This is a genomic window from Winogradskyella sp. (assembly GCF_013213835.1).
In the GTDB taxonomy this organism is placed as follows: domain Bacteria; phylum Bacteroidota; class Bacteroidia; order Flavobacteriales; family Flavobacteriaceae; genus Winogradskyella.
On record NZ_JABSSU010000005.1, the window covers coordinates 346,028 to 403,698 of the forward strand.

Here is a 57,671-nt window from a genome sequence, read left to right on the forward strand (position 1 = left end):
ATTCAGTGATATAATCGGTCAACCACTTCATAATATAAAAACGTGGTGCACGAGGATGACCAGTTCTTTCAAAAAAAGCATCTAGTTCTTTTACTTCTTGTTCATATCGACCTTCGGCTTTCCATTTTTCAACCAATTGTGGAGGTAACTCAACGTTATCATTACTCTCGGTTCTAATATCTGGAAGATTAGCAACTAGTGTACAACTCACAGTATTCTCATAGTTATCATAAGTACATTGCTTGTCTGTGCGAACCCATTCGTTTGGCCAAACTGGGTCTTTTTCAGTTACTGGACCTGTATGATTTATTACTGCATCTAACAACACACGAATACCTTTATTGTGAGCTGCTTCAACTAACGCGTGTAAATCTGCTTTCGTTCCATAATTTGGGTCAATGTTTGTCCAGTCTTTTGCCCAATAACCGTGAAAACCATAGGTGACTCCTGTTCCTTCGTCCGTTCCTCCGTGAATTTGTTCAACAATTGGTGTCATCCAAATGGCATTAATCCCTAAATCTGTAAAATAACCTTCTTTGATTTTTTGGGTAATTCCTTTTAAATCTCCACCTTCAAAACCTCTAAGCTTTCCGGTTTCTTTTGTTCTATCAAAATTAACATCGTTGCTTTCATCTCCATTGTTGAAACGATCAGTCAATAAAAAATATAGATTTGCACCTTCCCAAACAAACGGTGTTTCAACCTGTTTTATATCTTCAACTTTTTCTTTGCTAGAATTATTTTTACAATTTACGAGCATGAGGCTTGCCAGTATTAAAAGGGTTATTTTTTTCATATTTATATCTTATTGGACACGAATGCCACCAATTTTCATTAATTCTTTTATGAGATTCCAGCTTGCGCGTCAGCTAAAGGTTCAGCGAACGCGGACGCAGGAATGACAACTATTTTTCAATTTTTAAAACAAATGATTCTAACGGCTTAACGTCTATTCTAACTTTTGCCCTACCATTTTCTACTTTTAATATGGATCTATATTCATTGTACAACTGATCGATAACTTTATATTCATTATCCTGAAGTTCCAATTTAGAAACTAAGTCTTCTGGTAATTGCAACTCAAAACCATAAGTATTATCTGCATTAAAGTTTGAAACCACAATCAATTGCTCCTCTTCACTCCAACGAACAAAAGACAGCACTTTATCATTATACCACTCTGTATTACCGTGATTATACAATTGAATGTCTTGATAGTCTCCCATTAAGGCAGAGCTATTAATTGTAAAATTCAATAGTCGTTTATAAAAATCTCTTAATTCTAATTCTTCTTTGGTTGATTGTCCTCCATCAAAGTTTTTGTTATTTACCCAACGCACAAGACTTGGCACAGAGCCATAATCGAAAATTGAAGTACGTGTTGGGTCACCAAATCCTAAATCTTCATTTCCAGGCTCACCAAATTCTTGTCCAAAATAGACCATAGTTGGCGCTGTTGTAGAAGTTGCAGACACAACCATTGCTGGTTTTCCTTTTAAAGCATTACCTGCAAAATCTGAACTAGCAATTCGCTGCTCATCGTGATTTTCTAAGAAATGAAGCATATGATGCTCAATATCTCTTAACTCATCTAAAATTGGTGGAATATTATCGGTACTTCCATGTCCTTGTATGACGTGTTTTAGGGTATCATACAGTTGCACTTTATCATACAGATAATCCATTTTTCCTTTTTTGATATAGTCTCTATACAAATGTGGTTGATACACTTCAGCAAGTAAGAATGCATCTGGATTAGCCATTTTAATATTAGAATTCATATAACTCCAAAACTCAACAGGAACCATTTCTGCCATATCAAATCTAAATCCGTCAACACCTTTTTCAGTCCAGTACAATGCAATGTCTTTAAACTTTACCCAAGAACTCGGAATTGCTTTATCTTGCCAAAACTCGTAGTGCTTTTTATAATCTTCGTTTTCAAATCCTTGTGGCAACTCACTAAAGTCTTTTCTTCCGTCAGGACTTACACCGTAATTTACTTTTACAGTTTCGTACCAATCTCCAATACTTGGTTGTGAAGCTCTTGAACCGTTACCTGTCCATTTTGCAGGCACTTCTTCAAACTTACTATCTGCCATTGGATGGTCTTCACCACCTAATGGTTGGTATCCATTTTCCCAAACTGGCACTTTAAATGCTTCACCAGGATTATAATAGAAATTATTATTGATATCGTACTGAACCGTTTTATCATCTTCAGCACCAAAATCTGTAGTACCTTCTGGATTTGTTAAACTCTTGTAGTTACGTGCAACATGATTAGGTACAATATCTATTAGCACTTTTAAACCAACCTTATGAGTACGCTCAATTAAAGCTTCAAACTCTTGTAAACGGTTATCAACATTTTCCGCCAAATCTGGATTTACATTGTAATAATCCTTTACGGCATAAGGCGAACCTGCACGACCTTTTACAATATCTGGATCATCATTACCAATTCCGAATTTTGTATAATCTGTAATAACATCGTGATGCGGGACTCCTGTATACCAAATATGCGTTACACCTAAATCTTTAATTTCTGCTAATGCTTTATCTGTAAAGTCATTAAATTTCCCAACTCCATTTTCTTCAAGTGTTCCCCAAGGTTTATTCGTTGTATTTGTGTTTCCAAATAATCTTGTAAAAACTTGATACACAACTTCTTTCTTCTTCATTTCAATTTTTGGTTTTGTAGGTTCTTTAATTGTTTCTTTTGAATCATTCTTACATCCAAAAAAACTAAAAATGACAAAGGATGCTATAATTGATTTATAGTATTTCATTTTTGGATTATTTTTTAAATTTTATTTTAATTTCTTTCTCTTCTGAAGTATCCCAAACTATCTTCAGCATTAAAGTTTTGTACTTTTCGTTATACTTACCTTCAATTTTCTCTTTGCCAAACTTGATGCGTTTTGGTGCCTTTAGAATATTATGAAGTGTCAGCTCTATCGTTTTTGTTTCTGCTCTATAGTTTTTAGCTGTTTCTGCTTCAAACTCAATTTCCATGCACCGTTTTCCTTTTTCAACTTCAAATTCTAAAATTTGATATTGTTCTTTTTCAATAGGATTCAATGTTTCACCATCATCAAAATAGAATTCGCGTTCAGACTCCATTACAGTTTCATGATTATAATACTGTAATTGCATGTAATTAGGATCGTAATCTTTAGTGGATTGCATTGAAGACTGCGCCAACGGCATAAATGCTCCAGCTCTAATATATGTTGGAATGTAAGCTTCGTACAATTCAACAGTCTTTGTTTGACCGCCTTTAATAGCTTCGTTGTTTTCAATATTAAACCAATACGACCCTTTTGGAAAATACACGTCTTGTGTTTTCTTACCAGCTTCTAAAACAGGTGAGACTAAAATGTCATTTCCCCATAAATACGCTTCAGAATAACCAAATAACTCTGGGTTGTCAGATTCTTCAAAAAACAATGGACGCATCAATGGTGTACCTTCCATATGGTTTTGTGCCATTAAATTGTAATTGTATGGCAGCATTCTGTAGCGCATTTCAATAGCATATTTTGCTAAGCGTTTTGCTTTATCACTTCTAAATACTGGTTCGCTAGCTACATCTTCTTGCGCGTGTGGTCTGTAAATAGGTTGAAACACACCATACTGTAACCAACGTACATAAAGCTCGTCATCTAGATTAGCACCAGCAAATCCACCTAAATCTGAATGCATATACGCAACACCTTGCATTCCCATTTGAAGTGATATTTTTGGTTGTGCTTGTAATCCTCCCCAACTTCTACTCACATCACCTGTCCAAGGAATCATTCCATAGCGTTGAGAACCAGAGTAACCAGCTCGCATTAAAATAAAAGGACGCTTGTTAGGCTGTGCTTCAATACTAGCTTCATAAACGAGTTTTGCCCAATCGTGACCATAAGTATTATGAACTTCATCTGCAGAACCTGTTGCGTGTTGTACCCAACCTGGATGTACTTCTGGCTCTCCTAAATCTCCCCAAAATCCTGTAACACCAATATTAGATAACCCTTTGTAAATATTTTTAAACCACGAATTTCCTTTATCAGAATAGATATCTACAATACCTGTATTCCCAAAATAGAAATCATAAGTCGCAGGCTTACCAATAGAATCTTTAGCTAAAACATCTTCGGCAACTGCTTCATTCCAACGGTTAGATGTTGTTAGTATAAAAGGTTCTGTAATTAAAATGGTTTCAACATCATTACTACGTAAATCCTTAATCATTTGCTTAGGGTTTGGGAACGAATCTTTTAAAAACTCTAGGTTTCCCATTGTACCTTGAATCTCTTTTCCAAACCAATACAAATCCAAAATAATGGCGTCTACAGCAATACTATCTTCTTTAAATTTTTGAATGGTTTCAACAGTTTCTTTTTGTGTGTGATACCCAAATCGGCTAGAAAAATTACCTAAAGCCCAACGTGGTAACATTGGTTGTTTTCCTGTTAAGTCTGTATAATTTTCAACCAAATCATACCAAGTTTCACCAACAATAATTTGATAGGTTTTACGACCAGAAATGGTTTCGTAAGTTAAGGTGTTATCTTTTTTACTATCAAAGTCTAAATACCCAATTGGTGCATTATCAAAATGAATCATATACTTATTTGATGACACCACAATTGGCATTGTGTAATTCATTAGTTTAGAATCTGTTTGATAACCATAATGTGCTCTGTTGAATAATGGCAATCTGTGTCCTCGTCTATTCATATCTAGCGCTCTTGCACCTGCACCAAAAAGGACTTCGTCTTCAGTAAGATTGAATTCTATTTTTTCAGTTTCATCTGCTACGATATTACCCTTTACCAAATCCATTAGTACATGCGCAGATTTAAAATAACCTCTCTTTTCTGAAGTTATCTCGTCTCCATCATAAGTATAGCTTATTTTAAAAGGACTAGTTGTAATGGTTACCGAAATGCCTTCACTACCATAAGTAATATCATTGCCTACATAACTGTATGTTGTTTCAACCTTTTTCGGCTTCATAATTACAGCGTGAGATTCTGAACTCAAACTTTCTCCTTTAGGAATAAATGTAGTTTCTAATATTTCAGAATCATAAAATTGAAACTGATAAACTCCATCATTCGTAGTTACTGTAAACATCCCATTTTCTTCTCTATGAGATTCATAAATACGGTTTGGATTTTGCGCCGAAACAAAAATGCTGAGCAATAATGCTGTTATTATAAATGGTATTTTTTTCATCTTTTAATTTATGTTCATTCATTTTTGTCTTGACACAAAAACGAACCAAAAAAGTCAAATTAAAATGAGGAATTTTTCAATATCTTTTCGCATATTGAAAACCATAAAATAAAATCTAAATTCAGTCCAAGGTTTCCTAAATTATTCACGATTTGATTTTATCATTCTTCATTTAAATAGTATCGATGCTTCGCATCGATTATTATACTACTACTCTTATCTCTTATTACCCAATAAAAAAATCAATGGGACATCTAAACGTTCATTCCATGAGTTTTCTGAATGGTCTGTACCTTCAAAAAATAGATTTCTAGAATCCATTAAACCATAACCTTTTTCTTGTAAAATCTCATCTACACTTGGTGCAAATTGTGGATAATGAGCATCTAAAGTGAGATTACCATAATCAAAATATACTTTGTGACTTCCTGCTTTTGGGAAATGGTCTTTCATATAATCGAAAATTGCCTTAGGATGCGGATTATTATCTACTGGACTTGCACCAACCCAATGTGTAGAAAGACAACCTGCACCAGCGAAAACATCTGGATATTCCGAGATGGCATACATAGACATTAATCCGCCCATACTTGAACCCATCACAAACGTATTGGCCTTATCTGTATGCACAGCATAGTGCCTATCTATCATTGGTTTTACCTCTTTAACAAGGTGTTTTAAATAGTTATCACCATTTAATTTTATATTCTTCTGTCCTGCAATATCTGTCAACGAATCTTGAACCTCTTTCTCTAAATAATCAAAAGATTTTTGTGGAAATAAATCTTGCCAACGCTCTTGTTGAATGTTATGAATAGCGACTACGATAAAATCTTTAGTTTCATCAGCATCCATTAGCTCGGTTGCCCATTCATCTACTTTCCATTCTTGTTTATTCCATGTGGTAGTACTATCAAATAGCATTTGACCATCGTGCATGTATAATACAGCATACTTTTTGTCTTCTGAATAGTCTTTTGGCAACCAAACATCTACAGGTCTTGGTGTAATATAATCTGAAGGAAAACTATCAATTCGCATTAATTTACCTGCAAAAAGTTTAGCTTCCTTGAGGTGTTTAATATTATATGCCATATCACTTTTCACTTCTTCTTTAGCTACTGGATTTTGTTTTTCTTCATTTTTACATGAATAGATTACAACGCAGCATGTTATGAGAACTATTATTTTTTTCATTATTACATCTTTGTGGTGAATATATAAGTGCCTTTACTATCTAACTTTAAAACATCTGACCAAACAAATGTTTCACCTGAAATGATATTCTTTAACGTCTTGCCTTTTAAATTTAGTTCTTCAAAACGGTCTAATTGTAAATCAAAAGATGCTTCGTTCTTATTCAAAATATGAACTACAGTTTCTTCATCATTATATCTTGCTAATAAATATGTATTGTCTTTAGGTGCATAATGTAAAGTCTTACCATTATGAATGGCTTTACTTCCCTTTCTATAGTTCATTAACTTAGTGACAAAGGACTGCATGTCTTTCTTTTTATCGTCTAGGTTTTCACCAGTAAATGCATTTGTTGTATCTCCTTGCCAACCACCAGGAAAATCAGTACGTATTAAACCATGGTCACCAGGTTTGGCAAAGTCGTCCATTAAAATCTCGGTTCCATAATACATTTGGAACGATCTTGGCAACACCGCATAATAACTCAATGCCATTTTAGTATTGGTAATGTCCCCATCCATTTGAGTGAAAATGCGACTCATGTCATGATTATCTGGAAACACTAATACATCTTCTGGTCGAGTGTAAATAAAATCATTAGCTAACGCTACATATAATTCTTTAAGACCTGTTCCCCAAGTTTCTTCATTTTTAAGACCTGCAACAACACGTTCTTGCATAGCGAAATCCATAGTAGAACGTAAATTAGAATCGTAACCATCAGGGTTTTCATGACCATCTTGCCAATAGGCTATTAGCAAGGGATTTGTTGACCATTCTTCTCCTACAATATTGAAATTTGGATATTCAGCCATAATTGTACCAGCCCAATCACTCATAAAATCTTTATCTGGATACGGATATGTATCTTGACGAATGCCGCCAAGTCCTAAAGTTTCAATCCACCAAATACTATTTTGAATAATGTATGTAGCCATAAATGGGTTGCGCTGATTAAGGTCAGGCATTCCAGCAACAAACCAACCATCTGTCATTTCTTTTTTATCAATAGTAGAAGCATAAGCATCTTGGTTAGATGTACGTCTATGAGATGACCTTTTTACAATGTCACTATTCCAAGTATCTATATTAGCTTCATAATGTTCTTGGTAATTTACCCAATCGCTAAATGGTAAATCTTTCATCCACCAATGCTCTAAACCACAGTGATTCGCCACTTGGTCCATAACTAATTTCATATCTCTAGCTCTAAGCTCATCTGCTAGTTTTCTGTATTCTTGTAAGGTTCCAAAACGAGGATCAACTTGATAGTAATCAGTTTGAGCATAACCATGATAAGAACCTTGTGGCATATCGTTAGTTAACATTGGACAAGGCCAAACTGTTGTAAATCCTAAATCTTTGATGTAATCTAAATTATTTGTAATTCCTTCAATATCTCCACCATGTCTTGCATAACCATCTGTTCTGTTAATACCTTGTTCATTCAAACCTTCAACAGAATCATTTTCTGGATTTGCATTCGCAAAACGGTCTGGCGTGATTAAATAAATAGCGTCTGAACTATTAAAACCTACAAACTCTTCATCTGATTTCTCTCTAGATTTTAACTCATAAGTATGCGTTAGTTCTTCGCCTTTATCATTTTTAAAGGTGATATCAAACTTTCCTTCAGTAGCTGCATCTAAAACTGTAATATCTAAAAACAAATAGTTTTCACTTTTCTCTGCTTTATGCACTTTATCTAGTGACACTCCTTTGTAAGTTATTGAAGGTGTATAGTTACCTATACTTGGATGATGCACTAGTAATTGAACTTGTGGACCTCTCATACCAATCCACCAATTTGGTGGCTCAACTCTATTAAGAGATGTATTTGTCACTTCTGAATGCTCTGCCTTTTGCTCTGGTTCTGTAGTTTTCTCTGTTTTACAAGAAAACAAACAGCAAATCGCAAAAAGGAATACGAATTGGTGGGTTAGTTTTTTCATATGTAAGGATTTAAAAAAGCCTGCTGCAATTTTGCAGCAGGCCTTTAATAATTTTATTTATACAGTAACCAAGCTGTTAGGCTTTATGGTTACTGGAAGCGAATTCACTAATATATCAAGTTCTTTATCACCTTCTAATTCAAAATCAGTCTTATCCTTACCAATATTAACTTTTAATATTTGGTGTCTGAAATTAACTTTAAAAGAATAACCTTCCCATTGCCCTGGAATTTTAGGTTCAAAAGATAATTTTCCATTAACAACACGCATGCCCCCAAAACCTTCAACGATACTCATCCAGGTACCAGCCATCGACGTAATATGTAATCCTTCATGAACTTCGTGGTTGTAATCATCTAAGTCTAAACGCGATGTTCTTAAATAGAAAGTATAGGCTTGCTCCATTCTATCTAATTTAGCAGCTTGAATACTATGCACACATGGTGATAACGAACTTTCGTGAACTGTAAATGGCTCATAGAAGTCAAAATGACGTTCTAACTCTTTGGTCGTAAAATGGTCTTCGAAGAAATAAAAACCTTGAAGTGTGTCTGCTTGCTTAATGTATGGTGAACGCAAAATTCTATCCCAAGACCAATGTTGATTAATTGGTCGTTGCGTTTGGTCTAAATCTGCAACCGTAATTAATTCTTTATCTAAGAAACCGTCTTGCTGTAAGTATACATTATGCTTTTCTGAATATGGGAAGAACATGTTGTCTGCAACCTTTTTCCATTCAGCAACTTCAGACTTAGAAAGTCTTACTTTATTCATTATACGTGTATAATCCGTAGCGAATTCAGCTTCAATTTTATCTATATTTTCAACCGCATAATCTATACACCACTTTGCAATATAGTTGGTATACCAGTTGTTGTTGATGTTATTTTCGTACTCGTTTGGTCCTGTAACACCAAGAATTACATACTTATCTTTATCTGTTGAGAACGTTGCTCTTTGATGCCAGAAACGTGCAATACCGATAAGTACTTCAAGTCCCATTTCTGGAATATAGCTGTAATCGCCTGTATAACGATGGTAGTTAAAAATGGCAAAAGCAATAGCTCCATTTCTATGGATTTCTTCAAAAGTAATTTCCCACTCATTATGGCATTCTTCACCATTCATGGTTACCATTGGATACAAAGCTGCACCTTTAGTAAATCCTAATTTTTCAGCATTTTCAATAGCTTTATCTAAATGCTTGTATCTATAAGTCAATAAGTTTCTGGCAACACTTTGGTCTTTTGTAGCCATATAAAATGGAATACAATAGGCTTCTGTATCCCAATAGGTACTACCACCATACTTTTCGCCAGTGAATCCTTTAGGTCCAATATTCAATTTAGCATCAGTACCAAGATAGGTTTGATTTAAATGGAAAATATTAAAACGAATACCTTGCTGGGCCTTTATATCACCATCTATCGTGATATCTGCCATTTCCCAAATCTTAGCCCAAGCTTGTTTTTGAGCATCCAATAAGGCTGAAAAACCAGTGCTAACAGCGTTATCTAATGCAGATTTTGCTGCTGCAACTAAACCGTTTTTGTCATGATTTCTATCTACAGTATAACCACCATATTTGTTGATGGTAAAAGTTTCTTCTTTATTGATTGATATTTTATAGATAAAACTGATTTTATTATCAGTTTTAACTGTTTGTGGCTGTAGACCAACATTTTGACCATCTACAAGACATTCTGACTGCATAAACGTACAGGTATGAAAATCTGTTTTCATCGTTTGTGCTTCAATAAATGCTTGATTATTTTCAACAGTTAGATTTGAGATATTCCAAAATTGGTCATCCCAATTACTATCTTCGTTTGTAATACCAGCGTCTATATAAGGTGTTATGACAAGTTGTGCATTTTCGTTTAAAGGTTTAATTGAATACTCAATAGCTCCTACTTCATCAATATCTAAACTCAGAAAACGCTTAGTTGCAATTAATACTTCATTACCATTTTGAAGTGTTGCTTTAAAACTTCTAGATAACCAACCTTCTTTCATGTTGAGTTCTCTCTTGAAGTTTTCAACTTTCGCACAAGATAGTAGGTCTAATTGCTCACCATTAATATTAACATCAATACCTATCCAACTTGGTGCATTTAATACCTTCGCAAAATATTCAGGGTATCCATTTTTCCACCAACCAACTCTGGTTTTGTCAGGATAGTATACACCCGCAATATAGCTTCCTTGAAATGTTTTACCGGAATAGTGCTCTTCAAAATTAGCACGTTGACCCATTGCTCCATTTCCTATGCTAAAAATACTTTCAGACGCTTCTACGTGATCTGCATTGAAGCCTTCTTCAATAATAGACCATTCATTGGGTTTGATATAATCTAAGTTCATTTATACTTTGATTTAGTTGTAGGTTTTATTTGTCAATTAATGATTGTAAAAATTCATTTGAGATTTCTGTGAAGTCCTTAAACACATGATTAGCGTGTCCTAGAACATTTTTACTACCTATACCGATTGAAATCATATTTGCAACATTTGCGGCTTCAATACCTGCAACTGAATCTTCAAATACAATACAATCTTCTGGATTGATATTTAAAAGTTTTGCGCCAATTAAGAATACTTCTGGGTCTGGTTTTGCTTTAGTAACATCATTACCATCTACTATTTCTTCAAACTTTGATAGTAAATCGACTTTCTCAAGAATTGGTCTTGCATTTTTACTTGCAGAACCTAATGCGATAGCTTGATTGCCTTCAATTAAAAAATCAAGCACACGAGATACGTCTGGTAAAATCTCCGAAGCATCCATTTTATTGATGTACTGAAGATAATCTTCATTCTTATCGTGCATCAATTGTTGAAATTCAGTATCTGAAATTGTTTTATTTCCCCATGCTAAAATTTTCTCTAAAGACTTTATACGACTAACACCTTTGAGTTGTTCGTTTTGCTCGTGTGTAAAATCTATACCAATACTATTTGCAAGATTTTTCCATGCTAAGAAATGGTATTTAGCTGTATCAACTATTACACCATCTAAATCGAATATGAATCCTTTTTTATTCATCTGCAATTACAGTTTCACCTTGGTATGAGATTGCTGCTTTATTTGTTATAAGTAAATTTGACAATCCTGCTAAAACAAGACTAATTCCAGCAACCGTCATTGCATTGATAGCCTTATCGCCCAATAAACTAGAAATTGCATTAATACCGCCAAGTGCAGCTATTACTTGCGGTATAACTATGAACATATTAAATATACCCATAAACATTCCCATTTTTTTAGGATCAACAGAACTAGATAGCATAGCATAAGGCATTGAAAGAATACTTCCCCAAGCAATACCAATTAAAATAAAGCAATATTTTAGTTGCTCTGGACTTACTATATTCATTAATAAAAAGCCTGTTCCACCAATAAACAATGACATCATGTGAACATACTTACGGTTTATATTTCTCTTTGAAGTATAAAACACCAACAACAAAGCAAATGCCATTGAAGACAAACCATAAACGCCCATTGCTGAACCAACTAGATTGGAAGATTTTTGAAATGAAGTATTAGCAACATCAAACGCCTCTTTATCAGCCGGTATAGACATATTATAATTAGCTTCAATTGGTGCGGGAGTATCAAAGACATGTTCTGTTAAGGCCGGATTAGCTAAACTCCACATTGTAAAGAAAGCAAACCAACTAAAAAACTGGATTACGCCTAACTTCTTCATTGTCTTAGGCATATTTCCAATGTTGTTTACAATATCAGAAACAAAACTACTTTTCTGCTTTTTCTCTCTTTCAAATTCCTCCATATCTTCCGGAGGATATTCAGAAGTTGTAAACACAGTGTATAGAATACTAATTAAAAAGACAAAAGCGCCTATTGCAAAAGCTACTTTAACAGAATCTGGAACTACACCAACATCTGCAGAATCGCTTACACCAAATTGAGAAACCATCCAAGGTAAATTACTTGCAACCCAAGTACCTATACCAATAATTAATGTTTGCATCACAAAACCATAAGTCCTTTGAGATTCTACTAACTTATCTGCAACTAAAGCCCTAAAAGGCTCCATTGAAATATTTATAGACGCATCTAGCACCCATAAAAATCCAGCAGCAACCCATAAAGCAGGCGAATAAGGAACAAAAAACAACGCTATGGAGCTCAGAATTGCTCCGACTAAAAAATACGGTCTTCTCCTTCCCCATTTGGGACTCCATGTTCGATCACTCATGTAACCAATTATGGGCTGCACTAACAATCCTGTTAGGGGTGCTGCAATCCACAATATTGGTATGTCATGCTCATTAGCCCCAAGGGTCTGAAATATTCGTGACATAAAGCCACCCTGTAAAGCAAAACCAAATTGAATTCCTAAGAAACCGAAACTCATGTTCCAAATTTCCCAAAAACCGAGAATACGCTTTTTCATGAAATAGTATGATTTAATTAATACTATTCTGATAAGCATTACTTATCAAAACTTATTGTGAGAAGTGAAAATATAAGTCTTGATTTATCTTTACAAAGATAGACAATATTTTAAAATGGCAATGTTAAATGTCTAATTGGTTGATTCGCGTTCGACTAAATCTGTAGCAATTATTACAGTTTGAAACTCTTCTTCTTCGACATCATATTCGCGCTCTAACTTATCGATTAATAAGTCTGCAGCACGTTCACCCATATGCTGTGCATGTTGACTTACAGTGGTTAAACTAGGTGTTGCATGCTTCGACAACACACCATCTGTAAAACCAATAACCTGCACATCATTAGGAATGTCTAAACCGAGTTTTCTCGCTACCTTCATAGCAGATAATGCGTAAAGCTCATTTACTGCAAATACGCCATCAATTTCCTTATTTGATTTAAACAATTGCTCAATTTCAGCTTCTAAAGCATCTAGGTGTTCCTCAGAATCTAACTGATCATCTATTTTTAACATTAAACTAGATTGCGGCATTATTTTATGATCTTCAAGTGCTTCAATATAACCTTGAGTTCTTAGTTTACCAACACTCACATAGTCTTTAGTAGTGATTAAAGCTATGGATTTACAATTATTTTGAATGAGTTTTTCAACAGCTTTTTTTGCACCATTAAAATCGTCAACAATTACCTTGTCACACTTAATATCTGACACAACTCTATCAAACATAACTATCGGCATACCTTGACTCATCGTTTCATTAAAATGGTGATAATCTTGCATCTGCTGAGTTTCTTTTGAAATAGATAGTATAAAACCATCTATACTTCCATTCGCAAGCATTTCCATATTTATCACTTCCTTTGAAAAGGACTCATTTGACAAACCAATAATCACATTATAACCGCGCTTATTTGCCACCAATTCAACTCCTCTAATTACCTTAGAGAAAAAGTGATGTACAATTTCAGGAATAATAATACCTATGGTATTGGTCTTTCTATTTTTTAGGCTTAATGCAATGTTATTTGGCCTGTAGTTATACAGTTTTGCAAAAGCCTGTACTTTTTGCTTTGTATCTTCACTAATCTCAACACTATTTCTCAGTGCTTTTGATACTGTAGAAATTGATACATCTAATTCTTTCGCAATCTGTTTAAGGGTAATTTTTCTCTTCATTATTACTTAACATAAGGAACCTAAAAAGCGAATATAAACGAAAAAATAATTTTCACTGAATTATTGACCACGTAATTTTAACATGCTATAATTGACAAATACTTATTTTTTAAGTAAATTTCTATCCCACTCCTTAATATGAGGAAAGTTTTTAACACGAAAACGTTTTCGTGATATATATCATGTTCTGTAACATTCAAAACACATTAATTTTACATAGATTTAACCCGAAGAAGTGAAAATATAAATCTAATTAACTAAGCAAATAACTTAAATTCATTCTATGAAAACATTATTGAATGCTTTATTATTCTGTTTATTATTAGTACCCACAACACTGATGGCTCAATCAACCGTCACAGGTACTGTAACAGATAAAGCCGATGCTATGCCTTTACCAGGAGTAAATATCCTGATTAAGGGAACAACTAGAGGAGCATCTACCGATTTTGATGGTAAGTACTCTATTGAAGTTAATCAAGGTGAGACCATAGTAGTATCTTACGTAGGTTACAAAACACAAGAGATTGTTTTTGACGGACAATCTACTGTAGATGTATCCTTAGAGGAAGATGCCGCTCAATTAGACGAAGTTGTCTTAATTGGTTATGGTGCCACTACAAAAAAGGATGCTACAGGATCTGTTGATGTTGTATCGTCCAAAGACTTTAACCAAGGAGCAATTGTAAGTACAGACCAATTACTTAATGGTAAAGCTGCTGGTGTAAGAATAACCAATGCTGGTGGTTCTCCGGATGCTACACCAAACATTAGAATTCGTGGTGGTTCATCACTTAATGCTCAAAACAATCCATTAATTGTAATTGATGGTGTACCAATTGGTAATGACAATCCAGCTGGTGTTAGCAATCCACTAACACTTGTTAACCCAAATGATATCGAGAGTTTCTCAATCCTAAAAGATGCATCTGCGACTGCGATTTATGGTTCTAGAGCATCAAATGGTGTAATTATCATTACAACCAAAAAAGGTACTTCTGGGAAGCCGAGATATAACTTTTCTACAGATTACTCTTTCACAACTCTTGGTGATGGTATTGACGTAATGAACGGTGAAGAATTCACACGTTTCATTCAAGAATATCATCCAGACAGAGTTGGGCAATTAGGGGTTGCTCAAGGTTCAGTAGCTACTTCTGAAAATGTAATTCAGACATTAAATGGTCAAAATATTTACAATACAAATTGGAGAGATGCAATTACAAGAACTGCTAATACTTTCAATATGAACTTTAGCGCAAGAGCAAGTTTATTTGATAAGATACCTTTTAGAGGATCAGTTGGTTACACATTTGCTGAAGGTGTTGTTAAAAATGATGATTACGAAAGATTGACTATGTCAACCAAGTTAACACCTAAATTACTTAACGATAAACTTAAGATAGATATTAATGCTAAGAGTATTTTTGCATTTAAAAATGCTGTTGATGCAGGTGGTGCAATTAGAGAAGCGTTGACTTTTGACCCTACTAAACCAGTTTTTGACAATTCAGATAGTAATATTTTTGATGGTTACTACTTAACACTAAATCCTCCTGGAAACTTTGGTATTTTTCAAGCGAATCCTCTAGCACGGTTAGAGCAGAGAGAACGTCCTGAAAATGTATACAGATTTTTAGGTAACATTGAGTTTGATTACGAAATTTTATCGGAACTTAGAGCTGTAGTGAATTTTGGTATTGATGCTTCAGGATCTAGGATTGAAGAGCGTTTTGCTAACAATTCTTTCGAAACTTACCGATTAGACAATAACAGTGGTAATGGAATATTCAATCCAGGAATTAACTTTAGAGAATTCCAACACATTACCAATACTACGTTTGATGCATTCTTACAATACAGAAAAGAATTAACTGATAAGTTTGTTGATAGCTATGACGTACAAGTTGGTCATTCATACCAAAACTTTAAGAATGACGGACATCAAGACCGTTTCCAATACAACCCAACTACTGGTCGTAGGGAAGCTATTTTTAATCCAGATAACCCAAATTTCAGATATTATAATGTATTAAATCTTCAATCGTACTTTGCAAGAGCAAATATTAGCGTATTAGATAGATTCTTATTAACAGCCTCAGTTAGAGCTGATGCCTCTTCTCTATTTACAGAGGATAACCGTTGGGGTTATTTCCCAGCAGCTGCCTTAGCATGGCAAATAGACGAAGAGTCTTTCTTAGAAAATTCTGATTTTGTGAGTGCATTAAAATTAAGATTAAGTTGGGGTGAAACAGGTCAGCAAGACATTACAGGTGTAGTAGGTTTCTATCCCTCTATACCTTTATTCTTAGCAGGTGATGCAAACAGTAGATATTTACCAAACTCATCACTATATTCTGCTGAACCATTTAATCCAAATTTAACATGGGAAAAAACAACAACTTACAACGTAGGTCTAGATTTTGCATTCTTCAGTAATGGTCTATTATCCGGTTCCTTTGATGTTTATAAAAGAAATACAAGAGATTTATTAGCACAAGCACCAGTTCCTCCAGGACAAGCACTTACAAATGCTTTTATCGATAATATTGGAGAAACTGAGAGTGAAGGTTTTGAATTAAACTTAAACTTACAACCTGTAAATAATGATAATTTAAGAATTAACATAGGTGGTAACTTATCATATAACAATACAGAGGTGACCAACCTTAACGGTTTAAATGATATTAACGCTGGTGGTACACTTAGAGGTACTGGTGCAGATTTACTGCGTCATGCTGTTGGACAACAAGCAGGTAGTGCATACGTATTTAAACAAGTTTATGATGAGAATGGTGACCCAATTCAGAATGCTTTTGTAGACTTAAACGGTGACAATCAAATTACAGACGAAGATCGTTATTATGCTCAAATAGCTCCTAACTGGACATATGGATTTAACTTTAATGTAAATTATAAGAACTGGGATCTAAGTTCAAGCTTTAGAGGTCAGATTGGTGGAAATGTATACAACTTCTCTCAATTAGAGTATGGTTGGACTGATAGTGCAGCATTCTCAAGTCAAAACAACTTAACAAATGTTTTAAACTTCTACGATGGTTCTGCAAACGACGCTATCTCTAATGTAAATGGTAACATTCAATTTTCAGATTACTATCTAGAGGATGCTACTTTCCTAAGATGTGATAACATTGCTCTTGGATACAGATTCTCAGATTTAATAAAAGACGGATCTATGAGGTTATATGCTGCGGTAACAAACCCGTTTATTATAACTGATTATACTGGAGAAGACCCAGAGAATTTTGGTGGTATTGATAGAAATTTTTACCCTAGACCAACAGTATATACTTTTGGTGTAAATATTGATTTTTAAAAAAAAGAATTATGAAAAAAAGAATTTTAATTTTAATTAGTGTAGTTTTTCTAGGGATTACATCATCTTGTACAGATGATTTAAACACTGAACCTATAGTAGAACTTACATTAGAAGAATTATTAGCTGAGGATCCTAATGCTGTGGAAGGATTAGTATCTAGATTGTATGCATCGTATGCTTTATCTGGACCAAGTGGGCCAGGTAGCTCGGACATTGTAAGTCCTGATGCTGGTGAAGGAGCTTTTTTAAGAGCGATCATTAACTTGCAAGATTTTACTGCAGATGGAATGAAGAATAGATGGGGTGATGATGGTTTAGATCAGTTAACCACTACATCTATGTGGGATAGAAACAATAAGTTCTTTAGATTATTTTATGATAGAGCTTATTACACAATTCCACAGTGTAATAACTTCTTAAATGTATTGCAAATTGACGATTTCCCAGATGAAGAAAATATTGTAGCAGAAACACGTTTCTTAAGAGCACTTGCTTACTATAATATTATAGACGTATTTGGAAAAGGAGTTTTAGCAACTGAAGGAAACCTAGGTCAGTCTGAACCATTACCTGAAGCGACTAGACAAGAACTTTTTGATTACGTTGAGTCAGAGTTATTGGCTATTGAACCAGTAATTAGAGAAACGTCTAGTTATGGTAGAGCTAACAGATATGTAGTTGATATGCTTTTAGCTAAATTATATATGAATGCAGAAATTTACACAGGTTCTGCTAGATGGGATGATGCTGCGACTTATGTAAATAAAGTAATTAACGAAGGTGGTTATTCATTAGAGCCTAATTTTGTTAAAAATTTCTCTGCTGACAACAACACGTCTTCTGAGATTATTTTCCCTTTATTAGCTGAGTCTGTGACTAGTCAAAGCTACGGTAACACTACATATATAGTAAATGGTAGTTTAAGTGTTAACACAATGCCAATAGCGCAATTTGGCGCAACAGGTGGTTGGACAGGTCACAGAGCATCTAAAGGTTGGTACGGTCTATTTGGTGATAGTGCTGCTGCCTTAGAAAATTCAACTGATGTAAGAGCAAGTTTGTTCTGGACTCAAGGTCATAACTTTGAAATGAATGACTATAGAGAATGGACTGATGGTTTCCCATCGATTAAATTTAGAAATACTTTCTCTGATGGTTCTGGTAATGCTGTAGAGTTTTCTGCAACGGACTTCCCGTTCTATAGACTAGCAGATGCTTACTTAATGTATGCTGAATTAGCAATTAGAGGAGCTGCTAACACATCAATGGCCGATGCACTTAGCCTTGTTAATCAAGTGAGAACAAGATCTAGTGCCGCTGCTATATCAATGACAGACCTTACTTTAGACTTCATCATTGATGAAAGAGGAAGAGAATTAAATCTTGAAGGTCATAGACGTACAGACTTAATCCGTCATGGTAAATTTACAGGTGGAAGTTACATCTGGCCTTGGAAAGGTGGTACTGCTGCTGGTGCATCAATACCAGATCACTATAGAGTATTCCCTATTCCAGCAACTGCAATACAGGCAAACCCTAACTTAACTCAAAATACAGGATTCTAATTATATTAAATAAACAATGATGAAACGATTAAAATTTATATTATTAACTTTTATTGCTGTGATAGGTTTCACGGCGTGTGAAGAGGACGAATTAGAATTCGTCGCAAGTGAAGCTGAAGAAATTGAGTTTAATACTTCATTTCTAGAAAATTACTTACTTAATCCATCTATATCAAGTAACCTTGCAGAGCGTTTTACTTGGGATGATGCTAACTTTGATGTGCCAACAAACGTTACTTATTATTTACAAGGGGCAACTTTAGAAGATTTTTCTGATTATGTTGCTGGTGACAACCTTTATGACTTAGGTAGTAACGTAACTAACCCTGCAGCAAATGAAATTCCTGTAACAGTTGGTCAAATGATCAACCTTGCTACAGCAGCAGGTTTAGATTATAGCGATGGAAGTAATACTGGTGTATTATACTTTAGATTAATGGCTGTAATTGGAGATAACGGTTTACCTTCTTATTCATCAGTACAAGGACTTAACGTTGAGTTACTTGAAACTTCTGGTGGAGGTGGTTCTACTATCATGCCTTCTGAATGGGGTATTGTTGGTTCTGGTTATAACGACTGGGGAGGAGCTGGCCTTGACGGTGTGTTCTACACAACTGCAGAGGATAACGTTTTTGTAGCTTATGCTAATCTTATTGATGGTGAAATTAAGTTCAGAGCTAATAACGACTGGGGAACTAACTTTGGTGGTTCTGGTGGAACTTTAGTTGATGGTGGTGATAACATTGCTGTTACTGCCGGTGCTTACAAAATCACTTTAAATTTTAATGATAGTACTTACTTAATAGAGCCATTTACTTGGGGAATAGTTGGTTCTGGATTTAATGATTGGGGTGCTACACCAGATGCAAAATTCTACTACGATTACACTACTGATACTTTTAAAGTTGGTGTAAAATTAATAGATGGAGAGATTAAATTCCGTTTTAATAACGATTGGGGATTAAACTTTGGTGACACAGGTGCTGATGGAACACTAGAAGATGGTGGAGATAACATTGCTGTTACTGCAGGCTTCTATAACATTACTCTAGATTTAAACAATAATGCCTATACTATCGAAAGTGGAGACGTTTGGGGAATAGTTGGTTCTGGATACAATGATTGGGGTGCTACACCAGATTTTAGCTTTACACAGGTTAACCCTGATGTTTATGTTGCTGAAGTTGTAACACTTCTTGACGGTGAAATTAAGTTTAGAGCAAGTGAAGATTGGGGAACTAACTTCGGTGATACAGGTGCTGATGGCATATTAGATGATGGCGGTGACAACATTGCGGTAACTGCAGGTTTATATAGAATAACTATGAATCTTGCTGACAACTCTTATTCATTAAATAAAATTCAATAAGAAGAATTTATAATTAGTGAAAGGCTGGATATTGGTTTGTCCAGCCTTTTTTAAAATTCAAAAGCTATGAAAAAAACTTTACTTTCTTTTTGTTTACTTGTTTCCTTAATTTCATTTGGTCAGGTTACTATATCACCAAATCCTTTTGAAGTAGATGAATCTATTACGATCACTCTAAACACAAATAGTTCTGATACTGATTGTAATGGCTTTAGCAACCCATCAAAGGTATATTTACACTCTGGTGTAGGTGGAGCCAACCCTTGGACATATGTTATTGGTAACTGGGGACAAGATGATGGTGTTGGTGAAATGACCAATCAAGGTGGTGGTATTTGGAGCATCACATTGGTTCCTGAAACTTATTATGGATTAACACCTGCTCAAGCTGCAGGAGTTATTCGAATGGGAATGGTTTTTAGAAATGAAGATGGTTCTCAAGAACTCAAAGCTAGTGGATGTCAAGATTTTTTCTTTGATGTTGGTTCGTTCCAAGTTTCTCTGTCGTCGCCTACGGAAACTACCTCTATCATCAACTCTGGTGATGATTTAGCAATTACAGCTTCTAATATTGGAGGTAATGCAAATTATTCATTAAGTGCCAATGGTTCAGTAATTAATACTCAAACTGGTACTGACTCTTATTCATTTACAGATACTAATATTACCGTGAATACGTCATATGAACTTACTGCAGTTTTAAATGGCACAACAATTACACGTTCTTTTAGTGTTATCGTAGACCCAGGGCAAAACATTGGATTCATGTCTCAAGACTATGATGAAGGTATTAATTATATCGACGACAATACAGCTATTTTAGTTTTATATGCAACTGGTAAAGATTTTGTTTACGTAGCAGGTAGCTTTAACAACTATCAACCAGATACCACATATGCAATGAAGCAAGACTTCTCTAGAAATGTTTTTTGGTTAGAACTTACTGGCTTGACTCCTGGGCAATTAGAAACATATGAGTATTGGGTTGGTGATAAAACACCTGCCGCAAATTCACCTGAAATTGTTTATGTTTCTGATCCTTATTCAACATTGATACTTTCTGAATTTGATGATCCTTGGATTCCAGCTTCTAGTTATCCTAACCTTCCTACGTTTCCTCAAGAAGCGAAAGGTTTCGAAGTAACTTTATTACAAACTGGGCAAACTCCATACAATTGGCAAGTTCAGAACTTCAACAAACCTAAAAAAGAAGATCTAATTATTTACGAAGTTTTAGTTAGAGATTTTGATGCTGATAGAAATTATCAAGACCTCATTGATAAAATAGATTATTTCAAAAACTTAAATATCAATGCTATTCATTTAATGCCAGTAATGGAGTTTGAAGGCAATGAAAGTTGGGGCTACAATACGAGTCATCACATGGCTTTAGACAAGTACTATGGTACTGAAGATAAACTAAGAGAATTTATTGACACCTGTCATCAGAATGGTATAGCGGTAATTCTAGACTTAGTATTAAATCATGCATTTGGTCGTTCACCAATGGTAAGAATGTGGATGAGTGATCCAGATAATAATGGTTTTGGAGATCCAACCTCAGTAAACCCATATTTTAATACAGAAGCTAGACATAGTTATAATGTAGGATATGATTATAATCATCAAGCTCCTAGAGTACGTAATTACGTTAAGCGTGTGATTAAGCATTGGGTAGAAGACTTTAAAATAGATGGTTTCCGTTGGGATTTAACCAAAGGTTTTACACAAAACTGTCCTCCTGGACCAACTCAAGAAAGCTGTACTAATGGCTATCACCAAGATCGTATTGATGTCTTAAGAGAATATGCTGATTATGCTTGGTCTCTTGATAATACGCATTATACAATTTTTGAGCACCTTGGGCAAGATGGTGAAGAACAGCAATGGGCTAATTATAGATTAAATGACGGCCACGGTATAATGATGTGGGGTAAAATGACAGATCAATACAACGAGTTAACAATGGGTCAGAACGGTAATAAAAACTTTGACCGCATGGGACATTTGAGTCGTGGATTTACAGAACCTCGCTTATTAGGGTACCCTGAAAGTCATGACGAAGAACGTTTAATGTATAAGAACTTAGCGTTTGGTAACACAAGTAATTCAAGTCATAACGTTCAAAATTTAAATGTCGCACTTTCTAGAATGTCTGCTTTAGCAGCAGTTTCTGTAATGGTTCCTGGACCTAAAATGATTTGGCACTTTGGAGATTTAGGTATGGAAAATTCTATATTCACCTGCTCTAATGGCACAACAAACTTTCCTGGTGATGGTGATGGTAATGGTGATTGTAAGTTAGATACCAAACCACAGCCACAATGGGTTAATGATTGGTTAAATGATGCTGTTAGAAGCGAAGTCTATGCTGATTGGGCAAGATTACATCAACTAAAAATTGATGAAGCTGTATTTGAAGGTGACTATTCTATAACTTCTGGAAGCTTTACTCCTAGAATAGATATTTTTGACACTAATATTCCATCGTCAGAATTAAGAAATGTTATTATTCTTGCAAATTTTGATGTAGTCAATCAAACTGTAAATACCAACTTCCCTAGTGGTGTAACATCTACTTGGTATGATCTTATGGATCCAACTGGTAATACTACAATTTCTAATAACACTGCTACAATATCTATTCCTGCAGGTCAATTTAGAATCTTAGGGAATCAACCTTCGACATTAAGTATTCAAAATGAAGATTTAATAGGATTTAAAGTGTTTCCAAATCCAACTAGTACAGCATTTAATGTAAATGCCAATGTTTCTAATATAGAAATATATAGTCTTACAGGTAAACTTGTAAAATCTTTTAAAGGTGATTTTACGCAATCTGATAATTTTGATATATCAAATTTAAATACTGGTATGTACATTGTCAAAGTAGAAAATGCTAATAAACAAACTGAAACAACTAAGTTAGTCAAGCTCTAAATCAAAATATTAATATTAAAAGACTGCGCTCAGTTTAGCGGACTTTTATTTTAATTATAATTAGTTTCAATTAAAAAAGCTTCTCAGATTTGAGAAGCTTTTTTATTTATAGATAAGTAGTATTGTATACTTATAAACCAAAAAACGTTTCCCTCTATGAGAAACGTTTCAATCATTTTGTGCGGGCGGGGAGACTCGAACTCCCACACCTCGCGGCACTAGATCCTAAGTCTAGCGTGTCTACCAATTCCACCACGCCCGCAAAATGTCCCAATGTAATTATTGGGATGCAAATATAAACAATAGTTTGAATAATCAAACACCATTATCACAAGAAATATTCGGCTCAGTTTTTCTTATTTTTGTTAGAAAGAATACTTTAAATCATGCAAAAAATAAATTCCTATATCCAAGATCATAAACAACGATTTATAGATGAGCTTATAGAATTACTGAAAATACCTTCCATAAGTGCGGATTCTGCGTATAAAAATGATGTGCTGAACACCGCAGAAGCGATTAAATCAAGTCTTCTTGATGCCGGTTGTGATCATGTTGAAATCTGCGAAACTGATGGTTATCCTATAGTTTATGGCGAAAAGATAATTGATAAATACTTACCTACAGTGTTGGTTTATGGTCATTATGATGTACAACCACCAGACCCATTAGATTTATGGAATTCACCACCTTTTGAACCCGTAATTCAAAATACAGAGTTACATCCTGAAGGCGCTATTTTTGCTAGAGGTGCTTGTGATGACAAAGGACAAATGTATATGCATGTGAAGGCATTAGAATTTATGACACGAAATAATGAATTGCCGTGTAATGTTAAATTCATGATTGAAGGTGAAGAAGAAGTTGGAAGTGAAAATTTAGGAATATTTGTAGCCAATAATAAAGAGAAGCTCAAAAATGATGTCATACTTATTTCTGATACAGGAATGATTGCTAAAGATGTACCTTCAATTACAACAGGACTTAGAGGGTTGAGTTATGTGGAAGTTGAAGTTACTGGCCCAAATAGAGATTTACATTCTGGACTTTATGGTGGTGCAGTAGCTAATCCTATTAATGTGCTGACTAAAATGATCGCCTCACTTCATGACGAAAATAATCATATTACAATTCCTGGTTTTTATGATAAGGTTGAAAACCTATCTGACGCTGAACGTGCAGAAATGGCAAAAGCACCATTTTCATTAGAAGATTATAAAAAAGCATTAGATATTGATGCTGTGTATGGTGAAGAAGGTTACACAACTAACGAGCGTAATTCTATTCGTCCGACACTCGATGTCAATGGCATTTGGGGTGGCTACACAGGTGAAGGTGCTAAAACAGTAATTGCGAGTAAAGCTTATGCTAAAATTTCTATGCGATTAGTACCACACCAAGATTGGGAAGAGATTACTAACCTCTTTAAAACTCATTTTGAAAATATCGCACCAAAAGGTGTAAGAGTAAAGGTTACACCTCATCATGGTGGGCAAGGTTATGTTACACCAATAGATAATTTGGGTTATAAAGCTGCTTCAAAAGCATATGAGCAGACTTTTGGTAAAACACCAATTCCTCAGCGCAGTGGCGGAAGTATTCCTATTGTCTCATTATTTGAAAAAGAGTTAGAGAGCAAAACAATTCTCATGGGATTTGGTCTAGACAGTGATGCTATACATTCACCAAATGAACATTTCGGCATTTGGAACTACTTAAAAGGTATAGAAACCATACCATGGTTTTACAAATACTTTACCGAGTTATCAAAATAAAATCTAATCCGTTTTTTCTGAACGGATTTTTTTATTTCTATAAAATTCAACTCTACACTTGTAGAATTAAAATTATTATTCTACATTTGTAGAGTTAATTCTAAAATTGTAGAATATGCAACTGTCTAAAACCGAAGAACAATTAATGCAATACCTATGGAAACTAGAAAAGGCTTTTATGAAAGACCTTTTAGAAAGTTATCCAGAACCTAAACCTGCTACAACAACCATAGCAACACTTTTGAAGAGAATGATAGGTAAAGGTTTTGTGGATTACAAAACTTACGGAAAATCTAGAGAGTACTTTCCGTTAGTTAAAAAGGAAGATTACTTCTCTAAGCATGTAAATGGCATTATAAAAACCTTCTTTAATGATAGTGCTTCCCAATTTGCATCTTTCTTCACGAGGAAAACAGACTTAACTAAAGAAGAATTAGAAGAGTTAAAATCTATTATTGATCAAGAAATTAAAAACAAGTAATTATGGAAATGTATTTATTAAAATTTTCGGCTTGTCTATTGGTATTTTGGTTAGTTTATATTCTTCTGTTGGAAAAACAAAAAATACATCAATTTAAACGGTTTTATCTATTAGGTGCATTCATGGCTTCCATTATAATTCCGTTGCTATCTATTACATTTTATATAGAGCCAGTAATTGAAGTTCCTGTAAATAGTACAAATGCATCGCCTGTACTTACAAATTTTACAACACCAACAACAATTATTGAAGAACCTGAAAACTATCTACCAACTTTACTTTGGTCAGTTTACGGTATTGGTGTATTGCTTTTTACAATTCGCTTTATCACCAATATTATACGATTATTTAGAACTATAATTAAAAATGAAACGCTTGAAAAAAACTCATTTATTTATGTGTTATTAAGTTCTTACCGTACTCCGCATTCGTTTTTTAAATATATCTTTTTAAATAAGGAAAAGTTTAATAACAATGCTATTCCAAAAGAAGTATTATTACACGAAAAGACACATGCAAAACAGCTTCATAGTATCGATATACTGTTATTAGAGGTATTGCAAATCATCTTTTGGTTTCATCCATTAGTTTATATTCTAAAACATCATGTAAAATTAAATCACGAATTCCTTGCTGATCACGCGGTATTAAATAATGGGGTTGACACCAAAAACTATCAACATATATTATTACAATTTTCATCAAGCACACAAAATCATCAATTGGCAAGTGCCATCAATTATTCATCAATCAAAAAACGATTTACAGTTATGAAAACACAAACATCAAAAACTAAAATTTGGACTAGTACATTGTTATTGCTACCCATACTTGCAATTCTTTTCTACAGCTTCTCTGATAGAAAGTATGTAGAATTACCTAATGAAAAAAATGATATCACCAAGTCATCAATTGAGAATCTCAACCAATTTTTGGTTTCAGTTGAAAGAAATGGCAATACAATAGAATTAAAATGTGAAAAGGGTTGTCAATGGGGTCACTTAACACTTGAACCTAGTACTAAGCCGTACATCATTAACGACTTTGGATTCTCAGAAGGAAGTACTATAGATTCTGATCGATTTGCCTTCACAATCAGTACAGAAAACAATGAAATTGTTCTTGAAGGTCTTAAAGGCACGGCATGGATAGATTTAGCCTTTACATTACCGAGAAATAAAGTTCAAGGCATTAACCAACTTGGCATGACGAATCTGAAGACATTTAGAACCTCAAAAAAAACATTTAATACAATCGATATTATTGTAAAAAATGACATCCTTTATATTGATGGAAAAAAGTCTAGTCTTGAAACTTATGTAAGTGACTTTAACAAGATCACAGAAAATTGGTCACAGAGGGATTATGAAAGTACTGAGCCTAACTTACAACATGAAAACAGTTCCGCAGAATTTTTAGATGCATTGAACGAACTGCACAAAAAGACCATATATTTCAAAAAAACTGTATTAGGTGTTGACGCGTCAATTACCAAAACTTCAAACTCTATCCCGGTATTAGAAATTAAAAATGACCCCGATAAATTATTATTAAATGGACAAGAAACTTCATTAGAAACTTTAAAATCAGACTTCATTAAGTCAACCAACGGTAAAAAGTCGGAACTCAAAATTAACGCATATCAACCTATACAAATGAGCTTTATCAATGAGATTATGACTATTTTAGGTGATAATACTCTAGAAAAGATTTTATTAGGTGGTGATGATGCCAATAACTACATTATCGTTGATGATTATTTAATCAATGAACAAAATGTAAGTGAAAAAGAAATGCAGGCTTACAACATATGGGCAAAGAAAATTCAAGCCGAAAGTAAAGAACTTTCAGCTGATGCCAAATGGTATCCACCTATTAATGAACAAGACTTAATAAAATACTCTGGTATTTACAAAAGGATGTCTGCAAAACAAAAAAAACAGTCTGTGGAATATCCTTTTCCTAATATGGAAATAGATGGTACCGAAGCATATATTACTACTAATAATCAAGAAACAGTAACGAGAAAGCAAATTGAACAGTATAATGCTTGGGCAAAACCAATAAATGCCGCTTTAATTGCACAGAAAAAAAATCAAGACGTAACATTTCCTATTTTAAAACAAAAGGAAATCAATACATATAAACGCATATATAACCTTATGTCGGAAGCGCAGAAAAAATCGGCTGAACCATTCCCTAACCTTCCACCTCCTCCGCCACCACCACCAGCTCCAGAAAAAGCACCTAACTCTACTAAACCTCCTAAAAACTTAAAAGAGATTAAATCTGTTAAAACACCTAAATCACCAAGATCAGCGTATGAATACTTGAAATCAATTAAAAAGAGTGAGATAACATACTTTTACAATAAAAAAGAGGTGTCTTATAAAGACATATTAAAAATCGTTAAAGAAAACCCAAACATTAATATGCGAGAAAATGTTAAGAACAATAAAAGAACTATTCACTTCTGGTCAGAATAAAAATAAACTTAATTTAAAATCACTAAAAGCCTCATATGAGGCTTTTTTAGCTCAATATTGTAACATATATCATCTTTTTGCGTTCTAATAGTCAATATCAAATCTGCTACGGCAGTCAATCAATCAAAAAACGTTCATTATGTTAAAACAATTCTTTATTCTGTGCTCTGGTGCTGATACCGATATTTTAAATGATTGTTCTATTGGAGAACAAAACAAATATGCTGGCATTGGTGCTACAGTTTTTTTTACAGCTTTAATGGCAACTATTGCGTCTAGTTACGCGTTATATACTGTTTTTGATAATTTATACACTTCCATATTTTTTGGACTTATTTGGGGCTTACTTATTTTTAATTTAGACCGTTTCATTGTTTCTACTATAAGAAAACGAGATAGTATATTAGATGAAATACTTCAAGCAACACCACGTATTTTCTTAGCTATAATTATTGCGGTAGTGATTTCAAAACCTTTAGAATTAAAGATTTTTGAAAAAGAAATCAATCAAGTTTTATTGGAGCAAAAGAATGATTTAACATTGGCTAATCAAACTCAGATTGCAGAACAATTCAATCCGAAAATAGCGGAATTAGAAAGCCAGATTTTGAGTTTACAATCTCAAATTGACAAAAAAGAAACTGAAGTCAATGCTTTATACAATACTTACATTACAGAAGCTGAAGGTACATCTGGCACCATGAAATTAGGTAAAGGTCCTGTTTATAAAGAAAAAAGAGAAAAGCACGACGCAGCTCTTGCTGAATTACAACAACTTAAAACAGATAATAAAGCTAAAATTTCGACTTTAGAAAATGAAATTCTAACATTACAAGGCAACTATAAAACTAATGTTGCCAATTCGCAACCAATTATAGATAATTTTGATGGTTTAATGGCTAGAGTAAACGCATTAAACAAATTACCTTCGTTACCTTCATTCTTTATATTCTTATTGTTTCTAGCCATTGAAACATCACCAATAATCGCGAAGTTATTATCGCCAAAAGGTGAGTTTGACTTTAAACTAGAAGATCAGGAAACGAAAATAAAAGCCTGGACACAACAACAGGTTGCAGAGCGAAAACTTCTTGTGAAAACGGATAACGATATTAATAATCGCATATATACCGAGATTGCTGATGAAGACCAGGTTATCAATTATAAACGTGATAAAGCAAGAATACTAATGCAACACCAAGCTGATGCGTTTTTAAACAAACAGAAAGGTGTGCTTTAGACAATTGTTCTTATTTTTAAGAATGAATTAAATATTCAATCTCATGAGACATACAAGAATCATAGCTTTTCTATTTCTAATTACGAGTTGTATAAGTATAAGAACCGACTTTAACTCTGACAATCTTTCTTCATCCACAGATAACGTTTCAGCTGAAGCAGGTATTAGACTAGTTCTAGAACAACAAGAAAAGGCATGGAATAATCAAGACCTAGAAGGCTTTATGGAGGGTTATTGGAAAAGTGATCAATTAAAGTTTTATGGCAGTAATGGTTTAACACTTGGCTGGAATAAAACGTTAGCGAATTACAAAAAAGGATATCCCTCAATAGCTGAAAGTGGTACACTTAATTTTGTCATAAATGATATATCAAAAATTGAAAATGACAGTTATTGGGTAATGGGTGAATATCACCTAAAGAGAGAAATTGGTAATGCAGAAGGTGTATTTATGATTATCTTTAAATTGATAGATAACGAATGGAAGATAGTTGCGGATATGTCTTGTTAAACAAAAAGTGCTTCTTAAAGTTTTAATCTATTGAGCTAATACTTATCAGAAACACTTAGAATTACTTAATTTAAACTAAACTGTTCCATATTTTATTATGCTGCCGCAGTACCTTCTTCAGATTTGAAATGATCATACAACTCTTTACAACCCAATCCCGTAATAGACAGTTGTTTTGACTTTGTAATAGATTCATTATGTAATCTAGCTAAAGCCATTACCCCATCTCTATCTATAGTTTCAACTTGCTCAATATTAACAATTACTGTATCGAGTTGGTCGAAAATATTCGTGAAAAATGACTTGAAAGTTTTGAGATTCCTCTTATTTAAAGCACCTTTAATCTCGAAGCGGTTGTTGTGATTTGTAATTTGTAATTCCATAACAAATAATATTATTTAATTTAATTAGGCTATCAATCAGTAAATTTGTGGTTATTAACCGAGGGTACTCAAATATACAATGTCTGATTTTCAGATAATTGCAATATTAGATAAAAGGTAATTTTGCTAGTTGACGCGTTTTAGAAGTGAAATTTAATCGATAAACGGATAAAGATTATTAATTAATCTTTAGTTATTTAGGGAAAAATCGGTGCCTACTCTATTTAAACGACAACGTTATCACCAGCCTCTTCATCTTCGAATGAATTCCCTCTAATTTTACTTGGCTGGTGATAAACCATTGCCTTAAGTTTTTCAGTAAACATGGGACTTTATACGCTATTATTTACCCTAATTTAAATTTTAACAAGACTTAAAAATTATTAAATCGATGGACTAAAAAAGTTAGTCGTTAGAATACATTTTTATATCGATAAGCACTCAGAAACCTCATTCGACGATAGTAAAGCTTTCTATTCGTAAAAAAATAGGCTTTAATTCAATGAAAACTAAATCTTTAATACCTTATAAAGTATCAATATAATGTTGTTCGAAGGTTGTACTTACTATAATAACTCTTTATGATTTAGTTACTGGCAGATATTTATTTTTAGTATTTATAACTTCATTAAGTTTTACTTTTTGTAACAAAAAAATAGTTAAACTCTCTTTATATATTTGGTAATTATCACAATATGTTGTGCGCCTACTTTGCCTTCTATATACTCAGCGTTTTCCCTATCTAACCTAATATTTCTGACTGTGGTTCCTTGCTTTACAACCATACTAGTGCCTTTTACTTATAGGCCTTTGACTAAAACGACATTATCACCAGAATTTAATGTGACACCATTTATGTCCCTATGAATGACTTTATGCTCCTCATCTTCGTCTTCACCGGTAGCACGCGAAAGTATTAAAGCTTCTTCTTCTAAATACATCATATCTAATAAATCTCGTGACCAACCTTCATTCCTCAATCTCTGTAACATTCGCCATGACATTATTTTAACAGCAGTATATTCACTCCACATACTATCATTAAAACATCGCCAATGATTAGGGTTCATCTTTTGCTTTTCTTCGATTTGATCTTTACATGTTTTACATATTAAAACAGAATTATCAACATTCTCGTTTAATGATGGTGGAATGAGATAATGGGATAAACTATCATTATTGGAACAAAGTTCACATGTAGTATTACTTCTTTTTTTCAAATGGTTGAGAACATTCATGATGAGAAAATTATGTAACCCAAGAATAGAACTATTTTTTCAATGCGTAACCTAAGACCTAAAAAAAATCCACAATTATTAATCGTGGATTTGAATTCTTCTTATTTGTAGGCGAAATAAGAGGTAAGGGTTAACATGATATTAAGCAATACCGTATGTCTTAAAATCGTGATAGATTTCTTTACAACCATTTCCTGTAATGCTAAATGCGCCTTTGCTGTTTTTATGATTAAGATAAAACTCTCTTAAAACAGATAGACCAGTAACATCTATTTCTTTAACATTATCGATGTTAATGGTTACATTTCCAATTTTATCCATTAATGCTTTAACGTGACTTTTAAACATTTTGGCAGTCGTTGTGTTGATTGATCCTTCAATCATACACACACCATTCCTTAAGTTAATTTGTAGTGCCATTGCTTTTGAGATTTGGGGGTTATTATTTAGTTTATTTATTTAATATTCTAAATCCAAAACGAATAATTTATTCGTCTCAATTAAACTTTAGTTACTATTCTTCTTGGAATCTGCCAAGCTTGTAGGGTTCGAATAATCAACTAAACGCAAGCGGTAGGCAATGTAAGATAAATCAATTTATCTAAAATTAATTCCAAAATTCTTTATAAGTTTTTTTTGTGTAGTCGAAATGCAATAATCCTTCGACGAATGAAAAAAAGAGTTTAAGGTTTCAAAAATGTTGAATACTTAAACTCTTTCTTTTGAAGTAATAAATACCTCTACTCTAATTCTTTAACAGGTTTGAGTTTCTGTTTCCTGGATTATCTTTATACCAGTCAGCAAAACTATTTCCTCCTGAAGTCGCCCAATCGTTAAAACGGTTATAAGCATTATAAATTCTAACATTTTCTTTAGGCACTTTAAAATCGTGTATTACACTAATAGCCCAAGGAAAGCCAGTATCAGAAATAAAGTCACCATCTGGATCTCTATTAACACCATTAAATTCTTGAATATTACCACCTAAATCTGTACTATTTCCATATGGCAAATGTATTTCATTACTTCTTACCATATTTCTAATTAAAAATGGATTAAATGGTGCAGTACCAAGTTGAGAAGTGCTTATTGGTTGGGTAAATACAACAGAAATAGTAGTCTCATTTAAAAAGTTATCTTGATCATCGGTGAAGATGATAACAGCATTCTGTTGATTAGCTTCAGTGCCGTTAGCATTAAGCTCTATATAGTTTTGTGTATAAACCGCACCTGTAACACTTTCCACTAAAGAGCTTGGAACACCTTCTAACTCTATTCCAAATCCGTTTGTAAAACCTGCTCCATTAGACTTAACCTTAGTAATAAAATCTATCTGTACTGCTTCATTATTAGAATTTAAAACAGCTATAGCTTTATAATTGATGGCAACATCATTAAAATCATAATCGCCGTAAGAAGGCCATAAGTCTTCAAAAGCTATAGTTCCTGTCCCAAATTTACTTGGCGTAAATATTTCGAATGCTTTTTCAGCTTCAGTTGGAAAAGCATCTTGAGAGTCAACTACTCCATCACCATCCGTATCAGTTGTATCTGGTGTGTCAGGGAATATCCTAAATGTGGTTAAATCGCTTATTGGTCTATTAAAATTTGTACCATTACCAGCATTAACACCATAGATATATTGCCAGCTGCCTGTTACAGTATCCATTATAATTAAATTGCCATCAAGATCATTACCCGCAAGCCATAGGTCTCCATTAGAATCAAAAGTTAATGACGTTGGACTAAAAGGTAAACTTTCAGCACTAATTCTTTCACTTTGATAAACATTATTAGCATCTAATGTTAATCTGTATAATCCACCATGAGTACATAAAAATAAAGTACCATCATCAGCAAAAACTAAATCACCACCACCAGTATAATGCAATCCTTCAATATAGAATCCTTGAAGCACATCACCATTATTTGGATCAATAGTATATATTACATTGTGTGTAGAAAAGTATAATAAACCATCATTACTATTGAACTCTAGTCTTGGGCCACCACCATAGAGGTTATCAACTATGGTCCATTCATCCGTTTCAATATCATATCTCATCAATGGATGTGGATATGCATAACCAATAGAATACAGAGCTTTATTATCTTGATCTATCGCAGCTGTCCAGCTACCCATAGGCATTTCTGAAAGCAAAGTATAAGATCCATCTAATGGATCTACCTGAAACAAATTACCATAACCATTGACGCAGTAAAAATAATCTATAACACCGTTTTTAGCTGCTATAGCCGCGGTTCTTCCTGTTGATTCTTGAAATGTATAATTAATCTGATTATTTATAACATCAACCATCTCCCCAGAATATTGAAGATTATCTTTTCTTCGGATATAAACTTTATCGCAATATTTAGGTAATGTAATAGATTGTACTAAAGTACCATCTACAGCAATACCTGTCATGACTTGCTTGTTGATTATGTCATCTCTGTAGATGTCTTCTGTAACAGTATTACCTCCTTCATCTTCATAGGTTACCGTTTCTACAAAATAATCAATATCTGAGGTAGCAAATACCTCATATATAGCATTAGAATTATCTGATATTGTTACAGTAACTTCGTGTGAAGTACTGTAATCGAATCCTTCAGGAATATTAATGACTTCTTCGGTTGGTTCACTATTAGAATTACTTGAATCGTTAACATCTGGTTTAGCACATGAAACTATAGATGCCAAAAGTAATAAGACGAGAGGTTTTAAGTTAAATCGGATCATAGGTATTAGGTTAAATTCAGGGCGGTAAACAACTTAAAATTAACCATTTAACCTACATCCGTGATTATTATTCTATTCATGAACATTAAATGTCGATAAAATACAAATAACTTACGACGAAATGCAAAAAGAAGAGTTTAAGCCTACACTATTACAATGCATTCTTAAACTCTAATCTAGGGTTTTAGGGGTTATATTTTAATCGTTGAGTAGGTTTGAATTTCTGTTACCAGGATTATCTTTATACCAATCGGCAAAGTTGTTACCGCCTGAGGTTGCCCAGTCATTGAATCTATTATATGCATTATAAATTCTAACATTCTCTTTAGGCACTTTAAAATCGTGAATAACACTAATTGCCCAAGGAAAACCAGTATCTGAAATAAAGTTACCGTCAGGATCTCTATTAATGCCATTAAAATTTTGAATATTTCCACCTAAATCTGTAGTATTTGCATATGGTAGATGTATTTCATTACTTCTCTCCATATTTCTAATTAAAAACGGATTAAATGGCGCTGCACCTAATTGTTCCGTTGTAATTGGTTGTGTAAATACTACGGATATTGTTGTTTCATTTAAGAAATTATCTTGATCATCCGTGAAAATAATGACAGCATTCTGTTGATTAGCTTCAGTACCATTAGCATTTAAATTAATATAATTTTGTGTATAAACGGCACCTGTAACACTTTCTACAAGTGAACTTGGTACTCCTTCGAGTTCAATTCCGAAACCATTTGTAAAACCCGCACCATTTGCTTTTACTTTTGTAATAAAATCAATTTGTACGGCTTCATTATCAGAATTTAATATTGCAATTGCCTTATAGTTGACTGCAACATCGTTAAAATCATAATCGCCATAAGACGGCCACAAGTCTTCAAAAGCTATGGTTCCTGTACCAAATTTACTTGGTGTAAATATCTCGAAGGCCTTTTCTGCTTCTTCTGGGAATGCATCTTGCGAATCTACTACTCCATCTCCATCGGTATCTGTCGTATCTGGTGTTTCTGGGAATATTCTAAATGTAGTTAAATCGTTTATTTTTCTTCCAAAGTTTGTACCATTACCAGCATTAGAACCATAAATATATTCCCATCCACCAGTGACAGTATCCATTATTATTAAATTGGCATCACTAATAGCATCCGCTAACCATAAATCACCATTAGAATCTATGGTCATTGAGGTTGGTGTAAATGGTAAATTATCTGCACTTAACCTAATTGCATCATAACTTGTTCCATTAAACTCACATCTATAAAGTCCTGAAAAGGATGCTAAATAAAGTGTTCCATCATTTTCATCAAATTTCAAATCACCACCATTTGTATTATGAAGACCATTGACATCCCATTGATTTAAGACTTGACCTGTTTGGGGGTCAATTGTTCTTAAATAATCTCTATTTGAAAAATATAATAAGTTGTCATTAATATTATAATCTAGTCTTGGTCCACCGAAACCCATATTAGCAATGGTTGTCCAGTTGCCAGTCTGAATATCGTACTTCATCAACGGATATGGGCTAGATCTACCAATAGAATACATCACCAAATTTACTTGGTCTATAGCTGCAGTATAGCTACCCATTGGCATTTCAGACAAATATGTATATGAACCATCTGTTGGATCTACTTGAAATAAATCGCCTTCACCATTAACACAGAACAAATAATCAACAACACCACTTTTACCAACAAACTCAGCAGTTCTGCCAGATGAATCTATGAAATTATAATTAATCTCATTATTAACTATGCTTACCATCTCACCAGAAAACTTTAAGCTTTCGTTTCTTCTAATATATACCTGCGTACAATAACTTGGAATAGTAATAGTTTGTTCCAGAACACCATTCTTTGCTACTCCTTTAAGCACTTGTTTGTTAATTATATCATCCCTGTAAACATCCTCTGTTACAATTTCATCAGATTCATTTAAATAAGTTTGGGTACCGTCAAAGTAAGCATCTTCAGAAGTTATAAAAATCTCATAAATGGCATTTGAGTTGTCATTTATAGACACCTCAACTGTCTTATAGGTGCTATAATCAAATCCATTAGGTATATTAATACTTACCTCATCCGGATTATCATCATTGTTGTTATTCGAATCACTAGTATCTGGCTTAGCACAAGACACAATAAGTGCTAAAGAGAAAATCGATAGTCCTTTTAATATTTGCTTTGTCATTGGTATAATTATTTATTTGGGTCATTTAAAATGTGAAATTAACTTACATTCACACCTTATTTATTCGTTTTTCTATATTACGTCACGCACGATAGTTAAATAACTTTTTACTATCGATGAATCGTAAAATCTCAATTTCATCTTAAAATTAGGGACATGCATCAGGTTGGCGGTACTATATTATGGATCCTGACGCTATGATTTTTAAGTATTCTTGTACTGAAAACAAACTTTGAAAAAACGTCTGTTTTACTGCTTTATTTTTTTGTTCTTCTTGATTTAAAGCCACAATCTTTTCTTGTCTTTTTAGATAAGTTTTTAAAACCTCTAAAATCTCTAAGTCTGATAATTCTGCTATAAAACCTAAGTGTTTTAAATTATATTTATTCGAAAGAAACCTTGCACCAGCTCTTACCGAAGAGGTTTTTGATTTATTCCTCTTAATATTTATCACATTAGCATTCTCACATTGATCTGCTATTTCGGCTAAACCTTCAAACGCTTCTTCATTCGGATTTGCACAAACCAAACAGACTTTAGCATCTTTGATTTTATTTATGCTGTCAATGAAGTGCGATTTGAGATTGAAATTCTCAAATGAGTTAAACACTATAATTAATCCTGTCTTCATCATATCTTTTTAGCATTTTTAGTTATACAGCTCTCTTTGCTCGTTCCCAGTTTACAGATTGATTGTTATTAATAAATCTGAAAAAACCAAGAACCACAGATAAGTTCATTATAAAAAAGTAATATGGCACAAAAAGCACCTTGACTTTAAGGGATTTATTTTCTAGTATCCAACCTAAACCTGCAGCTATATAAAATAATACTTGTAACCAGAATAAAGTGGCATAGAATCCGAAATCAAAGATTCCTTCATTTACGGCTAGTGCGGTTGACACTGGGATTAATAGAATTAAACACAAAGGTGTTAGTGTCCATCTTAGAACACGATGAGAAATGTACTGAAATGACAATACACCGTATTTAAAAATGTTCATTAACGATCTCATTCGTATCACAGATTGAATACCTCCAGCAGATATTCTGATTTTACGCTTTAATTCTTCACCAACATCAGCTGAAGCAGTTTCTATAGCATAAGCTTCAGGATTATATTGTATTGTATAACCTTTTTTAGCAACTCTTAATGAGATAATGAAATCATCTAGTAAAGTATCTGGTTCTACTTCGTTATATAGTTCCGTTCTAATGGCAAATAATTCACCTGCAGCTCCCACAGCAGAATATAATTCTGCATCCCACTTTTTGAGCGTAGATTCATAACGCCAATACAACCCTTCACCAGCACCAGCAGCTGCATCTGCTTCTTTACTAATAATTCGTTTTTCACCAGAAACACAACCTACCTTAGGATCTTTAAAACAATTGACAATATGCATTATAGAGTCTTCTCCTAGGTTTGTATTAGCATCGCTAAACACAACAATTGGTGTGTCTACAAAAGGCATAACTCTATTCATGGCATTGATTTTTCCTTTTCGTTCATCTTTATGATAAACACCAACACCTTCATACTGCTCAATGAGTTTATTAGTGCCGTCATTAGAACCATCTGTTACCCATGCAATTTTTAACTTATCTTTAGGGTAATTCAAACTCAAGGAGTTTTCTATTTTTTGTTTTACAAAATCCTTTTCGTTATATGCAGGAATTAATAAAGTAACTTCAGGGAGTTCTTTATCATCTTTAAAGTCTTCATAATTTTTCTTAAATAGACGCTTAATTTTCACCATTACGAATAACACAATACCATATCCTATATAGGTGTAAAATATTATGAAAAGTAGGATCCAAAAGATTAATTCTAAAGTTGTCATAAGTTGTAGGTTTTGGGGCTTTATTTTTTTCTATATTATTGGGTAAATTGATTGAGATAAGAACCAAATAATTCGGCTCGTTTGTCCCAAGAGTTGGACTTTGCAAATTCAATTCTTTTTTTTATCAATGCTTCAGAATCATTTTGAATCTGATCTTTAATCTGTTTTACAAATTCTTCCTGAGTATCAATGACATTAGCGATACCATAAAAGTCTTTAAGGACAGCAAACTCTGTCATAATTACTGGGACTCCAATCGCTAAGTATTCATTAATCTTAAGTGGATAGATATTTTTATTTATTTCTGATTTTATATAAGGTATAATTCCAACATCAAATTTGGATACTATATCAGGTACTTCAGAGGCATGCACCGCTGGGTTAAATACAACATTATCGTATTTTGATAATCGATCCACAACTGGTTGATTCATAATACCACCAGTAAATTCAAAAGTTACATCAGGTAATTCCTGTACTGCATACTCTACTAAGTCAACATCAAATCTGTAATCGATTGATCCGGTATAACCAACTTTCTTTTTAGTTGTATCATTCACTTTTGTCTTGGCAAAAGGCACAAATAAGTCGTAATCCACACCATTTTTAACCACTACTGAGTTACTATTATATTGTTTTTTCTCGTTGTTTAAATACTCTGAAGTGGTAATAATACCATCTACCTTTTTACAGAATTCTTTTTCTAACGCAATGGTTCGAGCATTGTTTCTATCTAAATCCATTCCATCGTAGCAGTAGTAAATGTTTTTATGTTCATCTAATTCACCAATCATTGCTAATCCGTATACAGGATTAAAGGCTGTTAAAATGATAGAATCCTTTAGATTAAACTTCTTCTGAATTTTTCTAATCTGTCTTCTGTACATTTTTGTATTCCAACGATAAAAGAGATTTAAAAGACCTTCATTTTTAATTGAATTTGTAGGCAAAACAGGCGGCATTACCATATGCTTAACCATTGCGCCAGTATCTGCTTCAATAGTTTGTACTCTTTTTTCTAAACCAAGCATTCGTTTAACAGGAATATTGATTTTACCTCTAATTCCATTAATCAGATCCTTAACAGTCCTTGGATACTCAATGAACAATACATTATTATGAAATGCCAATAACGACAGTAACTGTACTGTAGATTTAGTGTACTCACCTTCCCAAGTGGTATAAGAAATACATATGATGTTTTTATTCTTTAGCATACGACTTTCTCTTTAAGTTGATATTCCATTTGCTTGTAAAGCTCAAGTACTTGCTCCGCCATTGCATACCAAGAGAATTTTTCACTTCTTGCAAGACCTTTCTCAATTAAAGTATTTTTAAACTTTCCGTCAGATAAAATTTTCTCAATACCTTCTGTAATTTCACCCGGATTAAATGGATCAACCAAGTAACCTGCATTACCTGAAATCTCAGGCATCGAAGATGTATTTGAAGTAATTACTGGAACACCACATGACATGGCTTCTAAGATTGGAATTCCAAAACTTTCTCTAAGTGAAGGATATAAGAACACCTCGCACATGGTATAAATGGCCGGTAAATCTGTATTTTTTACATATCCTGTCAAGATGATATTGTTTATTAAATCAGGATCACCGATTTCAGTGGTCATCTTTTTTAATTCATCCAAATCATAATCTAACATGACTAGTTTATAATCTTTTTCAGAATTTTTTAGAAAGTCTGAATATGCTTTTAATGTTCCTTTTGTGTTCTTTTTAGGATCTGTATTTCCTAAGAAAAAGAAATAGTAATCAGGTAGCTTATATTTTGATTTTACTCTATCAAGTTCTGCTTGGTCTGTAACTGGTTTAAAATGGCTACCTACACCATTATAAACTGCAGATAATTTATTATCAGACATGCCGAAGAACTCAGAAATGCGTTTTCTTTCAAAGTTAGATACTGTAATGACTTCCTTGCTCTTATTTACAACTCTTGGTACAATTAACTTACGATAAACGTTTCCAAATTTTTGATATGGTGTTGCACTACTTTTAAGTATCTGCATATAAGATTTCTCCAAATAAATGATATCATGTAAGGTTGTAATAATTGGAATATCACTAAATATTGGTGCTGTATTACTTGTACAATGTAAAATGTCGCAACCGTGCGCCTTTGCAGCCTTAGGTAAAGCAAATTGTTCCCACAATGGATATATGCCACCTTCAAGTTCTACGATTTTAAAATTGTCTGTTTCTTCTAATACTGATGCATCTTCGTCTGGCTTAACAAAAACAATATATTCGTTCTCCTTATCAATTTTTTGTAAGTTCTTTATGAGCTCTAAAGCAACCATATCCATACCGTGCTTTTTAACCCTAAATAATCGTTGTCCTTCTATTCCTATTCTCATGATTTCTGATCGTTTAAAGTTCCGTGTTGCGTATGAATAAACTTCTTATTAGCACCTTTTAATTTAAAGAGCATTAAGAACATTAGGAAAAAAGCCTTTGGTAACGTTATAGCAGCTTTTAAAGTATCTGCATTATAAAACTTTCTTGGTATTGAAAGGAAAAATGCCAATACAGTTAAACCAAATGCGACATACCAATACGTAGGTTCTATATTTGTGACAAACTCAGGAAATACAAATTGCAATAAAGCGTAGATACCTGTTAAGATAGTAACGACACCTAATAACAGTATTCTTGGTGGTGTTACCATTTGATACACCTTATCAATAAAGTCTACATTGCCCTGTAGTAAAAAACCCTTTAGGCCAGGTAAAAAGTATCGTCGTAAGTATACAAACTGTGCAGACAACCATCTTCTTCTTTGATTTTGAAAATCTTTAGAACGTTGAATCTTTTCGTCGTAAACGTAAGCATCATTGATGTACTCAAGAATAATTTTATCTTTTATTAATTTAAACTCTAGCTCTTTATCAAATCCTCCTACAGCATTTACGTTTGCCATTACATCTTTAAAAAAAGCATAATCAAATGCCATTGCAGATCCGATTAAACTTGCTGATAAGCCTAATTTACGATGTCCTTTTCTAAATATGTGATTATTTACTTCTTCACTTATTGCGTCTAAAATTGCAAACGATGTATTTACATTTTTAGCAACGCGATGACCTTGAACTACTGTACAACCATTGGCAAATGCTTCATCCATTTTAGAGATAAAATCTGACTCCATAATATTATCCGCATCTAAGATTAAAGCCACATCGTAAGCATCTCCTAATTGAGCCATTGCTTTATTTAAAGCTTTAGATTTGGTACTCTTTTCAAAACTAACCTCAATTAGCTTTATAGGTAAAGCCTTTAATTGGTCTAAAGTTGATTCTTGAAACGAATCCGCAATAACTACGACATCATATCTGTCTGAAGGGTAATCTTGTTGTAAAGCAGATTTAGCAACATTTACGATTACCTGATCTTCTTTATATCCTGGAATTAATACTGCGATTTTTTTGAACTCACCTGAGTTCTTAAATGATGGATCTTTGTAGAATTGACCTGCTAATGCAAATATAAATACATACAAGCTAGCAAAACCGAAATATATAAATATGACGTATTCTATAATAAGTAGGATAATGTTTAGGGCTTCCATAATGTTGCTTTTAAATGTTTTTAAATAGTTTATTAACCACGAATGGTATCTCGTACTTTAAGCGCGGCTTTTCTTAAAAACGGGAAGTATTTTCCTGATTTGATGTTATATGCTAATGATTGTGAATTGAAAATCATTTGGAAATTTTGAGTACAGAATACTGGCTTCTGAGTAATTCTATTTATTTCAATCGCCTGGTGTAATTCACTCTCAAAAAATAAATTGTAATAAGAATCTTTGTAGGTATTTGCCTTATGACCACCATGATTATTCGCCTTTTGACGTGCTTTGGCATTAGGTAGATCTAACATAATTAATTTATCATATTTTACACCATGATTTTTTAACCATATCTCTGTTTCCTCTCTATACTTTTCAAGTCTAGAAGTTACTAAAGCACCAATTTTTGCTTTTGGAATATACAATGGTGTCGCATTAAGTAAAAACTCTTTATACTTTGGCCCATCATCATTTTGCTCTGGAGTTGGATCTACACATAATACACCATCAATATCAAAACAGGCTTTATCTAAAGTAGAATGATTAAAAATATTCCATTGGAAATATCTTGGAATACCAACAGTTTCAAACGAATAATCAACAGTATTTTGTTTTCCTGGTAATACATAAATAGCGGCATACTTTAAATCGAACTGCGATTCTAAATCTGCTAAACTTGCCTTACATTTTTTCATTGCTGATCCTGACGACACACTGTCATCAACAACTAAAACTTTTTTAAACTGTTTAATGTCAAAATATTGTCCACGCTCTCCAGCCTTATAAATATGACCATTTATAAAAGAATGTAAATCTGTATATGGTAAGTTTAAATACAGTGCTAATAAATTAGCTGGTAACATTCCACTTCGAGGCACACCTACTATTAGGTCAAAATCCCTAGGAATCATATGGATTCCTCTTAGGATGGTTTGGTTTAAATCACTTAAATTTCTAAAATTCATAATTGTAGGTTTTAATTATTGTATAGATTTGATAGGTTCTGTTAATTCTTTTTCATTTTCTATTGCTGAGTCATCTTTCCATCGTCTAGATGAAAACATAAATACCATAGATAAATACATTACTATTCCTGTCGGCATTTGTCCTAAGACTCCATTACCATAGGATGCCATCATAATACCTGCAAAACCGCAGGTAATGGCGGTGACCATAATTTTTTGATCTTGATTCTTAATCCGGAACATGACATTGTAGGCTCCTGTGATGAGTATAAAAAACATCATAAATAAATAGTACCACAAGCCTACCACACCAGTATCTGCCCATATCATCACATACCAACTATCTGTGGCAGTGTTTGCCAAAAACGTATGTGGTGTAAAACGTTGTCCCCAATTTCCTGTAGCACCAACTCCACCACCAATTGGTCTAGAAGCTAGATACGATTTTAGTTTACGTTGGTTGGCCAATCTTACTTGTAATGATGCATCGTTAGGATCAAAGGCTGTACGCATTCTTCTAATTTCCGGATTAGAATGCATTAATGTTGTATGTGCAAAAAAGACATATACACTCAAGCCAAAAATGGCACCAAGTGTTAGCATCTTTACATTTTTACTTAAAATTAAGTACATGATACCTGCCATTCCTGGTACAGAAATTGCACCTCTGGTTCCTGAAATAAGCATTCCGAAAAGTCCTAATACACCAACAGTTAAATAAAAAGCTCTAAGCTTCATACTGGCTGCTTTTCTAAATACTGCTAGCATTAGGAAAACGATACCAGCATGTCCTTGTGCTGCACCAAATTGACCTGCATCAGAGTAAAAAGAGAATACTCTCAACTTACCAAATAAGATGTGTGTTTTATACGACCCTGCATTTAACCAGGCTTGCTCATATGGGTCAACACCCATTGTAAATTGCATAAGACCTTTCATAGTTCCTAATAAGGACATAACTCCCCATACTATAAAAAACAGTTGTAGGTCTTTTGGTTTGTTAAACAGTACAAATGCTAAAGGAATCACCAAGAATTGGTACAAACCTAATCCTCTCATTGCATAGAACCATGCCGCTACACTTTGAGCTTCAGGATTGGCGATTTGCAACATAATATAACCGAACCACATCGCTACTAAAAGTGTTAAATGCGACTTTGCTTTACTCCATTTTATTTTCTCCGCAAAAGCTTTAAAGAATAATGCGAGATATAAAATAAGTAATACACCATCAATACTTAGACCAAGTGGTGCTGGCACGTAGCGAGATAATCCAATAACAAGGAATCCTTGAATAACAAGAAGTATTATTCCTAGTCTTGGAATTGTGAATAATTTATAAAGTAAAATAGACACAAACAAAAGTCCCAGACAACCAATAGCCGGTAACAAACCACTCTTTGCTATCATTAATGTAATAATCAACAATCCTAAAAGAACTGGTGCCAAAACTTTTAATTGACCAAGTTTTGCTGAACCTGTGCTTACTTCAAATGGGTTGATATGTTCGTTTGTTGAATTCACTTTAATTTATGCTACTTTGTAAATAAGCTTCCTTTCTTACTTCTAACCTTTTGCCACAGCTCTAGGTAGAACATATTAGCATGCTTTATTAAATCTTTACCTGAAATTTTTATTTCTTTATTTAAGAAGAATATTCCTAAGACGATTCCTATTGCTGTAAACACTAACGTAAATAATGCCACCATTTCTAATGATTTAAATACAAATACTGCTATTAAATCTCCAACGATGTTAGTTGTTAACATTACGGCAACTTTAAGTGCATTGACATTAGGTTTATTTATACTATCCAACCCAATACCAGTCATTCTATCTAATGGCAACAATAAACCGTAAACAGCTAAGATTTTCACGATATTTACTATGTCATAACCTATAGCATTTACGTCTAGATATTGCTCACCAGAAATAAGTATTACAAACGGTTCAGCAAATACAAAAAATGCTAATGAGATTGCAACAAATAGGTATGATAAAGCACCAGAATATGTATTGAATAATAAGTGTAATTCTTTACTATTATTCATAAGACTAGCCTTGGACATTTTCGGAAATGCTGTTGCCGAAAAGCTTCTTAACGGAATAAGAATTATTTCTAGTAATTTTAATGGTATACTATATAATGCGACTGCTGCATTACCTAATGGACTGATACTAATAATCAAAATATCAGCGTTCTTCAATAAATTGGATCCAATTAATGTGAAAACACTGTATTTACCAAAGTTCAGTAGCTTCTTATTGGTACGTTTCTCAGCTTTAGAAATTAACTTTAATCCATCCCAACCTGAAACAACGCACATTAGTGATGTTAAACCATTAACAATTAGTAATAACATCACCAATTCACCAATCGTTAAATTAAGAGCTATTGTATTTATTACTAAAATGATGAAAAACACACCACTATTTAATGCTTTAATTAGCAACATTTTGCTGTAGTTCATCTTAGCTTGTAAAACAACCAAAGCGTTATTCCATGGCAGATTTACAAAAGCCATAATTGGATACCAAGCAAAGAATAGTACGTATCCTGAATTATCTATCGTATCGCTAAATAGAAATCTAACTGCAACTAAAATAAATGCAATAATTGCTGTAACTATTAAACTAATTACAGTGTTAGAGCCAATCAGTGCTTTGCTTTCGTTTTCTGAAGCACCAGATAAAAATCTCACAAGACCATTATTGGTAATTCCGAATCTGAGCATTTCAACAAATGAGCCACCTGAAATAAATAATACCCATTGTGCAAAAGAATCTGTATCTAAACTACGTGCTAAAAGCGCAAAACCAGCAAACCCAAATACAGCAATGGTAAGATTACCTCCTAAGGATAGGAAGTTATCTTCTCTCATTATTTTTTTAATTAACTGTATCATGATTAAATGTTATTTTTAGAATAGAACTGGAACTGTAGTATATTCTTAATTTTTCTTCTTGAACTTGAACGTTGTCTTGGTAATTCACCTAAAAGAGATTCTACCTCTTTAACCTCAACACCATTTATAAAGAATTGAATCTTATCCTCTGCAAGTGTTTTTACCTTATCAAAAACATTTTGATCAGCCGTAGACCATAGTCTGTTAGAACGACAAACTAGAAGCACTAAGTCTGAATTCTCAATAAGTTTATTAGGATAGGTTACATCTAAAATATTTGGTAACTCAATAATGATAAAATCAACTGATTTATCAACCTTTCTGTCATCTAAAACATTAAGTTCTGTATAGTCTTTTACATGAATAAACGCATTATCTACTTTGTAAGTAAAAAGTTCAGAATCTTCAACTTTATCAGTAAGATGTTTTAAAAATGGTTGCTCATAATCGTTTCTAGGATCTTGGTATCCTAAGAACCTATACAACCAATGGAATTTTGTTGACTTCCCTAATTCTTTCTTTTTAAAAGAGTCACTCAAAACCGCAACCGAATATCCTTCAGCCTTTAATTGTTGAGCTATATTACCACATATAGTAGTCTTCCCTTCATTTGTCTTAGTACTAATGACCGTTATAACTTTAGGCTTTTTAGTATTATTACCTTCATTTACTGCAAATCCTAAATTTTGCATCAAGAATTCCATTAGACGTTCTTGAATTCTAAGTAAATTAATACGTCCTTTATTTTTAAATATTTTTGGCATAATACCAATAGCTGGTATCCCTAAAACATCTTCTGTATGTTTTATATTCTTTAAAGTGTTGTCAAAGAAATCCATGAGTAAAATACTAGCTAACAACATAATGAAGCTAAACAAACCTGCTACAACTATTATAATCTTTCGCTTAGAAGGAATAGGTTTTAAAGGAAAATATGGTGGATCTACCATCTTAAGATTACTCGATAATTGTGTGTCTTGAAACTTAAGTTTAGCTAAATTTAATCCTCTTAGTATTTCTAAGTATTCTTCTTCAATAACACTAATTTGTCTTTCAATTCTTTTGATATTTGCACCTGCTGGAGCATATTTCTCAACTTCTTTTTCAAATTCTTGACTTTGTCTAGTCATTAAATCTACCTCAGCATCTAAATCTTCGCTTTCCACTACCTTATCTAACCACTGAGGCATCATTTTATTCATTGGTACACCTTCAGTTGAGTTATTCATTATATACAACTGACCAACTTTATCTTCAATTTCTTTTTTAAGTTTTTCTGTTTGTTCTTTTAATGCTGCAATGTTTTTTAAGCTGGTATCGGAACCATCTGACTTGGCTTCTTCTATTACAATTCTATAGTTAAGTTTACCTAACTGATCCTTGTCAGCTAAAACTTCATCATTTTTCTTTTGAATTTGTTCTTGTATCTCTAACTTTTCCTCAAGTTTCTTACGTGACGCTAAGGAACCTGCAAGCTCAGCTTGCTTTTGTTTATATGCAATCTGCATATTCTCTTTAACATTAGCTACTGCCTTACTTTGCTCATAAAGGTTAATGATGTTATTATCTTGTTGAAACTTTAAGAGCCTATCTTCGACTACTTTCAATTTAGCTTCAGCTTCTTTAAGTTGACCAGTAAAATATTTTACTACTGCGTCAGAACCATTCTCTTTAATGCTCTTATATTTTCTAATACATACCTCACCTAATATCGCTAATGTTTGTTGACAAATACCCGCGTCACCAGCTTCATAACTTAGCTTTAATAAATCACTAGATCCTACTCTTACTGCAGCTATTTTTGACAGTGCATCTAAAGAGTAGAATGGATCTTCATAATTCAATAATTCATAAATAAAATTATCATTGCTACTTTTCATCAGCTCCATTAAATTAGCTACAGTTTGTTCATAGTCATCTTTACTATGACCTTCAGGTACAATTTGCGCTAAATAATCTTCCTGTAAATTGTCTCCCTTTTTTGGAGCAACAGAAGATTTTACCACATAATCATAAATGTCTTCTGGAACTAATAATTTCAATTCAGCAAAATTCTCCGGAGATATATATTTTTCATGTGGCTGATCAAGCATTAGATGTTGACTCAATAATCGCACTCCCACTTCTTCTTGAGTTTCACGCGATTTTATAATATTTATAAGATTATCAAAAGCTGTATTTGACGCAAAATAGTCTGATCGTTTTTCCATTTCTATGGATGTACCAGAAGCTATACCAGTGTATAAAACTGCCTGTGTAGCATAGTCATACTTAGGATTCATGGTTAATACAATAGCCAATGACGCCATAACAATTGGCGCAACCATAAGAAGTATCTTATGCTTTAATAAAACCCTTATAAAGTCTATTAATTTCATCGTTATCTATCGCTTATTTAAAGGTCAAACCAGTTAAGTTCTCTAGTAATTTTTTTGATAGCATAAACTCAGATTTTGCTGTTTCATATTCTGACTCTATCCTTGCCGTGATATCAAAAATTCTCACATATTCATATACTGGTATTAATCCGTTTTTATATTCCTTTTCTGCCATTTCCATACTTACCTTGGCATTACCCAAATTCTTTGCCTTGAGCTCTAACAAGTTTTGTTTAAGAAGTAAGTCTTCATAGTAAATGATGACGGTTTCTCTTATCTCGTCTCTTTGAAATTTTAAGTAATTCTCAGCTTGTGAAATTTCAGCTTTAGCTTGCTTAACATCGGCCTTACGATGTAAAATATCGAACACTGGAATCTTAAGGAAGAATCCAACACCAAAATTCATTTGAGTAGCTGTAGTAGACAGATTTATTGCATTGCCGCCTGTAACATTGGTAGAAACATTATCAAAGGTACCATAGCGCGAGTCTGCATAAATACCAAAGTTTCTTGTCCAGTTTCTTTTCTTAGCTTTCAGATTTGACTTTTTAACTTCAATCTGATCTTCTCTGTAACCAAGTAAACCATTATTAGCCCAAGCTGAATCTATTAAAACTTCAAGCTTAGGAATCAGTAATTTGAAAGATTCTGGCTCTTTAACATCCACTATGGAGTCTTGTGCATTTGCAACAAAAGTGTGTGTGAATAAAACAACAAGTAGCGTTGCTACCGTTCTTAGAGAGTTTTTCATGATTTGGGGCTAATTGAATAACTTATCTTATTACTAAATTACAATTTCATTAGTGTGAATTCGCTTATATTTCGACGGATAACCATTAAGTGTAGACGAACAGATAGTATATAATGTTAAAGCATTTCTGTTTATAACACCTTGATTATAAATACAAAAGGCCGCCAATTCAAATTACTAGAACTAGCAGCCTTTCAAAAAAACTAAACCTGAATTTTTATACTGTACTTTTTTGGAATAACGCTGGCACGGTTCTCATTAAAATCTTTAAATCGAACCATAATGAATAATTATTTCCAATAAAGTATTCTGCATATTTATTATCTAAAGCAATACGTTCTTCTTCAGACATATCACCTCCTTTTCCTCTTAATTCAACCTGCCATAAACCTGTAATTCCGGCTGGTGCTAAAAATCTTTTTGACTTCTGATCTTGAGTTAACAACTCAGCTTCATAAACTGGTAATGGTCTATTACCAACTAAAGACATATCGCCTTTAATGACATTGATAAGTTGTGGTAATTCATCTATACTTGTATTTCTGATAATTTTACCAACCCTTGTAATACGAGGATCATCGATAATTTTTATAAAACTAGAGTTACTATCTAAAGCTTTTTGCTTTTGTTCATTGTACCAATAATCACAAATTTTTCCTTTCTCCGTATACTTCACCGGTGAACAATACTCCCCATATGGCAGTTTTGCACATCTAGGGCATTCTTCTTCTTTATCGACTTTAGTTTCTTCTTGAGAGTTATTATATTGGTTTTTCTCTTTTGCGAGTTGTTTTAAAAGTTTATCAGAACCTGTTCGCATAGATCTAAGTTTATAAAAATCGAATGTCTTCCGACCTACACGTTTAGCGATGTAGTACACTTTACCTTTAGATTCTAATCTTATGGCAAGTACAACCATAATTAATAATGGTGATAACACTAATAGAATTGAGGATGCTACTACAATATCAAAGATTCTTTTAGACAAAGGAAATTTATAAGTACCTGATGTTTTATTCTTAGGTTCAGTCTTTATAGATGTAGGTTGTTGTGTGCTTAATCGTTTAGTTCTAAGAATAATCTGCTCAGTATCTGTTGCGCCAATCACAAAGTAATCACTGATGCCTTTGGAAAAGGCCTCTTGAAAGATCTTATCACTGTGTTCCTCCATTAATAACACAAAAGGTATATGCGTAGCTTCTTTTTCGGCTTTTAGATTGTCATAAAAGAAGATTCCATTATTTCCGGGTAAACTGTATTCACAAATAATAGCGTCTATGTCTTTATTGTTCTTTAAAGCATTTCTCGCTTCTACAGCATTATTACAGAAGACTGCTGAGATTTCGGTATCTTCAATACTCCACTCAACATCTTCAATATGCTTTCCAATATATAATAGTTTCATTGTTAACAGGTTTTAGTTTTTAACAGCAATCAACTACCAAACGTTGGTATAGTGAATTGGGAATAGATTCTTTTTCACAACCTCATCGAGCTCTTCAGGATTGAATGGCTTCGTTAAATAATCTTGTGCACCTAATTTGTATGACTTTATACGCTCCTTACTTTCAGCATTACCCGATAACATAATTATTGGTGTATGCTTGGTATAACCTCTTTGTCTTATATTTTGAAGCAGTGTAAAGCCATCCATTTCATTCATTTGGATGTCACTAATTATTAGATCTGGCAAATTACCATCTAACCACTCTTCAGCTTCAATACCCGAGTTAACGGCCTTCACTTCGTATTTATTTGATAAGAAAAACTCTAGTAATGTTGTCATTGTCATCTCATCGTCTACAACTAATATTTTTTTCTTCATGATTTAAATTATTGAGTTAATCACTATTTAATTGCATCCTTAAAAAAGGCAATTGTTTTTGTTAAACCATCTTCTAACTTTATGGTAGGTTCCCAGTCTAATGCTTTCTTAGCAAGAGAAATATCTGGTTTTCTCATTAAAGGATCATCCGAAGGTAAAGGCTGGTAAACAATCTTTGACTTGGAACCTGTCAGCTCAATAACTTTCTCTGCCAATTCTAAAATTGTAAACTCACCTGGGTTACCAATATTTACAGGTCCTGTAAATGAATCATCTGTATTCATTGTTTTTATCATGCCATCTACAAGATCATCTACATATTGAAAACTTCTCGTCTGATCACCTTGTCCGTACACAGTAATGTCATGATTCTGCAGTGCTTGAACTATAAAATTAGATACCACTCTACCATCATTAGGATGCATTCTTGGGCCATAAGTATTAAAGATTCTTACGATTTTAATTTTAACATCGTTTTGAGCGTGATAATCTCTAAATAAAGTTTCAGCTGCTCTTTTACCTTCATCATAACAAGATCTCTCTCCAATAGGGTTTACATTTCCCCAATATGACTCTGGTTGTGGATGTACCATAGGGTTACCATACACTTCACTTGTTGATGCCTGTAAAATTTTTGCATTAACTCGCTTTGCTAATCCTAACATGTTAATTGCACCCATTACAGAGGTCTTAATCGTCTTGATTGGATTGTACTGATAATGCACAGGAGATGCAGGGCAAGCTAAATTATATATTTCGTCAACTTCAATTAAAAATGGATTAATGACGTCGTGACGAATAATCTCAAAATAAGGATTGCTTGTTAAATGAACTACATTTTGCTTTTGTCCGGTAAAATAATTATCCAAACAATATACTTCGTTACCTTCAGACAAAAGTCTCTCACAAAGGTGCGAGCCTACGAAACCGGCACCACCAGTAACTAAAATTCTTTTTTTCATGATTTGAGGCTGTAAATTTTAAGTTGTTGAGAGCTTATACCGTTTGGGTTTGCTTTACTTGGGTTCCTTTGTTTAAACTAGTATCAATACCTATACAAGAATACTTGAAATCTAAATCATGCATTTCTTCTTTGTCGTAAATATTTCTACCGTCAAATACAACAGGTTCTTTTAATAATCGCTTCATTACCTTAAAATTAGGTATTCTGAACTCGGACCATTCAGTCAATACAGCTAGACAATCAGCATCTATTAGGGCTTCATTCTGGTCATTACAATATTCTATAGAATCGCCAAAGTGGTGTCTAGCTTCCTCTGCTGCTACAGGATCATAAGCCTTGACATTAGCCCCTGCATCTAAAAGTTCTTTAATAATGTAAAGAGACGGAGCTTCTCTCATATCATCAGTTTGAGGCTTAAAGGATAATCCCCAAATTGCAATTGTTTTGCCTTTCAAATTACCATTATAAAAAGAATTGATCTTATTGAATAACACTAACTTTTGCGTTTTATTTACAGATTCTACTGCCTTCAGTACTTGTAATTGGTAATCGTTTTCAGCTGCTGTTTTTATTAAAGCTTGCACGTCCTTTGGAAAACAAGAACCTCCATATCCTATGCCTGGATAAATGAATTTTTTACCAATACGAGAGTCAGAACCGATACCTCTTCTTACATTATTAATATCAGCACCAACAACCTCACAAAGGTTTGCAATGTCATTAATAAAACTAATCTTTGTTGCCAACATAGAGTTTGCCGCATATTTTGTCATTTCTGCAGAAACTATATCCATTGAGATAACAGGATGTCCATTTAGAGTAAATGGCTTGTATAATTTGTTGAGTAACTTTTCTGCTCTTTCACTTTCTGTGCCAACTACAATTCTATCTGGTTTCATAAAGTCATCTATAGCTGCACCTTCTTTCAAAAATTCTGGATTTGAAGCTACATCAAAAGGAATATCCACCATTCTCTTATCTAACTCTTCTTGAACAGCACTTTTAACTTTTTGAGACGTACCGACAGGAACTGTACTCTTAGTTACAATTAATTTGTAATCGTTCATGTGACGACCACATTCCCTAGCTACTGCGAGTACATGTTTAAGGTCAGCGCTACCATCTTCATCTGGTGGAGTACCAACACTAATAAATACGGCATCTGCGTCAGTAATTGTGTCTGCTAGACTAGTAGAGAAGTCTAGACGTTCTTTAGACATATTTCGTTTAATCATGTCCTCTAGACCTGGTTCATAGATTGGAATAATTCCATTCTTTAAATTGTCAATTTTCTTTTTATCGATGTCTACACATACAACATCAATACCTACTTCAGAAAAACATGCACCTGTAACTAGGCCTACATATCCACTTCCTACTATTGCTACTTTCATAATTTAAAAGATTTGGGGTTTGTTTTTATCAAACTTAACTCTAAAAAGGTCATTTCATCGATTAATTTCGACGGATAAACGATAAGTGTAGATGAATGAACAGTATTAATTGTTATAGTGCTTAAAGAAAAGCACTCGTTTTTTGTATTGTAATTAACTATTATAAAGGTAGTTATAAAAAACCTGATCTTAGAAAGTATTAAAAGAGAAAGGGCATAAGTATCATTATGCCCTTTCAGGGTTACTATGGTATTACACTTTATTTGTTTTCAGAATATGAAAACTTCTTGAGTAAGGGATTATAGTATATTATAAATTATATCGTTTATGCTGTATACATTGTTTCATTGTCCTTTTCGTGATACAGAAAAAATGTATTATCTGCATCTTGAATTGCCTCTAACCAAATGTTTTCATAGATATGTATGCTCGTAAAAATAAATTGCTCTTGCTTTTCCATTTTAATATCTATTAATTTTTGTCATGAGACAAAGTTAAAGCCTAACAAACCCATTTTTTTTGATTTTCGATTGATATTATTTTGTTGAACGTTGGGAAGCTCTCATCAATCGACGAATGGAATCAAATATTTTCAACGAAAACTCTAAACCTTCCAAACCCCTGATGAACAGTACGTTTTAAACGATTAAACACATGGATTATCGGTAAAAAAAAGCGATGAATGAAGTCTTAGAATAATTATTGTTTTAAGGATAATGAAATTAAAACATATTTAGTTCCACTTAATATAAATAATCTAATTATTAAAGGAATTTATTAACCCTTAGCTATCTGATTTAAGAGTAAATTATATATGGGTAATTATAAATACAAAACACATGCCTGGCTTATTTTCTGAGCGTAAAGAAAAAAGTAGTGCCTAATCCAAGGGTAGATTCAACCCAAATGCTTCCCTCGTACATATGTACTATCTTCTTCACGACTGCTAGCCCTATACCTGTTGAATCTTTTCTATTCTCTAACTTACCAAACGTTTGAAATATTTTGTCAAAGTATTTAGAATCTATACCCTTACCATTATCAGAAACATAAAATTTCCAAAATTGGTTATTATCTACAACACTAATATTTACTAAGCCTTGTTCCTTATCATTATATTTAATTGCATTATCAACCAAGTTTTGAAAAAGTTGTTGTAGTCTAAATTTATCACCTCTTACTTTAGGGAGTTCATCTATCATAACTGAGATATTCTCTGGTACTGACATACAGCTGACAGTTTCTTTTACAAGCGTGTACAAATCAACATCATAGGTTTCTGACTGATTTTTATCAATTGTTGAATAATCCAAAATACCCTTTATCATGGCATCCATCTTATTGACACTAAATCTAATTTCGTTAAGTTGATTTTTACCTTCTACATCAAAATGGTCATAATAATCCTCAGTTATCCATGAAGTTAGAGCATCAATACTGCGAAGAGGCGATTTTAAATCATGAGAAACCATATGAGCATAATCACTCAGTTCTTGATTTTGTTTTTCTAAATTCTTGAGTAAACGCTGTTGATCTGAAAAAACTCTGCATGCTTTTAGGGCATTCATAAACTTAGAAATTACAGGCTGTAATTTAGAGAGGTCTTGGGCGTCAATATTATTTTTTTTGGAATATAAAAATAGGTATCCCTCTTCTTTAAGATTAAAAACCGCCAAGTGACCATCTTTTAATTTTATTGGGGCCGTGCTTAACGCAAGTGCATTATTATTAAATAATTCAAATGAATCTATGCCATGTAATAGATTGTTTAAATCGGGCTGTGTTTTTACAATTGACTTTCTTCCGAAAGGAATGGAATACTTACAAACATATTTATTGTTTTCATTTGAAAGTATCCAAGCAGCATTAAGATTTTTTCGTTTAAGTATAAGTCTTATAAAATTGTTACAACTCTCGTTATAGTCTAGAGACTTTCCAATTGCCATGGCATACTCGTAAAGTTGTAATATTGTTAATATGTGATTTTCTATTTTCATAATTCAAACATGCCTACTACTGTAGTTTTATTATATAATTCTAGAAATCCTTCACCATAAGATGAAATTTCACCAATGGTTAGTGCCCCACCAATAGAAACATCAGGATATTGATCTTTTATAAGTTTGGTAATTGCATTTAGTTCTTCATCAAAGTGCTTTTCTAAGAATAATATTCTAGATATACAGTCTATGATAATAGCTTTTCTCGGATTTTCTGACTGATAAATACACTCTGCAGCTGCTGATTTTGCGGCATTGATCAGTGACTCTTTGTTACCGTTTAAAATATCAACAACAGCATTATTTTCTACTTCGCCAACACAAATAAGCTCACCACTTTCGTTTACCATCAACGGGTCTCGCACAATACATTCACCTTCTTTTTTTACTAACCCAAAAGGATAGCCTTTAGCTAAATCAAAAAAGTTATGCTCATTAAATTTTCGTTTTGAGTGTTTTTCAACTACGGACCTGTATACCTCAAACGGATTTTTCCAATTTATTTCTTTAATTATATTACCGTCTGCTTTGGTTACAATAAAAGGTCCATCTACTTTCTTCCAACCATGTTTTACACCAATTCTTGAGGTCATTCGCATAACTCCTACAACAGCGGCATCTTCAAATAAACCTTCATTATTAAATACACAAGGTTTTTGCTCTAAACTTAAACTACCAGCACCACCACCAAAATAGGTAGTTTCCATACCATAATTGAGATATAATCTATTTAGAAAGTGTGAAATATTGGAGGTTAGACCGTCTACATACGTGAATAAACTGTAGTCTCTGTCCTTAAAATCAATGGGTGGTATTCTATAGTTTTTATAACTAATACCTCTTATTACAAAAAGCTTCTCAATGTTGTGTAAAGTATTTGCAACAATTCCTTTTTCAAATATTTTATTGCCATGGATAACTTTGGGGAAAATTCCACCCATGAAGGCTATACCTTCTTTGTTGAGTTCTTGTATTAACCCTTCGACATCAATATCTGTATGTTCTGCTATAGATATTAAAGCTGTATTTGATCGTACATGCTTTTTTATAGCATTAACAACTTCAGTTGTCTGCGTACTGTAAATAAACATAAGTGCGGTATAAAAATTGAATTATTATTAAAACAATTATTTGCTGTAAAATTATTGACAAAAATACCTGAGTTGGGTTTTTTTCGATTGATTGACCATACTCAAAAGTTAGAAAGTAATTATTGAACGATGAATGAAAATAGTGTTCACAAATATAAAAATCAAGGCCTATTTCAACCCTAGATTAACGGTAAATTTCGCCGATTAAACCAATGTATTACAAGCGTTTATAACACCAGTTTCTTTTGAAGAAAAACAAACCTAAATCTTAAAAAAAACTAAAGTAAATTTAGTCGTTTCATAAGTTCTGGTCTATTAGAACGACTAACTGGTATCACATCCTTTTTAATTAACACACTATTGTCTTCAATATCAATTATCTTTTTGGTGTTGATAATATAGGAACGATGAACCTTCAAGAACAAACTATCTGGTAATTTTTCTTCCATCTTCTTCAAAGTAGAATGTACAGTGTAGTTTTTGTTTTCTGTTTTAATAAAAATATAATCACCTTTTGCTTCAACCAAGTAAATGCTAGGTATATCTATTTTAATTAATCTTCTGTCTATATTTACATATAGGTCATTCCCAGATTTACCCTCAACTTTTTCAGAAGTCTTTTCATCTTCAGACACATAAGGATTCGAAAGTGGTAAAGAGGAAGACTCTGCTTTTGAAATAGCTTTCTTAAATCGTTCTTCGGTTATTGGTTTTACCAAATAATCTACGATACAATCGTATTCAAAAGCTTGAATAGCAAAATTTGGATCTGATGTTGTTAGTATGGTTTTTGGTGGATTTTTTATGGTCTCGATAAAATCAAAACCCGTAAAATCTGGCATATGAATATCCAAAAAAATTAAATCCACTTCATTTTGATTAAGAAACTTAATAGCCTGAATTGCATTTGGAAACTCTTCTAACACAGTGGCATTGGGTTCCTCAGCACATAACTGGGAAATTATTGCTCTTGCGGTAGCTTCATCATCTATGATTATACAATTCATAAAATTGGTTTATAAAGAATCTAAAAATTTAGTCATGTTTTGCAATACAGCTTCAAAATCCTCTTTCCCTTCTACACTGTCTTTCAAAAGGTTATCCTCATACCTAGCAGCTAATGCATAACTCTTTTCAAGGCCTAAAATAATGATTTTATGTTTAAGTTTATGAACATTCTTTGCAACTTCCGAAAAATTTCCTGCAGCGATATTTTCAAAATACTCTTTTTTCTCTTCCGGAAACTCAGTTTTCATAATACCGATGAGCTTTTGCTCAAATTCCTTGTTGCCACCAGACATATTGTAAACATATGATAAATTAGGCTCTTCCATTTGGTTCTTTTTTTATTGTGAAGTAAAACGTTGATCCATTACCAGGCTGAGAATCTACCCATATTTTACCCCCATAAGTGGTTAGTATTTTCTTTACAATTGGAAGTCCCATGCCTGTAGATTCTAAATGGTTTTCTAATTTCTGAAAAGTATCAAAAATCTTATTAAAGTATCGCTTCTCAATACCTTTTCCATTATCCTTTACATAAAACTCCCAGTCTTCTTCCTTGTTAGTATATCCAACTTCAATATGGCCTTCTGACTTATCTATTGCGTTAATAGCATTTGAAAGTAAATGATGAAACAGTTGCTTTAATCTGTATTTATCACCTTTAATGATTGGCATATCCATGACATTTATTTTAATATGATCA

General features: G+C 33.2%; 42 protein-coding genes, 1 tRNA gene and 1 pseudogene (2 of these 44 running past the window's edge). 9 read left to right on the plus strand and 35 right to left on the minus strand.

Annotated features, from left to right (window positions below):
- From HRU50_RS09990 to HRU50_RS10030, 9 genes are all read right to left on the minus strand, one after another.
- A protein-coding gene (locus tag HRU50_RS09990) for an alpha-amylase family glycosyl hydrolase (protein ID WP_296350777.1) crosses the window boundary here: on the minus strand, positions 1-796 show its beginning. The gene continues 863 nt to the left of window position 1, outside the view; only the first 796 of its 1,659 coding nucleotides appear in the window; its start codon is at positions 794-796; the stop codon falls past the left edge of the window.
- A gap of 109 nt (positions 797-905) precedes the next feature.
- Complete coding sequence (locus HRU50_RS09995) at positions 906-2,684, minus strand: alpha-amylase family glycosyl hydrolase (protein WP_296350900.1); 1,779 nt, start codon at positions 2,682-2,684, stop codon at positions 906-908.
- Positions 2,685-2,799: 115 nt separating this feature from the next.
- Positions 2,800-5,235, minus strand: coding sequence for a TIM-barrel domain-containing protein (locus HRU50_RS10000; protein ID WP_296350778.1), 2,436 nt, complete (start codon positions 5,233-5,235; stop codon positions 2,800-2,802).
- A gap of 216 nt (positions 5,236-5,451) precedes the next feature.
- Positions 5,452-6,432, minus strand: coding sequence for an alpha/beta hydrolase-fold protein (locus HRU50_RS10005; RefSeq protein ID WP_296350779.1), 981 nt, complete (start codon positions 6,430-6,432; stop codon positions 5,452-5,454).
- A gap of 2 nt (positions 6,433-6,434) precedes the next feature.
- Positions 6,435-8,384, minus strand: coding sequence for a glycoside hydrolase family 13 protein (locus HRU50_RS10010; protein ID WP_296350781.1), 1,950 nt, complete (start codon positions 8,382-8,384; stop codon positions 6,435-6,437).
- A gap of 57 nt (positions 8,385-8,441) precedes the next feature.
- Positions 8,442-10,748, minus strand: coding sequence for a glycoside hydrolase family 65 protein (locus HRU50_RS10015; RefSeq protein WP_296350783.1), 2,307 nt, complete (start codon positions 10,746-10,748; stop codon positions 8,442-8,444).
- Between the two features lie 25 nt (positions 10,749-10,773).
- Positions 10,774-11,430 (minus strand): beta-phosphoglucomutase, encoded by a 657-nt coding sequence (pgmB, locus tag HRU50_RS10020; protein WP_296350785.1) that lies wholly within the window; start codon positions 11,428-11,430, stop codon positions 10,774-10,776.
- Positions 11,423-12,808, minus strand: a complete 1,386-nt coding sequence (locus HRU50_RS10025; RefSeq protein ID WP_296350787.1) for an MFS transporter — start codon at positions 12,806-12,808, stop codon at positions 11,423-11,425. Before HRU50_RS10025 ends, pgmB begins: the two co-directional genes overlap by 8 nt.
- Before the next feature lie 132 nt (positions 12,809-12,940).
- Positions 12,941-13,987 (minus strand): LacI family DNA-binding transcriptional regulator, encoded by a 1,047-nt coding sequence (locus HRU50_RS10030; protein ID WP_296350789.1) that lies wholly within the window; start codon positions 13,985-13,987, stop codon positions 12,941-12,943.
- A 283-nt stretch (positions 13,988-14,270) separates the two neighbouring features.
- Here HRU50_RS10030 and HRU50_RS10035 point away from each other — a divergent pair, with 283 nt between their 5' ends.
- From HRU50_RS10035 to HRU50_RS10050, 4 genes are all read left to right on the plus strand, one after another.
- Positions 14,271-17,324 (plus strand): TonB-dependent receptor, encoded by a 3,054-nt coding sequence (locus tag HRU50_RS10035; RefSeq protein WP_296350791.1) that lies wholly within the window; start codon positions 14,271-14,273, stop codon positions 17,322-17,324.
- A gap of 11 nt (positions 17,325-17,335) precedes the next feature.
- Positions 17,336-18,892, plus strand: a complete 1,557-nt coding sequence (locus HRU50_RS10040; RefSeq protein ID WP_296350793.1) for a RagB/SusD family nutrient uptake outer membrane protein — start codon at positions 17,336-17,338, stop codon at positions 18,890-18,892.
- Between the two features lie 19 nt (positions 18,893-18,911).
- Positions 18,912-20,261 (plus strand): SusE domain-containing protein, encoded by a 1,350-nt coding sequence (locus tag HRU50_RS10045; protein WP_296350795.1) that lies wholly within the window; start codon positions 18,912-18,914, stop codon positions 20,259-20,261.
- A gap of 66 nt (positions 20,262-20,327) precedes the next feature.
- Positions 20,328-23,201 (plus strand): alpha-amylase family glycosyl hydrolase, encoded by a 2,874-nt coding sequence (locus tag HRU50_RS10050; protein ID WP_296350797.1) that lies wholly within the window; start codon positions 20,328-20,330, stop codon positions 23,199-23,201.
- A 180-nt stretch (positions 23,202-23,381) separates the two neighbouring features.
- Here the strand turns inward: HRU50_RS10050 and HRU50_RS10055 are convergent.
- Positions 23,382-23,463, minus strand: a tRNA-Leu gene (locus tag HRU50_RS10055).
- Positions 23,464-23,587: 124 nt separating this feature from the next.
- On the opposite strand from HRU50_RS10055, the gene HRU50_RS10060 reads away from it, so the two are divergent.
- The 5 genes from HRU50_RS10060 (at position 23,588) to HRU50_RS10080 (ending at position 29,694) form a co-directional block, all read left to right on the plus strand.
- Positions 23,588-24,976, plus strand: coding sequence for a dipeptidase (locus HRU50_RS10060; RefSeq protein ID WP_296350801.1), 1,389 nt, complete (start codon positions 23,588-23,590; stop codon positions 24,974-24,976).
- 115 nt (positions 24,977-25,091) lie between these two features.
- Complete coding sequence (locus HRU50_RS10065; protein ID WP_296350803.1) at positions 25,092-25,457, plus strand: BlaI/MecI/CopY family transcriptional regulator; 366 nt, start codon at positions 25,092-25,094, stop codon at positions 25,455-25,457.
- A 68-nt stretch (positions 25,458-25,525) separates the two neighbouring features.
- Positions 25,526-27,943, plus strand: coding sequence for a M56 family metallopeptidase (locus tag HRU50_RS10070; protein WP_296350805.1), 2,418 nt, complete (start codon positions 25,526-25,528; stop codon positions 27,941-27,943).
- Between the two features lie 139 nt (positions 27,944-28,082).
- Positions 28,083-29,183, plus strand: coding sequence for a DUF4407 domain-containing protein (locus HRU50_RS10075; protein WP_296350807.1), 1,101 nt, complete (start codon positions 28,083-28,085; stop codon positions 29,181-29,183).
- Positions 29,184-29,226: 43 nt separating this feature from the next.
- Positions 29,227-29,694 carry a nuclear transport factor 2 family protein gene (locus HRU50_RS10080; protein ID WP_296350809.1) on the plus strand — a complete coding sequence of 156 codons (468 nt, stop codon included), beginning with the start codon at positions 29,227-29,229 and terminating at the stop codon, positions 29,692-29,694.
- 95 nt (positions 29,695-29,789) lie between these two features.
- On the opposite strand, the gene HRU50_RS10085 is transcribed toward HRU50_RS10080, so the two are convergent.
- The 25 genes and pseudogenes from HRU50_RS10085 to HRU50_RS10205 form a co-directional block, all read right to left on the minus strand.
- Positions 29,790-30,077: an STAS domain-containing protein gene (locus HRU50_RS10085; RefSeq protein WP_296350811.1), complete on the minus strand. Its 288-nt coding sequence runs from the start codon at positions 30,075-30,077 to the stop codon at positions 29,790-29,792.
- A gap of 659 nt (positions 30,078-30,736) precedes the next feature.
- Positions 30,737-31,315, minus strand: a pseudogene (locus HRU50_RS10090) (PhnA domain-containing protein).
- Positions 31,316-31,456: 141 nt separating this feature from the next.
- Complete coding sequence (locus HRU50_RS10095) at positions 31,457-31,735, minus strand: STAS domain-containing protein (protein ID WP_296350813.1); 279 nt, start codon at positions 31,733-31,735, stop codon at positions 31,457-31,459.
- 325 nt (positions 31,736-32,060) lie between these two features.
- Positions 32,061-34,058 carry an LruC domain-containing protein gene (locus HRU50_RS10100; RefSeq protein ID WP_296350815.1) on the minus strand — a complete coding sequence of 666 codons (1,998 nt, stop codon included), beginning with the start codon at positions 34,056-34,058 and terminating at the stop codon, positions 32,061-32,063.
- A gap of 198 nt (positions 34,059-34,256) precedes the next feature.
- Positions 34,257-36,257 carry an LruC domain-containing protein gene (locus tag HRU50_RS10105; protein WP_296350818.1) on the minus strand — a complete coding sequence of 667 codons (2,001 nt, stop codon included), beginning with the start codon at positions 36,255-36,257 and terminating at the stop codon, positions 34,257-34,259.
- A 175-nt stretch (positions 36,258-36,432) separates the two neighbouring features.
- On the minus strand, positions 36,433-36,891 hold the full coding sequence (locus tag HRU50_RS10110; RefSeq protein WP_296350820.1) for a hypothetical protein: 459 nt from the start codon (positions 36,889-36,891) through the stop codon (positions 36,433-36,435).
- Between the two features lie 19 nt (positions 36,892-36,910).
- Complete coding sequence (locus tag HRU50_RS10115) at positions 36,911-38,101, minus strand: glycosyltransferase family 2 protein (RefSeq protein ID WP_296350823.1); 1,191 nt, start codon at positions 38,099-38,101, stop codon at positions 36,911-36,913.
- 35 nt (positions 38,102-38,136) lie between these two features.
- The gene (locus HRU50_RS10120; RefSeq protein ID WP_296350825.1) at positions 38,137-39,318 is read right to left on the minus strand and encodes a glycosyltransferase; all 1,182 of its coding nucleotides are present in this window, start codon (positions 39,316-39,318) and stop codon (positions 38,137-38,139) included.
- Positions 39,312-40,478: a glycosyltransferase family 1 protein gene (locus HRU50_RS10125; protein WP_296350827.1), complete on the minus strand. Its 1,167-nt coding sequence runs from the start codon at positions 40,476-40,478 to the stop codon at positions 39,312-39,314. Before HRU50_RS10125 ends, HRU50_RS10120 begins: the two co-directional genes overlap by 7 nt.
- Positions 40,475-41,689 carry a glycosyltransferase family 2 protein gene (locus HRU50_RS10130; protein WP_296350829.1) on the minus strand — a complete coding sequence of 405 codons (1,215 nt, stop codon included), beginning with the start codon at positions 41,687-41,689 and terminating at the stop codon, positions 40,475-40,477. Before HRU50_RS10130 ends, HRU50_RS10125 begins: the two co-directional genes overlap by 4 nt.
- Before the next feature lie 32 nt (positions 41,690-41,721).
- The gene (locus HRU50_RS10135) at positions 41,722-42,654 is read right to left on the minus strand and encodes a phosphoribosyltransferase family protein (protein WP_296350831.1); all 933 of its coding nucleotides are present in this window, start codon (positions 42,652-42,654) and stop codon (positions 41,722-41,724) included.
- Between the two features lie 15 nt (positions 42,655-42,669).
- Positions 42,670-44,178, minus strand: coding sequence for a hypothetical protein (locus HRU50_RS10140; protein WP_296350833.1), 1,509 nt, complete (start codon positions 44,176-44,178; stop codon positions 42,670-42,672).
- An 11-nt stretch (positions 44,179-44,189) separates the two neighbouring features.
- Positions 44,190-45,536: a hypothetical protein gene (locus tag HRU50_RS10145; protein ID WP_296350834.1), complete on the minus strand. Its 1,347-nt coding sequence runs from the start codon at positions 45,534-45,536 to the stop codon at positions 44,190-44,192.
- Between the two features lie 26 nt (positions 45,537-45,562).
- Entirely contained in the window at positions 45,563-47,938 is a 2,376-nt protein-coding gene (locus HRU50_RS10150) for a hypothetical protein (protein ID WP_296350836.1), read from the minus strand.
- Between the two features lie 13 nt (positions 47,939-47,951).
- Complete coding sequence (locus HRU50_RS10155; protein ID WP_296350838.1) at positions 47,952-48,689, minus strand: TolC family protein; 738 nt, start codon at positions 48,687-48,689, stop codon at positions 47,952-47,954.
- A gap of 217 nt (positions 48,690-48,906) precedes the next feature.
- Positions 48,907-50,094 (minus strand): sugar transferase, encoded by a 1,188-nt coding sequence (locus tag HRU50_RS10160; RefSeq protein ID WP_296350840.1) that lies wholly within the window; start codon positions 50,092-50,094, stop codon positions 48,907-48,909.
- A gap of 33 nt (positions 50,095-50,127) precedes the next feature.
- Positions 50,128-50,514, minus strand: a complete 387-nt coding sequence (locus HRU50_RS10165) for a response regulator (protein WP_296350842.1) — start codon at positions 50,512-50,514, stop codon at positions 50,128-50,130.
- A gap of 23 nt (positions 50,515-50,537) precedes the next feature.
- Positions 50,538-51,476 (minus strand): UDP-glucuronic acid decarboxylase family protein, encoded by a 939-nt coding sequence (locus HRU50_RS10170; RefSeq protein WP_296350843.1) that lies wholly within the window; start codon positions 51,474-51,476, stop codon positions 50,538-50,540.
- A 34-nt stretch (positions 51,477-51,510) separates the two neighbouring features.
- Positions 51,511-52,872, minus strand: a complete 1,362-nt coding sequence (locus HRU50_RS10175) for a UDP-glucose/GDP-mannose dehydrogenase family protein (protein WP_296350845.1) — start codon at positions 52,870-52,872, stop codon at positions 51,511-51,513.
- A 325-nt stretch (positions 52,873-53,197) separates the two neighbouring features.
- Complete coding sequence (locus HRU50_RS10180; RefSeq protein ID WP_296350846.1) at positions 53,198-53,332, minus strand: hypothetical protein; 135 nt, start codon at positions 53,330-53,332, stop codon at positions 53,198-53,200.
- Positions 53,333-53,720: 388 nt separating this feature from the next.
- A complete protein-coding gene (locus HRU50_RS10185) occupies positions 53,721-54,869 on the minus strand; it encodes an ATP-binding protein (RefSeq protein WP_296350848.1) in 1,149 nt (382 codons plus the stop codon).
- Positions 54,866-55,963, minus strand: coding sequence for an FIST N-terminal domain-containing protein (locus tag HRU50_RS10190; protein ID WP_296350849.1), 1,098 nt, complete (start codon positions 55,961-55,963; stop codon positions 54,866-54,868). The genes HRU50_RS10185 and HRU50_RS10190 overlap by 4 nt, the downstream gene beginning before the upstream one ends.
- Positions 55,964-56,241: 278 nt before the next feature.
- A complete protein-coding gene (locus HRU50_RS10195; RefSeq protein ID WP_296350851.1) occupies positions 56,242-56,970 on the minus strand; it encodes a LytTR family DNA-binding domain-containing protein in 729 nt (242 codons plus the stop codon).
- A 9-nt stretch (positions 56,971-56,979) separates the two neighbouring features.
- On the minus strand, positions 56,980-57,297 hold the full coding sequence (locus HRU50_RS10200; protein WP_296350853.1) for an Hpt domain-containing protein: 318 nt from the start codon (positions 57,295-57,297) through the stop codon (positions 56,980-56,982).
- Positions 57,284-57,671, minus strand: the final stretch of a protein-coding gene (locus HRU50_RS10205; protein WP_296350854.1) for an ATP-binding protein. 677 nt of this gene lie beyond the right edge of the window; the window shows 388 of its 1,065 coding nt (coding positions 678-1,065); its start codon lies off the right edge, out of view; the stop codon is at positions 57,284-57,286. Before HRU50_RS10205 ends, HRU50_RS10200 begins: the two co-directional genes overlap by 14 nt.

What these genes read in the sequence shown, in the direction of transcription:
- HRU50_RS10085 (WP_296350811.1), bottom strand. Translation starts at nt 30,077, where the DNA reads ATGGAATTACAAATTACAAATCACAACAACCGCTTCGAGATTAAAGGT.
- HRU50_RS10200 (WP_296350853.1), bottom strand. Translation starts at nt 57,297, where the DNA reads ATGGAAGAGCCTAATTTATCATATGTTTACAATATGTCTGGTGGCAAC.
- HRU50_RS10010 (WP_296350781.1), bottom strand. Translation starts at nt 8,384, where the DNA reads ATGAAAAAACTAACCCACCAATTCGTATTCCTTTTTGCGATTTGCTGT.
- HRU50_RS10120 (WP_296350825.1), bottom strand. Translation starts at nt 39,318, where the DNA reads ATGCTAAAGAATAAAAACATCATATGTATTTCTTATACCACTTGGGAA.
- HRU50_RS10030 (WP_296350789.1), bottom strand. Translation starts at nt 13,987, where the DNA reads ATGAAGAGAAAAATTACCCTTAAACAGATTGCGAAAGAATTAGATGTA.
- HRU50_RS10165 (WP_296350842.1), bottom strand. Translation starts at nt 50,514, where the DNA reads ATGAAGAAAAAAATATTAGTTGTAGACGATGAGATGACAATGACAACA.
- HRU50_RS10185 (WP_296350848.1), bottom strand. Translation starts at nt 54,869, where the DNA reads ATGAAAATAGAAAATCACATATTAACAATATTACAACTTTACGAGTAT.
- HRU50_RS10045 (WP_296350795.1), top strand. Translation starts at nt 18,912, where the DNA reads ATGAAACGATTAAAATTTATATTATTAACTTTTATTGCTGTGATAGGT.
- HRU50_RS10095 (WP_296350813.1), bottom strand. Translation starts at nt 31,735, where the DNA reads ATGGCACTACAAATTAACTTAAGGAATGGTGTGTGTATGATTGAAGGA.
- HRU50_RS10000 (WP_296350778.1), bottom strand. Translation starts at nt 5,235, where the DNA reads ATGAAAAAAATACCATTTATAATAACAGCATTATTGCTCAGCATTTTT.
- HRU50_RS09995 (WP_296350900.1), bottom strand. Translation starts at nt 2,684, where the DNA reads ATGAAGAAGAAAGAAGTTGTGTATCAAGTTTTTACAAGATTATTTGGA.
- HRU50_RS10150 (WP_296350836.1), bottom strand. Translation starts at nt 47,938, where the DNA reads ATGAAATTAATAGACTTTATAAGGGTTTTATTAAAGCATAAGATACTT.
- HRU50_RS10075 (WP_296350807.1), top strand. Translation starts at nt 28,083, where the DNA reads ATGTTAAAACAATTCTTTATTCTGTGCTCTGGTGCTGATACCGATATT.
- HRU50_RS10155 (WP_296350838.1), bottom strand. Translation starts at nt 48,689, where the DNA reads ATGAAAAACTCTCTAAGAACGGTAGCAACGCTACTTGTTGTTTTATTC.
- HRU50_RS10110 (WP_296350820.1), bottom strand. Translation starts at nt 36,891, where the DNA reads ATGATGAAGACAGGATTAATTATAGTGTTTAACTCATTTGAGAATTTC.
- HRU50_RS10160 (WP_296350840.1), bottom strand. Translation starts at nt 50,094, where the DNA reads ATGAAACTATTATATATTGGAAAGCATATTGAAGATGTTGAGTGGAGT.
- HRU50_RS10060 (WP_296350801.1), top strand. Translation starts at nt 23,588, where the DNA reads ATGCAAAAAATAAATTCCTATATCCAAGATCATAAACAACGATTTATA.
- HRU50_RS10035 (WP_296350791.1), top strand. Translation starts at nt 14,271, where the DNA reads ATGAAAACATTATTGAATGCTTTATTATTCTGTTTATTATTAGTACCC.
- HRU50_RS10115 (WP_296350823.1), bottom strand. Translation starts at nt 38,101, where the DNA reads ATGACAACTTTAGAATTAATCTTTTGGATCCTACTTTTCATAATATTT.
- HRU50_RS10005 (WP_296350779.1), bottom strand. Translation starts at nt 6,432, where the DNA reads ATGAAAAAAATAATAGTTCTCATAACATGCTGCGTTGTAATCTATTCA.
- HRU50_RS10170 (WP_296350843.1), bottom strand. Translation starts at nt 51,476, where the DNA reads ATGAAAAAAAGAATTTTAGTTACTGGTGGTGCCGGTTTCGTAGGCTCG.
- HRU50_RS10190 (WP_296350849.1), bottom strand. Translation starts at nt 55,963, where the DNA reads ATGTTTATTTACAGTACGCAGACAACTGAAGTTGTTAATGCTATAAAA.
- HRU50_RS10080 (WP_296350809.1), top strand. Translation starts at nt 29,227, where the DNA reads ATGAGACATACAAGAATCATAGCTTTTCTATTTCTAATTACGAGTTGT.
- pgmB (WP_296350785.1), bottom strand. Translation starts at nt 11,430, where the DNA reads ATGAATAAAAAAGGATTCATATTCGATTTAGATGGTGTAATAGTTGAT.
- HRU50_RS10065 (WP_296350803.1), top strand. Translation starts at nt 25,092, where the DNA reads ATGCAACTGTCTAAAACCGAAGAACAATTAATGCAATACCTATGGAAA.
- HRU50_RS10025 (WP_296350787.1), bottom strand. Translation starts at nt 12,808, where the DNA reads ATGAAAAAGCGTATTCTCGGTTTTTGGGAAATTTGGAACATGAGTTTC.
- HRU50_RS10130 (WP_296350829.1), bottom strand. Translation starts at nt 41,689, where the DNA reads ATGGAAGCCCTAAACATTATCCTACTTATTATAGAATACGTCATATTT.
- HRU50_RS10050 (WP_296350797.1), top strand. Translation starts at nt 20,328, where the DNA reads ATGAAAAAAACTTTACTTTCTTTTTGTTTACTTGTTTCCTTAATTTCA.
- HRU50_RS10175 (WP_296350845.1), bottom strand. Translation starts at nt 52,872, where the DNA reads ATGAAAGTAGCAATAGTAGGAAGTGGATATGTAGGCCTAGTTACAGGT.
- HRU50_RS10180 (WP_296350846.1), bottom strand. Translation starts at nt 53,332, where the DNA reads ATGGAAAAGCAAGAGCAATTTATTTTTACGAGCATACATATCTATGAA.
- HRU50_RS10135 (WP_296350831.1), bottom strand. Translation starts at nt 42,654, where the DNA reads ATGAATTTTAGAAATTTAAGTGATTTAAACCAAACCATCCTAAGAGGA.
- HRU50_RS10015 (WP_296350783.1), bottom strand. Translation starts at nt 10,748, where the DNA reads ATGAACTTAGATTATATCAAACCCAATGAATGGTCTATTATTGAAGAA.
- HRU50_RS10145 (WP_296350834.1), bottom strand. Translation starts at nt 45,536, where the DNA reads ATGAGAGAAGATAACTTCCTATCCTTAGGAGGTAATCTTACCATTGCT.
- HRU50_RS10100 (WP_296350815.1), bottom strand. Translation starts at nt 34,058, where the DNA reads ATGATCCGATTTAACTTAAAACCTCTCGTCTTATTACTTTTGGCATCT.
- HRU50_RS10195 (WP_296350851.1), bottom strand. Translation starts at nt 56,970, where the DNA reads ATGAATTGTATAATCATAGATGATGAAGCTACCGCAAGAGCAATAATT.
- HRU50_RS10040 (WP_296350793.1), top strand. Translation starts at nt 17,336, where the DNA reads ATGAAAAAAAGAATTTTAATTTTAATTAGTGTAGTTTTTCTAGGGATT.
- HRU50_RS10105 (WP_296350818.1), bottom strand. Translation starts at nt 36,257, where the DNA reads ATGACAAAGCAAATATTAAAAGGACTATCGATTTTCTCTTTAGCACTT.
- HRU50_RS10125 (WP_296350827.1), bottom strand. Translation starts at nt 40,478, where the DNA reads ATGAGAATAGGAATAGAAGGACAACGATTATTTAGGGTTAAAAAGCAC.